The 56728-nt window shown below is 65.8% G+C and carries 56 protein-coding genes, 2 tRNA genes and 2 pseudogenes (1 of these 60 cut by a window edge); 32 read left to right on the top strand and 28 right to left on the bottom strand.

Going from position 1 to position 56728, the window contains the following annotated elements; translation table 11 throughout:
• The 3 genes in view from DSP71_RS06530 to pknB are tightly spaced (at most 44 nt apart) and all read left to right on the top strand, a layout consistent with a single transcriptional unit that may run on beyond the window.
• Positions 1-5, top strand: the end of a protein-coding gene (locus tag DSP71_RS06530; protein WP_046747990.1) for a penicillin-binding protein 2. The gene continues 1450 nt to the left of window position 1, outside the view; only the last 5 of its 1455 coding nucleotides appear in the window; its start codon lies off the left edge, out of view; it ends in the stop codon at positions 3-5.
• Positions 2-1741 carry a serine/threonine-protein kinase gene (locus DSP71_RS06525; protein ID WP_218867881.1) on the top strand — a complete coding sequence of 580 codons (1740 nt, stop codon included), beginning with the start codon at positions 2-4 and terminating at the stop codon, positions 1739-1741. The genes DSP71_RS06530 and DSP71_RS06525 overlap by 4 nt, the downstream gene beginning before the upstream one ends.
• Before the next feature lie 44 nt (positions 1742-1785).
• Positions 1786-3474, top strand: a complete 1689-nt coding sequence (gene pknB / locus DSP71_RS06520) for a Stk1 family PASTA domain-containing Ser/Thr kinase (RefSeq protein ID WP_058630932.1) — start codon at positions 1786-1788, stop codon at positions 3472-3474.
• A 31-nt stretch (positions 3475-3505) separates the two neighbouring features.
• Here the strand turns inward: pknB and DSP71_RS06515 are convergent, their stop codons facing one another.
• Genes DSP71_RS06515 through DSP71_RS06510 form a run of 3 tightly spaced genes read right to left on the bottom strand, consistent with a single transcriptional unit; the run spans position 3506 to position 5113 of the window.
• Positions 3506-4138, bottom strand: coding sequence for an aminodeoxychorismate/anthranilate synthase component II (locus DSP71_RS06515; protein WP_061016328.1), 633 nt, complete (start codon positions 4136-4138; stop codon positions 3506-3508).
• Positions 4135-4290, bottom strand: coding sequence for a membrane protein (locus DSP71_RS22015; protein ID WP_046747986.1), 156 nt, complete (start codon positions 4288-4290; stop codon positions 4135-4137). Before DSP71_RS22015 ends, DSP71_RS06515 begins: the two co-directional genes overlap by 4 nt.
• Positions 4291-4318: 28 nt before the next feature.
• Positions 4319-5113 carry a class E sortase gene (locus DSP71_RS06510; RefSeq protein ID WP_058630934.1) on the bottom strand — a complete coding sequence of 265 codons (795 nt, stop codon included), beginning with the start codon at positions 5111-5113 and terminating at the stop codon, positions 4319-4321.
• Positions 5114-5216: 103 nt separating this feature from the next.
• Here DSP71_RS06510 and DSP71_RS06505 point away from each other — a divergent pair, with 103 nt between their 5' ends.
• Positions 5217-5456, top strand: a complete 240-nt coding sequence (locus DSP71_RS06505) for a cell division protein CrgA (RefSeq protein WP_045263578.1) — start codon at positions 5217-5219, stop codon at positions 5454-5456.
• Between the two features lie 323 nt (positions 5457-5779).
• Here the strand turns inward: DSP71_RS06505 and DSP71_RS06500 are convergent, their stop codons facing one another.
• Together DSP71_RS06500 and DSP71_RS06495 are read right to left on the bottom strand one after the other, a co-directional pair.
• Positions 5780-6676 carry a rhomboid family intramembrane serine protease gene (locus DSP71_RS06500; protein WP_113680677.1) on the bottom strand — a complete coding sequence of 299 codons (897 nt, stop codon included), beginning with the start codon at positions 6674-6676 and terminating at the stop codon, positions 5780-5782.
• Between the two features lie 21 nt (positions 6677-6697).
• On the bottom strand, positions 6698-7255 hold the full coding sequence (locus DSP71_RS06495; protein ID WP_046747983.1) for a peptidylprolyl isomerase: 558 nt from the start codon (positions 7253-7255) through the stop codon (positions 6698-6700).
• A gap of 147 nt (positions 7256-7402) precedes the next feature.
• On the opposite strand from DSP71_RS06495, the gene DSP71_RS06490 reads away from it, so the two are divergent.
• Together DSP71_RS06490 and DSP71_RS06485 are read left to right on the top strand one after the other, a co-directional pair.
• Complete coding sequence (locus DSP71_RS06490) at positions 7403-7909, top strand: hypothetical protein (RefSeq protein WP_046747982.1); 507 nt, start codon at positions 7403-7405, stop codon at positions 7907-7909.
• Positions 7910-7965: 56 nt separating this feature from the next.
• Positions 7966-8421: an aminoacyl-tRNA deacylase gene (locus DSP71_RS06485; RefSeq protein WP_171011004.1), complete on the top strand. Its 456-nt coding sequence runs from the start codon at positions 7966-7968 to the stop codon at positions 8419-8421.
• Between the two features lie 22 nt (positions 8422-8443).
• On the opposite strand, the gene DSP71_RS06480 is transcribed toward DSP71_RS06485, so the two are convergent.
• A complete protein-coding gene (locus tag DSP71_RS06480) occupies positions 8444-8866 on the bottom strand; it encodes an NUDIX hydrolase (protein ID WP_113680676.1) in 423 nt (140 codons plus the stop codon).
• Between the two features lie 157 nt (positions 8867-9023).
• On the opposite strand from DSP71_RS06480, the gene DSP71_RS06475 reads away from it, so the two are divergent.
• The 9 genes from DSP71_RS06475 to DSP71_RS06440 all read left to right on the top strand — a co-directional run bounded on the left by DSP71_RS06475 (position 9024) and on the right by DSP71_RS06440 (position 15380).
• Positions 9024-9470: a DUF1801 domain-containing protein gene (locus DSP71_RS06475; RefSeq protein WP_113680675.1), complete on the top strand. Its 447-nt coding sequence runs from the start codon at positions 9024-9026 to the stop codon at positions 9468-9470.
• A gap of 45 nt (positions 9471-9515) precedes the next feature.
• Positions 9516-10640 carry a Xaa-Pro peptidase family protein gene (locus tag DSP71_RS06470; protein WP_113680674.1) on the top strand — a complete coding sequence of 375 codons (1125 nt, stop codon included), beginning with the start codon at positions 9516-9518 and terminating at the stop codon, positions 10638-10640.
• Positions 10641-10743: 103 nt separating this feature from the next.
• Positions 10744-11028 carry an HNH endonuclease gene (locus DSP71_RS06465; protein WP_307723489.1) on the top strand — a complete coding sequence of 95 codons (285 nt, stop codon included), beginning with the start codon at positions 10744-10746 and terminating at the stop codon, positions 11026-11028.
• A 31-nt stretch (positions 11029-11059) separates the two neighbouring features.
• On the top strand, positions 11060-11506 hold the full coding sequence (locus DSP71_RS06460) for a GNAT family N-acetyltransferase (protein ID WP_061016339.1): 447 nt from the start codon (positions 11060-11062) through the stop codon (positions 11504-11506).
• Between the two features lie 331 nt (positions 11507-11837).
• Positions 11838-12200, top strand: coding sequence for a hypothetical protein (locus DSP71_RS06455; protein ID WP_113680673.1), 363 nt, complete (start codon positions 11838-11840; stop codon positions 12198-12200).
• Between the two features lie 79 nt (positions 12201-12279).
• A complete protein-coding gene (locus DSP71_RS22010) occupies positions 12280-12570 on the top strand; it encodes a hypothetical protein (RefSeq protein ID WP_181800678.1) in 291 nt (96 codons plus the stop codon).
• Entirely contained in the window at positions 12567-12908 is a 342-nt protein-coding gene (locus DSP71_RS06450) for a hypothetical protein (RefSeq protein ID WP_113680672.1), read from the top strand. Before DSP71_RS22010 ends, DSP71_RS06450 begins: the two co-directional genes overlap by 4 nt.
• Positions 12909-13083: 175 nt before the next feature.
• The gene (locus tag DSP71_RS06445; protein ID WP_113680671.1) at positions 13084-14295 is read left to right on the top strand and encodes a UvrD-helicase domain-containing protein; all 1212 of its coding nucleotides are present in this window, start codon (positions 13084-13086) and stop codon (positions 14293-14295) included.
• Positions 14292-15380, top strand: a complete 1089-nt coding sequence (locus tag DSP71_RS06440; protein WP_147251221.1) for a replication initiator — start codon at positions 14292-14294, stop codon at positions 15378-15380. The genes DSP71_RS06445 and DSP71_RS06440 overlap by 4 nt, the downstream gene beginning before the upstream one ends.
• 464 nt (positions 15381-15844) lie before the next feature.
• On the opposite strand, the gene DSP71_RS06435 is transcribed toward DSP71_RS06440, so the two are convergent.
• The 6 genes from DSP71_RS06435 to DSP71_RS06410 form a co-directional block, all read right to left on the bottom strand.
• Positions 15845-16846 (bottom strand): site-specific integrase, encoded by a 1002-nt coding sequence (locus tag DSP71_RS06435; RefSeq protein ID WP_181800677.1) that lies wholly within the window; start codon positions 16844-16846, stop codon positions 15845-15847.
• A gap of 308 nt (positions 16847-17154) precedes the next feature.
• Positions 17155-17227 (bottom strand) — tRNA-Ala (locus DSP71_RS06430).
• A gap of 25 nt (positions 17228-17252) precedes the next feature.
• Positions 17253-17326: transfer RNA gene (locus DSP71_RS06425), tRNA-Ile, on the bottom strand.
• Between the two features lie 84 nt (positions 17327-17410).
• Positions 17411-18328: a hypothetical protein gene (locus tag DSP71_RS06420; RefSeq protein ID WP_113680668.1), complete on the bottom strand. Its 918-nt coding sequence runs from the start codon at positions 18326-18328 to the stop codon at positions 17411-17413.
• Positions 18325-19014: a response regulator transcription factor gene (locus DSP71_RS06415; RefSeq protein ID WP_058630950.1), complete on the bottom strand. Its 690-nt coding sequence runs from the start codon at positions 19012-19014 to the stop codon at positions 18325-18327. Before DSP71_RS06415 ends, DSP71_RS06420 begins: the two co-directional genes overlap by 4 nt.
• Positions 19002-20270 carry a histidine kinase gene (locus DSP71_RS06410; RefSeq protein ID WP_046747974.1) on the bottom strand — a complete coding sequence of 423 codons (1269 nt, stop codon included), beginning with the start codon at positions 20268-20270 and terminating at the stop codon, positions 19002-19004. Before DSP71_RS06410 ends, DSP71_RS06415 begins: the two co-directional genes overlap by 13 nt.
• A gap of 126 nt (positions 20271-20396) precedes the next feature.
• On the opposite strand from DSP71_RS06410, the gene DSP71_RS06405 reads away from it, so the two are divergent.
• Positions 20397-21107, top strand: a complete 711-nt coding sequence (locus DSP71_RS06405) for a VIT family protein (protein WP_113680667.1) — start codon at positions 20397-20399, stop codon at positions 21105-21107.
• A 70-nt stretch (positions 21108-21177) separates the two neighbouring features.
• Here DSP71_RS06405 and DSP71_RS06400 read toward each other — a convergent pair whose 3' ends face one another.
• The 7 genes from DSP71_RS06400 to dnaA form a co-directional block, all read right to left on the bottom strand.
• Complete coding sequence (locus DSP71_RS06400) at positions 21178-21582, bottom strand: DUF3566 domain-containing protein (RefSeq protein WP_017829919.1); 405 nt, start codon at positions 21580-21582, stop codon at positions 21178-21180.
• On the bottom strand, positions 21579-24134 hold the full coding sequence (gene gyrA, locus DSP71_RS06395) for a DNA gyrase subunit A (protein WP_046747972.1): 2556 nt from the start codon (positions 24132-24134) through the stop codon (positions 21579-21581). Before gyrA ends, DSP71_RS06400 begins: the two co-directional genes overlap by 4 nt.
• A gap of 43 nt (positions 24135-24177) precedes the next feature.
• On the bottom strand, positions 24178-26268 hold the full coding sequence (gene gyrB, locus DSP71_RS06390) for a DNA topoisomerase (ATP-hydrolyzing) subunit B (RefSeq protein WP_082108635.1): 2091 nt from the start codon (positions 26266-26268) through the stop codon (positions 24178-24180).
• 118 nt (positions 26269-26386) lie between these two features.
• Positions 26387-26905: a DUF721 domain-containing protein gene (locus DSP71_RS06385; protein ID WP_113680666.1), complete on the bottom strand. Its 519-nt coding sequence runs from the start codon at positions 26903-26905 to the stop codon at positions 26387-26389.
• The gene (recF, locus tag DSP71_RS06380) at positions 26898-28088 is read right to left on the bottom strand and encodes a DNA replication/repair protein RecF (RefSeq protein WP_113680665.1); all 1191 of its coding nucleotides are present in this window, start codon (positions 28086-28088) and stop codon (positions 26898-26900) included. Before recF ends, DSP71_RS06385 begins: the two co-directional genes overlap by 8 nt.
• A 95-nt stretch (positions 28089-28183) precedes the next feature.
• Positions 28184-29326 carry a DNA polymerase III subunit beta gene (gene dnaN, locus DSP71_RS06375; protein WP_046747969.1) on the bottom strand — a complete coding sequence of 381 codons (1143 nt, stop codon included), beginning with the start codon at positions 29324-29326 and terminating at the stop codon, positions 28184-28186.
• A 494-nt stretch (positions 29327-29820) separates the two neighbouring features.
• On the bottom strand, positions 29821-31215 hold the full coding sequence (gene dnaA / locus DSP71_RS06370; protein WP_046747968.1) for a chromosomal replication initiator protein DnaA: 1395 nt from the start codon (positions 31213-31215) through the stop codon (positions 29821-29823).
• 316 nt (positions 31216-31531) lie between these two features.
• On the opposite strand from dnaA, the gene rpmH reads away from it, so the two are divergent.
• The 11 genes and pseudogenes from rpmH to DSP71_RS06315 all read left to right on the top strand — a co-directional run bounded on the left by rpmH (position 31532) and on the right by DSP71_RS06315 (position 40648).
• Positions 31532-31669, top strand: coding sequence for a 50S ribosomal protein L34 (rpmH, locus tag DSP71_RS06365; RefSeq protein ID WP_013584598.1), 138 nt, complete (start codon positions 31532-31534; stop codon positions 31667-31669).
• A 6-nt stretch (positions 31670-31675) separates the two neighbouring features.
• Positions 31676-32032 (top strand): ribonuclease P protein component, encoded by a 357-nt coding sequence (rnpA, locus tag DSP71_RS06360; RefSeq protein ID WP_113680664.1) that lies wholly within the window; start codon positions 31676-31678, stop codon positions 32030-32032.
• A complete protein-coding gene (gene yidD / locus DSP71_RS06355) occupies positions 32029-32379 on the top strand; it encodes a membrane protein insertion efficiency factor YidD (protein WP_046747966.1) in 351 nt (116 codons plus the stop codon). The genes rnpA and yidD overlap by 4 nt, the downstream gene beginning before the upstream one ends.
• 3 nt (positions 32380-32382) lie before the next feature.
• Entirely contained in the window at positions 32383-33453 is a 1071-nt protein-coding gene (yidC, locus tag DSP71_RS06350; protein ID WP_058630955.1) for a membrane protein insertase YidC, read from the top strand.
• Complete coding sequence (locus DSP71_RS06345; protein ID WP_113680663.1) at positions 33450-33941, top strand: R3H domain-containing nucleic acid-binding protein; 492 nt, start codon at positions 33450-33452, stop codon at positions 33939-33941. The genes yidC and DSP71_RS06345 overlap by 4 nt, the downstream gene beginning before the upstream one ends.
• Positions 33907-34601, top strand: a pseudogene (gene rsmG, locus DSP71_RS06340) (16S rRNA (guanine(527)-N(7))-methyltransferase RsmG). The gene DSP71_RS06345 and the pseudogene rsmG overlap by 35 nt, the downstream one beginning before the upstream one ends.
• Before the next feature lie 1814 nt (positions 34602-36415).
• Complete coding sequence (locus tag DSP71_RS06335) at positions 36416-37291, top strand: ParA family protein (RefSeq protein ID WP_227751222.1); 876 nt, start codon at positions 36416-36418, stop codon at positions 37289-37291.
• Positions 37291-38262 (top strand): ParB/RepB/Spo0J family partition protein, encoded by a 972-nt coding sequence (locus DSP71_RS06330; protein WP_174799742.1) that lies wholly within the window; start codon positions 37291-37293, stop codon positions 38260-38262. The genes DSP71_RS06335 and DSP71_RS06330 overlap by 1 nt, the downstream gene beginning before the upstream one ends.
• A 60-nt stretch (positions 38263-38322) precedes the next feature.
• A complete protein-coding gene (locus DSP71_RS06325; protein WP_208644284.1) occupies positions 38323-39771 on the top strand; it encodes a sugar porter family MFS transporter in 1449 nt (482 codons plus the stop codon).
• Between the two features lie 9 nt (positions 39772-39780).
• Entirely contained in the window at positions 39781-40116 is a 336-nt protein-coding gene (locus DSP71_RS06320; protein ID WP_046747959.1) for a hypothetical protein, read from the top strand.
• Between the two features lies 1 nt (position 40117).
• The gene (locus DSP71_RS06315; RefSeq protein ID WP_179516369.1) at positions 40118-40648 is read left to right on the top strand and encodes a GrpB family protein; all 531 of its coding nucleotides are present in this window, start codon (positions 40118-40120) and stop codon (positions 40646-40648) included.
• A gap of 85 nt (positions 40649-40733) precedes the next feature.
• On the opposite strand, the gene trxA is transcribed toward DSP71_RS06315, so the two are convergent.
• The 4 genes from trxA to DSP71_RS06295 all read right to left on the bottom strand — a co-directional run bounded on the left by trxA (position 40734) and on the right by DSP71_RS06295 (position 46054).
• A complete protein-coding gene (gene trxA, locus DSP71_RS06310) occupies positions 40734-41057 on the bottom strand; it encodes a thioredoxin (RefSeq protein WP_021201395.1) in 324 nt (107 codons plus the stop codon).
• Positions 41058-41122: 65 nt separating this feature from the next.
• Positions 41123-42103, bottom strand: a complete 981-nt coding sequence (trxB, locus tag DSP71_RS06305; RefSeq protein WP_046747958.1) for a thioredoxin-disulfide reductase — start codon at positions 42101-42103, stop codon at positions 41123-41125.
• Positions 42104-42222: 119 nt separating this feature from the next.
• On the bottom strand, positions 42223-43839 hold the full coding sequence (murJ, locus tag DSP71_RS06300) for a murein biosynthesis integral membrane protein MurJ (protein ID WP_113680658.1): 1617 nt from the start codon (positions 43837-43839) through the stop codon (positions 42223-42225).
• Complete coding sequence (locus DSP71_RS06295) at positions 43832-46054, bottom strand: DUF6049 family protein (RefSeq protein WP_220151083.1); 2223 nt, start codon at positions 46052-46054, stop codon at positions 43832-43834. Before DSP71_RS06295 ends, murJ begins: the two co-directional genes overlap by 8 nt.
• Positions 46055-46151: 97 nt before the next feature.
• On the opposite strand from DSP71_RS06295, the gene DSP71_RS06290 reads away from it, so the two are divergent.
• The 5 genes from DSP71_RS06290 (at position 46152) to DSP71_RS06270 (ending at position 51964) form a co-directional block, all read left to right on the top strand.
• Positions 46152-47663 (top strand): methyltransferase, encoded by a 1512-nt coding sequence (locus tag DSP71_RS06290; protein ID WP_174799743.1) that lies wholly within the window; start codon positions 46152-46154, stop codon positions 47661-47663.
• 28 nt (positions 47664-47691) lie between these two features.
• Complete coding sequence (locus tag DSP71_RS06285) at positions 47692-48747, top strand: LLM class flavin-dependent oxidoreductase (RefSeq protein WP_046747955.1); 1056 nt, start codon at positions 47692-47694, stop codon at positions 48745-48747.
• A gap of 111 nt (positions 48748-48858) precedes the next feature.
• Positions 48859-49509 carry a dihydrofolate reductase family protein gene (locus DSP71_RS06280; RefSeq protein WP_113680657.1) on the top strand — a complete coding sequence of 217 codons (651 nt, stop codon included), beginning with the start codon at positions 48859-48861 and terminating at the stop codon, positions 49507-49509.
• Positions 49510-49544: 35 nt separating this feature from the next.
• The gene (locus DSP71_RS06275; RefSeq protein ID WP_061015202.1) at positions 49545-49967 is read left to right on the top strand and encodes a GNAT family acetyltransferase; all 423 of its coding nucleotides are present in this window, start codon (positions 49545-49547) and stop codon (positions 49965-49967) included.
• A 50-nt stretch (positions 49968-50017) separates the two neighbouring features.
• Positions 50018-51964 carry a collagen binding domain-containing protein gene (locus tag DSP71_RS06270; protein ID WP_113680679.1) on the top strand — a complete coding sequence of 649 codons (1947 nt, stop codon included), beginning with the start codon at positions 50018-50020 and terminating at the stop codon, positions 51962-51964.
• Between the two features lie 20 nt (positions 51965-51984).
• Here DSP71_RS06270 and DSP71_RS06265 read toward each other — a convergent pair whose 3' ends face one another.
• The 5 genes and pseudogenes from DSP71_RS06265 to DSP71_RS23225 all read right to left on the bottom strand — a co-directional run.
• Positions 51985-53751 carry an alkaline phosphatase family protein gene (locus tag DSP71_RS06265; RefSeq protein ID WP_113680656.1) on the bottom strand — a complete coding sequence of 589 codons (1767 nt, stop codon included), beginning with the start codon at positions 53749-53751 and terminating at the stop codon, positions 51985-51987.
• A gap of 41 nt (positions 53752-53792) precedes the next feature.
• On the bottom strand, positions 53793-54836 hold the full coding sequence (locus DSP71_RS06260; RefSeq protein ID WP_113680655.1) for an ABC transporter ATP-binding protein: 1044 nt from the start codon (positions 54834-54836) through the stop codon (positions 53793-53795).
• Positions 54836-55636, bottom strand: coding sequence for an ABC transporter permease (locus DSP71_RS06255; RefSeq protein WP_218867878.1), 801 nt, complete (start codon positions 55634-55636; stop codon positions 54836-54838). Before DSP71_RS06255 ends, DSP71_RS06260 begins: the two co-directional genes overlap by 1 nt.
• Positions 55637-55638: 2 nt before the next feature.
• Positions 55639-56466, bottom strand: a complete 828-nt coding sequence (locus tag DSP71_RS06250) for an ABC transporter permease (protein WP_046748493.1) — start codon at positions 56464-56466, stop codon at positions 55639-55641.
• Positions 56463-56728: pseudogene (locus DSP71_RS23225) on the bottom strand (ABC transporter substrate-binding protein); the annotation flags it as partial. The pseudogene DSP71_RS23225 and the gene DSP71_RS06250, both read right to left, overlap by 4 nt.

Raw genomic sequence — 56728 nt, 5'->3', positions numbered from 1 at the left:
GATGAGGCCGACGCAGGGTGTGTCGTTCGGTGGTCGTTACGAGCTGCAGTCGCGTATCGCGATCGGTGGCATGGGCGAGGTGTGGGAAGCGACGGATCACGTCATCGGACGTACCGTCGCGATCAAGATCCTCAAGGACGAGTACATGGGGGACCCCGGGTTCCTCGAGCGCTTCCGAGCCGAGGCTCGGCACGCCGCACTCGTCAACCATGAGGGCATCGCCAGTGTCTTCGACTATGGCGAGGAGAACGGCAGCGCCTACCTCGTCATGGAGCTGGTGCCCGGCGAGGCTCTCTCGACCGTGCTCGAGCGCGATGGAGCACTCAGCGCCGACAAGACCCTCGACATCGTCGCCCAGACCGCGTCCGCTCTGCAGGCCGCTCACGCGGCGGGTCTCGTGCACCGCGACATCAAGCCGGGAAACCTGCTGATCACGCCCGACGGCCGCGTCAAGATCACCGATTTCGGCATCGCCCGTATCGCCGACCAGGTACCGCTCACCGCGACCGGCCAGGTCATGGGCACGGTGCAGTACCTGTCGCCCGAGCAGGCGTCCGGTCACCCGGCCTCCCCCGCCACCGACACCTACTCGCTCGGCATCGTCGCCTACGAATGCCTGGCGGGCAAGCGTCCGTTCACGGGTGAGTCGCAGGTGGCCATCGCCATGGCGCAGATCAACGAGCAGCCCCCGCCGCTGCCCCCGACCGTGCCGATCCCCGTCCAGAACCTCGTCATGGCCATGATCGCCAAGAAGCCCAGCGATCGCCCCTCGTCTTCTGCGACGGTGGCGCGCGCGGCTCAGGCTCTTCGCCGAGGCGACCTCAACTCCGCGGCCATCGCCGTGCCCGCGATCGCGACCGGCGGCATCGCAGGCGGAGACGACGCGACACGGATCCTGACGGCATCGGGAGACGACGGCACCACGCGCATCCTTCCCACCACGGCTCAGCTTCCCACCGAGGCTGCAGCCGAGGAGGAGAAGGAGAAGAAGAAGCGCAGCCCCTGGACCTGGCCGCTGATCGCTCTGATCGCTCTGCTGGTGATCGTGCTCGGCGGCACGTTGTGGGCGATGCTGGCGAACCAGGGCGGCGATGCCGATCCCACGGGTTCGCCGAGCAACACGCCGCCCCAGACCCAGACGCAGACGACACCGCCGCCGACCACTCCGACGCCGGAAGTGACCCGTGTGGACGTGACAGCCCTGAACCTGAACGGCATGGACTGCGGCGCCGCCACCTCCACTCTCAAGGAGGCGGGCTTCAACAGCGAGATCACCTGCGTCGACGGCGATCCTGCGCCGACCGATGCGGACGTCGGCAAGGTCTACCGCGTCGCACCGACCGGCAACGTCGAGACGACGCAGGCCATGACTCTCACGGTCTACGCGGCTCGTGCGGGCATCCCGACGCCGACCGACGCGCCGACGATCACCGGAAACCCAGTCGCGGGTTCGACGGTGACCATCTCCTGGGGAACCGGATTCACGTGCCCGAGCGGAACGACGCTTTCCGGCTACGTCGTGTCGGTGCAGAACGGCAGCTTCGTCTCCGGTGGGCCGAACTTCCAGCCGACGCAGCGCAACACGCAGGTGAAGATCGCCGACGCCGAGGGGCAGCAGCTCATCGTCACATACCAGGGCATGTGCTCCGGTGGCGATCAGCGCACTTCCGCGGCATCGCCCCCGCTCTCGGTGACGATCACGGCGGCCCCCGGCGACGGGGACACCGACACCGACGGGTAACCTGTAGTTCAGTTCAGCAAGCGTAGTTTTCCAGGGGGTCATCCGTGTCCACAGAGCCACGAATCGTCGCGGGCCGGTACCGCGTCGACGAGCTCATCGGGCATGGCGGTATGGCGAAGGTCTACCGCGGGTACGATCTGACGCTCGGTCGAGACGTCGCGATCAAGATCCTCGACGCCGATCTGGCACGGGACACCACGTTCCGCAATCGATTCCGGCTCGAGGCCCAGGCCGCGTCACGGATGTCTCACCCTTCGATCGTCCGCGTGTTCGATGCCGGCGACCCCTCGACGAGCGACATCGGTTCCGACGAGCCGCCCTATATCGTGATGGAGCTCGTCAAGGGCACCCTCCTCAAGGACATCATCGCGGCGGGACCGGTGCCGGCGGCCGACGCCGTGCGCTATGTCGACGGCATCCTCGAGGCGCTCGACTACTCGCACCGCGCAGGCGTGGTGCACCGCGACATCAAGCCGGGCAACGTGATGGTGACCGACAAGGGTCAGGTCAAGGTGATGGACTTCGGCATCGCCCGTGCCGTCTCCGACTCGTCCTCCACGGTGGCCGAGACGACCCAGATCATCGGCACCGCCGCCTACTTCTCGCCGGAACAGGCCAAGGGCGAACCCGTCGATGCGCGAGCCGACCTCTACTCCACGGGTGTCGTCCTGTACGAGCTGCTCACCGGACGCCAGCCGTTCCGTGGCGAGTCGCCGGTGGCTGTCGCCTACCAGCATGTGAGTGAGACACCGGTCCCTCCGACAGAGGTCAACGAGGACGCTCCTCCAACGCTCGACCCGATCGTGCTGCGCGCACTCGCGAAGGATCCCTACCAGCGGTATCCGGACGCCGCTCACTTCCGCGCCGCCCTGGATTCCGCCATGACCGGCAATGCCCCGACGCGCAAGGAACTGGGAGCACTGACCAGCGAGCTGTACGGCGCGAGCCCGCGGCAGGCGCAGGAGACCGCGCGGTCGCTGCGGCAGTTGAGTGCGGACACCACCATGACCCGAACCCAGTCCGGACCACCGGTCGCCTGGATCTGGGCCGGAGTGGCACTGCTCGCGGTGCTGCTGGCATCGGTGCTGTTCTGGGTCGTCACGATCAGCATGCGCCCTCCCGAGGTGTCGAGCACGTCGCGAACGATCCCGAACCTCGTCAACGTGTCATCCGAGCGCGCACAGGACGACCTCGCGAACCTCGACCTCTCGTCGAAGATCGTGATCGAGACGAGCTCCGAGGTCTCCGAGGGAAACGTGATCCGCACCGACCCCGAGGCGGGGGTGTCGGTCGAGGAGGGCTCCACGGTCACGCTGTACGTCTCCAAGGGCGAGGAGACGGTCGTGATGCCCAAGATCGAGGGCATGGCACTCGACGACGCCACGAACGCGCTGAAGGCGGCCGGGCTCGAACTCGGAACGGTCATCCAACGCAACGACAAGGCGTTGGCCGCGAACACGGTCATCTCCGCCAGTGAGAAGGCCGACGCCGAGCTCGATCCGGGTACCGTCGTCAACCTGGTCGTGGCCAGCGGCACGGTGACGCTCACCGACCTCGCCGGCTGGACCGTCGACGCCGCCACGGCCAACCTCACCGATCTCGGCCTGGTGGCCGTGCCGACGGAGACGGCCGAGTGCCCGGCCACGGAGCCGCCGACCGTGCACTCCATGTCGGTCGCACCCGGTGACGTCCCGGTCGGCTCGTCCGTCCAGATCTTCTTCTGCACCGGTTGACGCGCAGGTCCCGGTGAGCCGGACCGTACCTTCAGCGTGACAGGGGGTGCAGCGTCTCGGCGCGCGCGACCGCTCCGTCGTCGCCGCACAGTTCCAGCCAGTTCGCCAGGAGTCGGTAGCCTCCCTCTGTGAGCACGCTCTCCGGGTGGAACTGCACGCCCCACACCGGCAGGTCGCGGTGGGCCAGCGCCATGACCGTCCCCTCCTCTGTCCAGGCCGTCACCATGACCTCGGGTGGCAGGTCGGAGGCCGCGAGCGCGAGCGAGTGATACCGCCCTGCATCGAACGGCGAGGGGATTCCTGCGAACAGGGGAGAAGCGTCGTGCGTGACCGACGAGACCATCCCGTGCATGAGTTCGGGCGCCGCGGTGACGGGAGTCCCGAAGGCCTCTCCGATCGCCTGGTGTCCGAGACACACACCGAGCGTCGGCACCCGCAGCCGCGTGGCGACGCGCACGGCATCGATCGACGCTCCAGCATCGGCAGGTGCACCTGGGCCCGGAGAGAGCATCACCGCGTCGTACGCCGGCACCAGCTTCTCGAGTCGGGCGGCATCCGTCGCATCCGCTTCGATCATGTCGGCGTCTGCGCCGAGCTCCTGCAGGTATCCGACCAGGGTGTGCACGAAGCTGTCGTGGTTGTCGACCACGAGCACTCGCGTCATTCGACGTCGACCTCGCCGGGGGCGATGATCGGGCTCACCCAGGGGAACACGTACCAGAACAGTCCGTAGAGCACGGCGGCGATGACGATCACGAGGATGAGGACCCGCAGCCACCACGGGCCGGGCAGCAGGCGCCAGAGGGCGGCGTACATCAGGCTTCTCCCTTTCGGATGTCCATGATCACACCGAGGGTGCGGCCGGCGGAGGCGGCGGATCGGTCAGAGCGGTCGGCGGACCCTCGGCGCGTGGCTGGAAGCTCTCGAACACCCCGTAGGCGACGATGCGCTCGGCCAAGGAGTACAGCGGAGAGCAGGCCGTGAGCGTGATGTACTGCTCCCCGGTCTGCTGCTCGGGCATCTGCGGCACGTCGGCGAGCACATCGGTCTGGCTGGGCTTCACGTACTCGAGCGTGCGGAACCGGTAGGTGTACCAGCCGTCAGGTGTCTCCACGACGATCGCGTCGTTCAACTGCAGCTTGTCGAGCTGGTTGAACGGCTTTCCCCACGTGGTCCGATGCCCGGCCAGCGAGAAGTTGCCGACCTCGCCCGGCATCTTCGAGTTGGTGTAGACCCCGATCCCCTGCTGGTCGAGCGTGCGGGCACGGCTCGTCCCGCCGAAGATCCCGAAGTTGTAGTCCGCGCCGAAACGCGGGATGTGCATCTGTCCGAACCACTGCGCATCGGCCGGGGCCGCGGGCACGGGGGGCACGTATGCCGTGGTTCCGTCGTCTTCCTCGACGACGGGCGGGAGCGCCGGGGGCTCGGCCTGTGCCAGCGCCTGAGACACGGCTGCACCCTCGTCGTTCTTCTGGGCGCTGATGATGATGTCGCCGATCCACATCTGCCACGCGACGAAGAGCAGGACGATCACGCCGGCGGTGAGGAGCAGCTCTCCGAGCACGCTCGCGAACGTCGCGCGCGAGCGCGGCCGCTGTCGCCGCGGACGCCGCCCCCCAGGCACGACGGATGCAGTCATGCGGTGATCATATCCGGGAACGCTGAGCGCGCGCCGTGGCCTCTCCGTCTGCGGCGGCATCCTGGCCTCGGCGGAGGACAGGTCTCATGGGTACAATGACGGAATGGCACGTGACCGCAAGACTGAAGAACCCGCCGTCGAGCGCGCCGAAGGCGACGCCGCTCCCAACGCCGTGTGGTTCAAGCCGGTGATGATCGGCTTCATGCTCCTGGGGCTCGTGTGGATCCTTGTCTTCTACATCTCCGGCATGCAGTACCCGATCCCGGGGCTGTCGAACTGGAACCTGGCGATCGGCCTCGGCATCGCGCTGATCGGCTTCCTGATGACCACTCGCTGGCGCTGACGCCTCCACTTCTTCCAGAAAGGCCCCCTCGCATCGCGAGGGGGCCTTTCTCATACCCATCCCGGATTCCACTCCGCTCCGGTGTACAGCGGCAACGCCACCGAAGGTCGTAGGCGGGTTCCCGGAGTGAGCATCGGGAGGGACCCGCGAAGCGGGAGGGAGCCCGTTCTGCGAACGAAGGGAATCCGCCTACGACCGTCCCCCGGAGATGCCCGCCCACAAGTCCACCCAGAGCGAAAGTTATCCACAGGTCCATCCACAGCCTGGGGAGAATTACACCGGTGTTATTCACAGGGGTTAACAACCCTGTTAACAACTCGGGATCAGGACAAAAGGATGAGCGGCGGCACGAAGGCGACGACGACGATCAACAGGACGACCAGCGCGGACAGCAGAACGATCTGCAGGGTTCGCTGGTCTCGGCGCTTCGTCTTGACATAGATGAAGGCCACCAGCGCGCCGATGACGACTCCGCCGAGGTGCGCCTGCCAGGAGATCCGTCCACCCCCGAAGACCAGCCCGTAGACGAAGTTGATGCCGAGGATGACGAGAAGCCCGGTGACATTGGCGCCGAGGTGCCGGCCGACGATGAGCAGAGCGGCCATCATGCCGAAGATCGCTCCCGAGGCCCCGACCGTGGAGGTCAGCGGGGCGAGCACCGCCACCATGACCGAGCCGCCAAGACCGCTGATGAGGTAGAGGGCGAGGAACCGGACGCGGCCGAGCATGGGCTCGAGGCTCTGTCCGAGCATCCACAACGCGAGCATGTTGAGGGCGAGGTGGATGAAGCTGCCGTGGGCGAAGACGGCGGTGAGCAGTCGCCAGGGCTCGAATGGCAGCGGCGAGAGGTTCGGGTACAGATACGGGGCCGCGAAGAGCATCTGCCCGGTGATCTGCTCGCCGATGCCGGGGATCAGCTGAACCAGTCCGATGAACGACGTGACGGCGAGGAGAGCGTAGGTGACGACCGGCTTGCCGCTGCGGGCCATCGCCATGGTCGCGCCGCTGCCGCCCCAGCGCCGAGCCGCCTTCTTCTGAGCGGGGGTGCGGTTCTTCTTGTCCGCGTTCATGCACTCGGGACAGATGACGCCGACAGCCGCCTGCGTCTGGCACTCGGGGCAGATGGTGCGCATGCACCGCTGGCAGAGCACGAAGCTCTGCCGATCCGGATGGCGGTAACAGAAGTTGTCGCGATTGCTCGTGAGCTCTGGCGTGGTCATCCGGATCGGCCGCAGCTGTCGTCAGGCCGCGACGATGTCGATCGACTGCAGCACGACAGGCTCGACCGGACGGTCGCCCGGGCCGGTCTGCACGGCGCCGATCGCGTCGACGACTGCGCGGGAAGCGTCATCGGCGACCTCGCCGAAGATCGTGTGCTTGCCCTGCAGCCACGGGGTGGGGTCCGTCGTGATGAAGAACTGCGAACCGTTGGTGCCCTCGGGCTTGCCGGTGATGGCGTTGCGACGCAGGCCGGCGTTGGCCATCGCGAGGATGTACGGCTTGTTGAAGTCGAGCTCCATGTTGATCTCATCGTCGAAGTTGTAGCCGGGGCCGCCGACGCCCTGTCCGAGCGGGTCGCCGCCCTGGATCATGAAGTTCGGGATGATGCGGTGGAAGATGACGTCCTTGTAGAGGGGTCCGTCGCCGGGCTTGCCGGTGGCGGGGTCGGTCCACTCCTGGGTGCCGTCGGCGAGGCCGACGAAGTTCTTGACCGTCTTCGGTGCGTGATCGCCGAAGAGGTTGATGACGATGTCACCGTGGTTGGTGTGCAGGGTTGCGACATGAGAAGCGTGAGCCATGCCTTCATTCTCGCAGAGCTTCCGGTGAGTTGGCCGAGGCCTGTACCCCTGATCAGGCGAAGAAGCAAGGGTCGGGCGATTCCCTCCCGGCTTCCAGCCTGTCGTGGCAAGATGGGGAACCCGTACTCCAATGGACAGGAGAGCATCGTGAGCCTCAGCCGCAAGCGGAAGAAGGAACTGCGTCGTCTTCAGAAGGAAGCGAACCAGCTCTGGGAGAACCAGCAGGTGCTCGTCGGTCACGCCGCCGATGTCGCCCGGGAGGCCGGACGTCAGCTCGGCAGCCTCAATCGTGAGCAGGTCGTCCCGGTCATCCAGGACACGTACAACCGTCGCGTCGCCCCGGTCGTCGACCGTGGCGTCAAGATCGGCAAGCACGTCGTCGACGACAAGGTCGTCCCGATCGTGGGCGGAGTCGTCGGTTCCGCCCTCACCGCGTGGGATGTCGCCAACGCGAAGCGTCACGGTGTGGCCGTCCCGGCACCCCGCGGTGCTTTCGGGAAGAAGCAGAAGTCGGGCCCGGGTCTCGGCTCCGTCATCGCTATCGTCCTCGGCGCGGCCGCGGCCGTCGGCGTTCTCTACGCCGCTTGGCAGGCACTGCGCGCCGACGACGAGCTCTGGGTCGCGGACGACCCGCTCGCCGCACCCGACGCGTGACCCCGTCCGATATCGCCTCCGTCGCCCCGGGTGACGGAGGCGATCGGCATGCGCGGGTGCGTGAAGCGGCCGCAGCCCGCGGTCTCGAGATCGAGATCCGTGAGCGCCCGGCGGCAGGCAGCCTGTTCGAGGCAGCCGAGCTCCTCGGCATCCCGCCGTCGGGCATCGTCAAGACACTCGTCGTGAAGCGCTCCGACGACACGTTCCTGTTCGCGCTGATACCGGGCGGACGCTCGATCTCCTGGCCGAAGCTCCGCGCCCTGGTCGGAGTGAACAAGCTTCGGCTTCCGGAAGCGGAGTTGGCTCTCGCGGCGACAGGCTACGAGCGCGGCACCATCGTCCCGATCGGCAGCACCACCGACTGGCCGATCTACGCCGACGAGTCCATCGTCGGTCAGCGCATCGCCATGGGTGCGGGGGCCCACGGATACAGTCTGTTCGTCGACGCAGACGACCTGATCGCCGCCTACGGGGCGACCGTCGCAGACATCTCCGTTCCCGAAGAGCGTTGACCCCGGCCGGGACTCGGTCGGTTCAGAGGATCCCGGCCATCCGCATGGCGATGTCGACCAGCCGCACCCGCTGCAGCTCGGCCACCGCCTTCATCGGAAACCACTCGGCCATGTCGGTCGAACCGCCGGTCTCGAATCGCAGCTTGCCACCGGTGACCTCGGCTCGGTAGACGATGCGCAGCGTGTGCAGCGGTTCTGCTGCCTTCTGCACTCGACGACCCGCGGGAATCACACGGGAATGGATGCCGAGGAGCTCGCCGACCTTGACCGTGTAGCCGGTCTCCTCGCGGAGCTCTCGACGTACGGCGTCTTCCGGAGATTCACCCGGCTCGAGCCCACCCCCGGGCATCGTCCACGCGACGCGACGACCCTCCGTCCAGCGCGCCAACAGCAGCCGTCCGTCGTCATCGGTGACGACCGCGTACGCCGCGACACGCAGGTCCATGGACACACCCTATCCGTCAGCGAAGGGGGTCGATGACCGTGCGTCACGCTCCGGAAACCGACGGTCCGCTCCGATCGATCAGGAATCGAGAAGCGCTCTGTCCTCCGGCCTCCGTAATGTGATCTCCACAACGGACAGCACCAGGAGAGGACCGATCATGGCCGAGAAAGAGAAGAACTTCAGCGCCGAGGAACGCGAGGCCATGCAGGCTACCGCGAAGGAAGCGCGCACGCGCCGCTCCAGGGCGAAGAAGTCCCCGGAGGAGCTCCGCGCCGCGGGGGAGGCCGACATCAAGGAGGCGATCGAGAAGCTCACACCCGAAGACCAGGCCCTGGCGAAGAAGCTGCATGACCTGGTCTCCGAGGTCGCCCCCGACCTGGTCCCCCGCACCTACTACGGGATGCCGGCGTGGGGTCGCGACGGCAAGGTGCTCTGCTTCTTCCAGCCGGCCAGCAAGTTCAAGGTCCGCTACGGAACGTTCGGGTTCGAACCGATCTCGAACCTCGACGACGGAACCGTGTGGCCGACCGCCTATGCCGTGACCGACCTCACGAAGGCCGACCTCGAGTTCCTGGGCGAACGCATCCGACTGGCGATCAGCTGACGACACCCTGCTGCCCCGAGGCCGCTCGGGCAGTACCGTTGAGCCGTGAGCACTCTGCCCTTCCCCGCATCCGTGTACGCTGCCCGCCTCGCCGACGCCGCAACGCTCGCGGCTGAAGCGGGAATCGATGCCGTCATCGTGGGTCCCGGACCCGACCTGCAGTACCTGCTGGGCGTGGAGGGCGACACCATCGAGCGGCTCACCGCACTCGTTCTCGGTCCCGGAGTCACGCCCACGGTGGTGGTGCCGCGGATGGAACTCGCCAAGCTGCGAACCACGGCCGCCGGTGAGCTCGGCCTCCGCGTCGCGGACTGGGTGGACGGAGAGGATCCCTACGCGCTGGTCGGCGAGGCAGCGGGTGCGGTGGCACGCGTCGGTGTGTCCGACGCCCTCCCCGCCCTGCACGTCATCCCGATCGGTGAGCGCCTGGGTGTGCGCCTCGAGCTCGCCACACCGGTGCTGCGCGAGAGCCGCATGATCAAGGATGCCGAGGAGATCAGAGAGCTGCGCCGTGCCGGAGACGCCATCGACGCGGTGCACCGGCGCGTGCCTGAGTGGCTTCGTGCCGGACGCACCGAACGCGAGGTGGCTGCCGACATCGCCGAGGCGATCGTCGCCGAAGGGCACCGCACGGTGGAGTTCGTGATCGTCGGATCGGGCCCGAATGGTGCGGACCCTCACCACGAGGTCTCGGACCGCGTGATCGAAGAAGGCGACGTGGTCGTGGTCGACATCGGTGGGGCTGTCCCGAGCGGCTACAACTCCGATAGCACCAGGACATACGTGGTCGGAACCCCCGACCCCGCCGCAGCTGAGCGCATCGGAGTGCTGGTGCGCGCGCAGCAGGCTGCGGTCGATGCCGTGCGCCCCGGAGCCACCGCCTCCGAAGTGGATGCCGCAGCGCGAACCGTTCTCGACGAGGCGGGCCTCGGGGAGGCGTTCCTGCACCGCACCGGCCACGGAATCGGAGTCTCGGTGCACGAAGAGCCGTACATCGCCCCTGGCAACGGTCTGGTGCTCCGCGAGGGCATGGCCTTCAGCATCGAACCTGGTATCTACTTCGCCGGCGAATGGGGTGCCCGCATCGAGGACATCGTCGTCGTGACGGCCGAGGGTGGCCAGCGACTGAACGTCGCACCGCACGGACTGACTTCGGTCGGCTCCGACTGAGACGCACCCGGATATGCAGCGCCGTCGCAAGGTATCGTCCGCCAATGCGTCGCCGGCGACCCGCGCGCGCTACGCCCGACGTCGACAGAATCGCCTCGCGCGCGTGGACAACGACCTCACCGATGAGCAGTGGTACGCCCTGATGGACGCCTGGGGCGGGTGCGCGTACTGCGGGGGAGACGGCGCCGCTCTGCAGCGCGACTGCATCCAACCCGTGTCCCGCGGCGGCCGCTACACGCTCGAGAACGTGGTTCCGGCGTGCGCCTCCTGCAATGCGAGCAAGCACAATGACGAGGTCACGGGCTGGCTGCGCCGCAAGAAGCTCGACGAAAGGACATTCCTCGTGCGGCACGCCACGATCCTCCGGGGGCTTCGACCCGCCGAATGAAGCCGGTGTGCGCACTCGCTACTCTCGACTCATGACGACGATCGCTGCGATCACTGCCGAGGACCGCCCCGAATGGGAGGTGCTCTGGAAGGGGTACCTGTCCTTCTATGAGACCGACCTCGATGACGCGACCACGGCGGCGACCTTCAGGAGACTCGTCGACCGCGGATCGGGGATCCGTGGTGCGATCGCCCGCGATGACAACGGCGTCGCGGTCGGCATCGTCCACTGGCTGACGCACGCCGGCACCTGGACGATCACGGACTACTGCTATCTGGAAGATCTCTTCGTCGCGCCAGACGTGCGCGGCGGTGGTGTCGGCAGGGCGCTGATCACTCACGTGCGCGCATGGGCGGAGCAGCACGGGTCGTCCAAGCTCTACTGGCTCACGGCGGAGTCGAACACCACGGCGCGGGGCCTCTACGATCGTGTCGCGTCGCGGTCGGGCATGATCCACTACGAGATCGATCTCGACTGAAACGGTGACCGAAGGAAAGAAGCCCCCGGCAGGTGCCAGGGGCTTCTTCATCCTGTGGAGCCTAGGAGCATCGTATCCCTCGTCATTCTCCCGCGTAATCTCGCGGTTTGAGGGGTACAGGACCGTGAAAGTGTAACGAAAAGTGTAACGAGTTCGTCGGTTCACAGAGTCGCGATGTCGTCTGGAGCGATGTCGTCGTCATCGCCCCCCGCGTGCGTTCTATCGACAAAAATGGGTCGATCACCGGTTCGTGACAAAGTCGTTACATTCAATGTTGATATTCCCTGTGTTCCCGTAAATCGCGGGACGAAATACACAGGGAGTAGTCATCATGGCAACTTTTATCGTCAGTTCGGACTCATTCAGCGGTCACGTTTTCGCATCGCAGGTCGGCGTCAAGGCGGAGGATTTGCGCGCACGCACGGACGGTGACGGCGCAAACAAGTTGACGGACGGCAAGGCACAGTGGCGTACCGGTCTGTCGGGGTTGATTCTCGACGAGCAGGGCAACGTCATTCGTGAGGATCAGGGCATCACGGTCGCGATTCTCAGCAAGGTCGACATTCTCCGCAACGTCGATTACAAGCTCGTGGGCACTATTCGCGTCACTCCGTACGTGACGAACAACAACCGTCAGGGTCTTTCGATCATCGCGGATTCCGTCGTGCCGGTGAAGGGCAACGAACAGAAGTAATCGTCATGGGCGGGGGTGGTTGCGTTTCTCGAGGCGTAGTCATCCCCGTTCGCGGTTTCACGGACACAGGGAGCATGAAATGAGATTCATTGACGCAGTGGCGTTGGTATTCAGTCGATCACGTCGCATCGCACACGGTGCATGGGAGTCATGGGCGCGGGAGCAGGTGCAGCGTCACGGCGAAGCACAGCACGGCGATCAGCAGGACGCAGCGCACAAGGGTTTGGGGTTACAAGCAAGCGACGAAGTCGCAACGGCGCAGGGTCACGGCGAAGCACAGCAGGCGCGGACCAGCGCAGAAGCATCGCCATGGGATTTGAACGCGGACTGGCGGGCATTCAAGGACGCGGGGGGAGGTGAACGAGCATGAGACGTTGGTTCGGTTTGGGGTTCATCGCGGTCGCGGTGGCATTGGTCATCGGTGGCACAGTCGTCACGGACGAAGCGCAGGCATCGCCGCCAGCGGCAACGGATGCAATCGATGTCGTGTACCAGTACGCATGGTTGCCACGCGTTCCGGCATGGCAGGAAGCGAAGACCAACGCAGCGGCGTCACACGCGAAGATCGTGGGCGAGTGCAAGGCGTACGTTCCGTACAGTCATCGCAACGACCGTGACGGCTGGATGCGCTTCTGTGATTCATTGCCGGCTCCGGTCATCGGTGAATACGTCGTATTCGATCAAGCAACGGGCGAGGTCGTGCGATGAGAACGCGAGGCACACAGTACGTTCCGCAGGAGCGTGATTGGCCGGTCGTCGGATATTGCGGCGTATGTGGCGTAGCGATCAACGAAGCGTGTTTCCGCGGTGGCGAGCATGATGCACGCGGGATCGTCGCAGGCGATTGGTACAGGTGCGGCGTGTGTGGCGAGCGGTGGCAAGCATGAGAGTCACGGACGAACAGCAGGCAGTCATCGCAGCGAACGAGTCACGCATGTTGGTGAACGCGTACGCAGGCACGGGCAAGACGGAGACGACGGCGCACAGGGTTGCACGGTTACGCAAGGACGGTAAGCGGGTGTTGTTGCTGTGTTTCACACGTGCAGCGCAGCAGCAGTTGTCATCGCGATTGGAGGCGATGGGCGTCAGGGCGACGGTGAAGACGTTGCATTCCTTCGCACACGAGTTCGTTGCACGGTGGCACGAGAAGAACGGCGCAGTCATGCCGTCCTTGGCAACGGATTTCCTGGTGCGTCGGGTCATCATGCGTCACGGGTTCACGCCGACGAGCGCGAACGTCAACGCGATCAGACAGGCATCGACGTTCATCGCAAACGGCATGGGTGGTTTCCCGCAGAGCAGCGAGTTCGACGGCAAAGCAGCGCGAACGATGGTCGAGGCATACGCGGTCGAGAAAGAGCGCACGAACACGGTCGATTTCGATGACCTGATCTCGATGGCAACGGAGATCGTGAGGCCGTGGCAAGGCGAGATTGTGGTTGACGAGGCACAGGATCTCTCAAACCTGCAGTTGCGATTGCTGGACGCGTTGACGAGCGACGACACGAGCATGACATGGGTCGGTGATCGGTGGCAGTCGATCTACGGATTCACGGGTGTGGACGCGGATTTGTTCAGGAAGCGCAGCGAGTGGGCGCAGTACACGTTGAGCAGGTCGTTTCGTTCGACGGTGGACGTTCTGAGGATCGCGAATCAGTTGGTGCCGGATCGGATCGCATCGGATTTCGTCGGCGGTCGCGTAGACGTACGCACACGGGACGAGTTGGAGACGGTCGGGGATTTGCTGCTGTGGAGCCACGGAAACGATGCGATTCTGGCGCGCACGCACGCGGAGTTGGAGGGGATCGGTCGAGCGTTCACACGGGAGGGCAAGGCGTTCTCATGGACAGCATTTGACACGCACGGCGCGATGCCGACGCAGAAGGCACGGCCGACGGTGTTGAGCACGATTCACGCGGCGAAGGGATTGGAGTGGGAAGCGGTCGCGGTCATCGGTCTCAACGGACGTTCATTCGGCACGTTCGATCCATCGCCGGAGGAAGCACGGTTGTTCTACGTCGCGGCGACACGGGCAAAGCAGGAGTTGATGCTGTTCACGCAGGACGGTGATCTGCCGTTCGAGGTTGAATCATGAGCGTTGTCGATATTTCACGCAAGGGCGTTCACGGTGCTCTGGATGTTCGCTCCCTGGCATTCATCGAGAAACACTGTGAACGCCCCTATTTCGTGCGCAGGATCAATCGCTACGTTCGATGCGGGAGCGGCGATCCGTCGGTGTGTCGCAAGTGCGCGTCGATTCGTTCCCTCGACAAGAAACGCATCATCGGGTCAGGATGCAACGCGAGCGAGCTCGACGGGATCACATGGGAGACGTTGCAGGCGTATCGATTCTTCTTCGTGACGTTCACCGCGCCGTCGTTCGGCAGAATCAGGGACGGTGTGCCGGTCGATGCGAAACGGTACGAGTATCGGCAGCAGGTCGCATGGAATCAACGGAGCAGAGACCTGTTTCACGCGACAACGGATGCGCTGGCACGTCGTTTGCCGGATGCGGAGTGGGTGTTCGTACGGGAGTGGCAGAGACGGGGGGCGATTCACTTCCACGGGATCGTTCGTGTGCCGCAGTGGGTGAGTTCATCGGACGCGTGGGGCGAGTTGAAGGCGTTACGGGCGGTGCAGTCGCAGGGGATCGCATGGGGTCGGCAGATGAACATTCAGAGCGTCGGCGGGGATGATCGCGGGAGCGTCGTTCGGTACATGAGCAAGGTCGTCGCATACACAGCGAAGCATCAGAGCGGTGATCGCGGGGCATTGTCGGAGCAGGTCGCAGCGTTCTATGAACGGTTGGACAAACACGCGCAGAATCTCGTGTGCAATCGCAGAGGATGCGCGGGCAAGCGAGTGTGCGACGGACGGATGCACAGGACGCACGGTTACGCAGGGCAGATGCTGACGAAGAGCAAGGGATGGTCGTTCGCGGCGTTGACGTTCGGAGAGTTGCGGGCACAGCGGTCACGGTTCGCGGGCACGGGGTCGAGCACGGTGCAGCAGGCGGAGTTGGAGGAGGCGGCACGGTTGGCACGCATCGGATACGAAGCGGCGTTCGAGGGCATGGAGGCGTCGGCGGTGGTCGCGGGAGCAGATCGGTTGCGGCGAACGCTGAAACGCGCCAGACAGCGGCACGGAGCAGAACACGACGGACATACGTCGGACAGATGAAACGACGCCAGATCGCGAGCAGTGACGATCCACGGGGGTATGGACACGAAGGCGCACGGGCACGAAAGCAGGGCGGCGCGGCGGCGCGGTTTGTGTGACACGTCGCAAGGTTGTGCGTCACGTCGGTGCGCGGACGCGAGCACGTCACGGCAGCGCGGGAGCGTCAGCGGGAGCGCGTCGGGGCGGAGCACAGCGAGACGCGGGAGATGTGACGGCACATTCCGCAGCTATGTGTCAGCGCAATAACGCAAAGGCGCGGAGCGCGAGCGCAGCGAGCGGGTCGCGACTTCTTGACAATATATATGAAGATGGATTGGGAAAAGGGAAAGTCAGATCAGGCGGGGACGGAGAGGTGAAAGTCGGATCGGGCAAAAGGTGCGGTAGAAGCGCATGTTTTCGATCAGCAGAGCGTCAGGAGCGAAACGCGACTTTCGCGGAGACGAAACACGACTTTTTGACGACGATCATTCGCTGACGGGATTTGCCTCGTTGATCTTCGCGAGTCGTCCCCAATCGCCCTTTTCGAGCGCGTCGCCGTACGCGGTGATCGCATCCTTCTTCGCCTGTGCGGAGAAATGCGTGTAGTAGAGCGTCATCGTCGCATCGGAATGGCCGAGGAGTTCCTGCACGTATTGCAAGTTCTGGCCGGCACGGAACATCATCGACGCAGTCAAATGACGGTTGTAGTGCAGACGCCATTTTTCGGGTTTCGTCTCGCGGGCAGCGAAGTACGCATCGAGCACGTCGTCCCAGATTTTCTGCACGTCGGTGTAGTTGATGTGCATGCCATCGTCGCGGCGGAACACAAGGTCATCGCGCCAGTCCCCGATGTCGGGGTACGTGGTCATCTTGTGCCACGTCAAGTCGACCCACCATTCGTGTGGCATGTACACGATGCGGGACTTGTTGTTCTTCGTGCGGGGATCGATGAACCACCCCTGCCCCTTCGCACGCGACAACTGCTGACGCACATGAATACGCGCCCCCACGTCGGTGTCGTCATCATCGATGCAGTTCCACGTCAGGCCCAACAGTTCGGATCGACGCAGGCCGAGGAACATGAACAGGATCAACACGTAGTGCTTGTGCTGTTCGTCCTTCAGCCAACGGAGCAGATCGAGCGCGATGGTCGTTCGTTTGTCGATCAGCTGGATGTCGTCGTCATGCACGGCGGCCTTGTACGTGCGTTGCTTCACGCCGGTGATCGGATTGCGTGCGATGAGGTCGTTGTTCGTCGCCCACGTGAGCATCGTCTTCACGACCTTGTACGTGTTGCGCCACGCGCCGTCCGGCAGCGCAGCGATGTCATGCGACAGGAAGCGTTGCACACGTTCGCGGTCAAGGTCAGCGATCGGCACGTCAGCGAGGAACGGCAGGATGTGCAACTCCCCCTGACGGCGGTGTTTGCGTCGCACTTCGGTGGAAATGTCGTTCGGGCCGTACGAGTCGATCCAGCGGGTGAACACGTCACGCACGGTCAGCGCGGGAGCGGAGTCGCGCACGGGCGGGGAGGCGAGACGTTTGGCGATGTTCTGCTGGCGTCGTCGGATCGCATCACGTTCGGTCATGCCCACGCCACGGATGAATCGACGGCGGCCGTCATCGTCGGTGTACGACACTTGCGCGACGTATCGAGGTTCGCCGTTGTGGGTCGTGAACGAGACAGAGCCGCCGGTCAGATCACGCATGGCGGCAAGTGTAACGGGAAGTGTAACGAGATGTACCGCTCCAGCGAGGTCAGATCGTTGATTTCTCGCGGTTCTTGGTTACTTTGTGGAGCCTAGGAGATTCGAACTCCTGACATCCTGCTTGCAAAGCAGGCGCTCTACCAACTGAGCTAAGGCCCCGTGAGGGATTTCTTGAGTTAAGGAGTGGGGCTACCAGGACTTGAACCTGGGACCTCTTCATTATCAGTGAAGCGCTCTAACCGCCTGAGCTATAGCCCCGTCAACCTCCAAGACTTTACCGGAGAAAGACGGAAAATCCGAATCGAGGGGGAGCGCCCGGGAGTGTCTCCCCCTCGATCGTCTTCAGCGACCCGGTCGGATGGTCGCGGTGCCGGCCGAGAGGGAGACGTCGATCGTCCTCCGCGAGCTCGACGCCTCATCCACTTCGGCGTTCAGCGTGCCCGCGCTGATCTCCTGGGAGATCGCGTACTCGACGTCGGGAACGGTCAGATCGAGGGTGCCGGCACTGACGTCGATGGATGTCAGCGCGGGAGGCGTTCCCGTCAGCTCCACGGTGAGATCACCCGCGGAGACACCGAGGTCGGCCTGGGCGATGCCGTCGAGCAGGATGTCGGCACGACCGGCGCTCATCTGCACGTCGAGCTCTTTCGCGGCTCCTTGGATGTCGAGAGCACCCGCGTTCACACTGACATCGAGGATCCCGAAGTCTCCGGCCACATCGAGGCTGCCCGCATTGAGGTTCAGGTCGGCATCGAGTCCCGCGTCGCGAAGGCTCTCCGGGAGCGTGAGCACAGCGACCTCCTCCTCACCGAACCAGCCGCCGATCCACCATCCGAAGACCCCCTGCGGGCTCCGCACGACCAGCTCGTCGCCGTCACGTTCGAATCTCCACGGGGTACCGCGTCCGTTCGTGATGGCGAGTGTGGCCTCGTCGACGTCGCCGAACTCGACCCGCATGCTGCTGGCGTCGGCGGAGAGGTCGATGCTCTCCAGCCCGGCGACACCCACGCTCTGCACGGAGTCGGCACGGTTCGAAGTGGCGATGGTGCCGACGGCTGCCGCGGCTGCTGTTCCGCCGGCGCCGAGAAGTGCGAGCCCACCGACCACCGCCGTCACGACCATGACCGCGGTCGCACCTGACGAGCGGCCGGCGGGAGGAGGGGTCGGAGCCGCGTGCGGAGCGTCAGACTGCGGAACGGAGGCGGGTGGCGGGGTGAGCGGGGTGTGTCCGCCCTGGTCCCCGTTGTTGTCGGTGGTCATCGTGCCACTCCTGTCTGGCCGGTCGGCGGCGTCGTGCCACCGGTGTTCTCGATGTGGGCGAGGGCGGCGAGCACACGGCGGTTGCCCGACTCGTCCTGTTCGAAGCCCAGTTTCTGGAAGATGGAGGTGATGTGCTTCTCGACGCTGGCTTCGGAGAGGAACAGCAGTCCGGCGATCGCCTGATTCGACTTGCCCTCGGCGATCAGTGCGAGCACGGTGCGCTCGCGCTCGGTGAGCCGCAGCATCCGATCATCACGGTTACGCCGTGTCAGCAGCTGGGCGACGACCTCGGGGTCGAGCACGGTGGCTCCCTCGGATATCCGCTGCACGGAGGCGAGGAACTCCGAGACGTCGGCGACCCGATCCTTCAACAGGTAGCCGAGAGGGCCACCCTGCGCCGCGATCAGGTCGGAGGCGTAACGCTCCTCGACGTACTGGGAGAGCACGAGGATCGCGAGCGACGGGTGGGTCGACCGCAGACCGAGAGCGGCCCGGATCCCCTCGTCTGTGAAGGTCGGAGGGAGACGCACATCCAGGATGCACAGATCGGGTGCCTCCGTGACGACGGCCTGGTCGAGACCCTCGATGTCGGGAAGAGCGGCGACCACCTGGTGACCGGCGTCTTCGAGCAGACGGACCAGGCCCTCGCGCAGCAGGACCGAGTCCTCGCAGATCAGGATGCGCACGGGACGCTCACCTCCAGGCTGGTCGGGCCGCCCTGCGGACTGTCGAGGCGGAAGGTTCCGCCGGCGGCGAGGATGCGGTTCGCGATGCCGTCGAGGCCGCCGCCCGGCTGCACCTGCGCTCCTCCGATGCCGTTGTCCTCGACCCGCGCCCACAGCGTGTTGCCGTCACGCAGCCGCACGACCACACGGGCCTCGCTGGCTCGGGAGTGCTTCGCCGCGTTGGTCAGGGACTCGGCGATCGAGAAGTACACGGCGGCCTCGGCCTCGCGACTGCACCGACCGTCCATCCGCACGTCGAGGTGCACGGGGATGTGGGAGCGTCCCGCGAGTGCCGACAGTGCGGCGTCGAGCCCCCGGTCGTCCAGCACGGAGGCATGTATGCCGCGTGCGAGCTGACGCAGCTCGGTGATGGCCGCCTTCGTCGAGGTGTGAGCCTCGTTGATGAGTTCCTTCGCCGCACCGGGATCGCTGTCGATCTTCTGCTGAGCGAGCCCGAGCGTCATCCCCACGGAGACGAGACGGGGCTGGACTCCGTCGTGCAGATCGCGCTCGATGCGGGTGCGCTCGACATCGGCGGCGCGCACGGCCCCCTCGCGCTGGGCCGTCGAGGTGCGGACACGCTCGGTGAGCTCCGTCTCCCTGCTGCGGATGACGATCGCGAGCGACAGGGTGCGATGCAGCAGTGCGAGGCCGATGATCCCGACGACGCAGGCTGCGATGCCCAGGATCCCGATGAGCGGGGCCCACTCGGCAGGAATGCCCCCGCCGCCGAACGGTCCCATCACGGAGTCGACTCCGGTGAGCGGTGCGAACGAGACGACGATCGACCAGATCAGGCCCCAGAACAGCCGAAGCACGACCCACCCGAGCACGGCGGAGATGGCGAAGTTGGCGACAGCGCGCCACATGCGTCCATCGATCGCCTGCCGGCCCAATGCGCGCAGCCATCCGACGAAGCCGGGGCGGTCGCGTGGCTGCAGCCGCAGGGGGCCGACCGGAGTCCGGTACAGCGACCCGACCCGAGCGATCTCGAACCAGCCGAGACCGTAGAGGGCATAGACCAAGCCGACGAGCAGGACCAGACCGATACCGGCGACGAAGAGGAGTCCGAGTCCGGTACCGAGGAGGCCTCCGAGCGTGCCGAAGATGGCGCCGCCCAGGACGCCGACGCCTGCCAGATGCAGGATCGTGAGGAAGATGCGCAACGGCGGCTTCACCGCTGTTGCGGAAGCCGGGGTCGCAGTCTGAGTGGTCATGGTTCCAAGGTACGGCGGTGGGGGAGGCCACGACAGCGAGCCAACCGGACACTCCGATTCGGGTTTTCCGTAAGAGTTCCCGTGATCGTCGCGGTTCGACCACGACGGTTCTGCTTCACTGGGGGCATGAGTACGCATGAGAGGGAACCGCACGGCACCGGTCTCGGTCAGCGGCTGAACTGGCTGCGCGCAGGAGTGCTCGGCGCGAACGACGGCATCGTCTCGGTCGCCTCACTCGTCGTCGGGGTGGCCGGCGCCACGACCGACAACGCCGCACTTCTCACAGCGGGAATCGCCGGCCTCGTCGGAGGCGCGATCTCGATGGCCCTCGGCGAGTACGTGTCGGTGAGCAGTCAGCGTGACAGTGAGAGGGCACTGATCGCGAAGGAGCGCGAGGAGCTCCGTACGATGCCGGCCGTGGAGCTCGACGAACTCACCCAGCTCTATCGCGACCGCGGGCTCTCGCCGGAGACAGCGCGCCAGGTGGCCGAGGAGCTCACCGCGCACGACGCCCTCTCCGCCCATCTGGAAGTGGAACTGGGCATCGATCAGGATGACCTCGTGAACCCGTGGCACGCGGCGCTCTCCTCCGCGGTGGCGTTCACTCTCGGAGCACTGCTGCCGTTGCTGGCCATCCTCCTTCCCCCTCCGGAATGGCGCGTGCCCGTGACGTTCGTCGCAGTGCTTCTCGCGCTCGCGGTGACGGGAACCCTGTCGGCGAAGATCGGCGGCTCCGCTCCGATGCGCGCATCCATACGGCTGGTCGTCGGCGGCGGACTCGCACTGGCGGCGACCTGGCTCATCGGCACCCTCCTCGGTACGACCGGCGTGGTCTAGCGATCCCGCGCCGAGCAACGACGAAGGGCGGGTGCCGCAGCACCCGCCCTTCGTGGATCCGTACCGAGGATCAGTTCGACATGAAGCCGACCAGCAGTCCGCCGGTCACCTTCACCGCGAGGTTGTAGATTCCGGCGACCACGGCGCCGAGCACCGTGAAGACGATCAGGTTCAGGATCGCCACCACGGCGGCGAAGGCCATCACCTGCGGCAGTCCCACGACCTCGGACAGCACGAACGTGTTGTCGGTGATGCCGAGCAGGAAGCTCTCCGCCGTCGTCATGATCCCCGTCGCCTGGAACACGAGGAAGATGAGGAAGAACGAGACCATCGTGACGACCGCGAGGGCCACGGCTCCGAGGAACGAGAGCTTCACGGCCGACCAGAAGTCCACGTAGACCAGTCGGAGGCGTACCTGCTTTCCGCTGGTCTTGCGGGTCGACTTCTTCGCCAGCTTGTCGGCCACTGTGCTCATGCGTCTGTATCCTCAGGGGTCTGGGTCGTCTCGGGGGCCTGGGTCTCTGCGTCCTCCGCATCGGCCTCTTCTTCGGCGAGGCCGCGCTCACCGTTACGGGCGATGGCGAGGATGCGGTCGGCCTCCGTCGTACGGGCGAACACCACTCCCATGGTGTCTCGACCCTTGGCGGGGACCTCGGCCACGGCAGAGCGTACCACCTTGCCGCTGGACAGAACCACCAAGACCTCGTCGTCCTCGGAGACGATCAGACCACCCGCGAGAGTGCCCCGATCATCGTTGAGTTTGGCGACCTTGATGCCCGTTCCGCCGCGACCCTGAACCCGGTACTCCTCCACCGCGGTGCGCTTCGCATAGCCGCCGTCGGTGACCACGAAGACGAACTTCCCCGGCGCGGCGACGGATGCCGAGAGCAGGCAGTCCTCATCGATCTTGAACTTCATTCCGCGGACACCGGCCGTCGCCCGGCCCATCGGGCGCAGGGCTTCATCTGTCGCCTCGAAGCGCACCGACATGCCTCGACGGCTGATGAGGAGGATGTCGTCCTCGGCGTTCACGAGCAGCGCGCTGACGAGCTCGTCCTCCTCGTTCAGACGGATCGCGATGACACCGCCCTGACGGTTGGTGTCGTAGTTGTCGAGACGGGTCTTCTTGACCAGTCCGTCACGCGTCGCGAGCACCAGATAGTCCGCCACCTGGTAGTCGCGAATGTCGAGCACCTGGGCGATGTTCTCGTCGGGCTGCAGGGCGAGCAGGTTCGCCACGTGCATGCCCTTGGCGTCGCGACCGGCCTCCGGCACCTCGTACGTCTTCGCGCGATAGACGCGACCCTTGTCGGTGAAGAACAGCAGCCAGTGGTGCGTGGTCGTCACGAAGAAGTGCTCGACGATGTCGTTCGCCCGCAGCTGGGCACCCTTGACGCCCTTGCCGCCGCGGTGCTGCGAACGGTAGTTGTCGCTGCGCGTGCGCTTGATGTAGCCCTCGCGCGTGACGGTGACCACCATCTCCTCTTCGGCGATGAGGTCCTCCATCGAGACGTCGCCGTCGAAGCCGTGCAGGATGTGGGTGCGGCGCTCGTCGCCGAAACGCTCGACGATGCCGGTCAGCTCTTCCCGGATGATGGTCCGCTGACGGCCCTCGTCGGCCAGGATCGCCTTGTAGTCGGTGATCTGCGCCTCGAGCTCGTTCGCCTGATCGATGATCTTCTGACGCTCGAGGGCTGCGAGCCGGCGCAGCTGCATCTGCAGGATCGCATCGGCCTGGATCTCGTCGATGTCGAGAAGCTTCTGCAGGCCCTCGTTGGCGTCGGCTGTTGTCTGCGAACGACGGATCAGCGCGATGACCTCGTCGAGCGCATCGAGCGCCTTCAGGTACCCGCGCAGGATGTGCATGCGCTTCTCGGCCTCGCGAAGGCGGAACTCGGTCCGTCGCACGATCACGTCGATCTGGTGGGAGATCCAGTTCGAGATGAACCCGTCGATCGCGAGCGTCCGGGGGACGCCGTCGACGATCGCGAGCATGTTCGCGCCGAAGTTCTCCTGCAGCTGCGTGTGCTTGTACAGGTTGTTCAGCACGACCTTGGCGACCGCGTCGCGCTTGAGCACCACGACCAGGCGCTGACCCGTGCGGTCCGACGACTCGTCACGGATGTCGGCGATGCCGGTGATCTTGCCGTCACGGGCGAGGTCGCCGATCTTCACCGCCACGTTGTCCGGGTTGACCTGGTACGGCAGCTCGGTGATGACGAGGCAGGTACGACCCTGGATCTCCTCCACATTGACGACCGCGCGCATGGTGATCGAGCCGCGGCCGGTGCGGTAAGCCTCGTGGATGCCCTTGGTGCCGAGGATCTGCGCGCCAGTCGGGAAGTCCGGGCCCGGGATGCGTTGGATCAGGCCTTCGAGCAGTTCCTCGCGGGAGATGCCGGGGTTGTCGAGTGCCCAGAGCGCCGCGTCGGACACCTCGCGCAGGTTGTGCGGCGGGATGTTGGTGGCCATTCCGACCGCGATGCCGACCGAGCCGTTGACGAGCAGGTTCGGGAAACGGGCGGGCAGGACCGTCGGCTCCTGCGTCTGGCCGTCGTAGTTGTCGGTGAAGTCGACGGTGTCTTCTTCGATGTCGCGCACCATCTCGAGCGCGAGCGGAGCCATCTTGGTCTCGGTGTATCGCGGAGCCGCGGCACCCATGTTGCCGGGGGAGCCGAAGTTGCCCTGCCCGAGGGCCAGCGGATACCGCAGCGACCACGGCTGCACCAGTCGCACGAGGGCGTCGTAGATCGCCGAGTCACCGTGCGGGTGGTACTGACCCATGACTTCGCCGACCACACGGGCGCACTTCGAGAACGACTTGTCAGGACGGAATCCGCCGTCGTACATGCCGTAGATGACACGCCGGTGCACCGGCTTGAGGCCGTCGCGCACATCGGGGAGCGCACGCCCCACGATGACGGCCATGGCGTAGTCGAGGTAGCTGCGCTGCATCTCCGACTGCAGGTCTACCTGATCGATCTTGCCGTGGTCGTGTTCCGGCTCGGTGCGTTCTTCGTCAGTCATCAATCAATCTCTCTGTCACACATCTGGTCTGAGCCCGCGGGCATCAGATGTCGAGGAAGCGGACGTCCTTGGCGTTGCGCTGGATGAAGCTGCGTCGGGACTCGACGTCTTCGCCCATCAGCACACTGAAGATCTCGTCGGCCGCGGCCGCGTCTTCGATGGTGATCTGCTGCAGGGTGCGAGTGGTGTGATCCATCGTCGTCTCCCACAGCTCCTTCGGGTTCATCTCACCGAGACCCTTGTAGCGCTGGATGCCGGCATCCTTCGGGATGCGCTTGCCGTTCTCGATGCCGTGCTTCAGCAGGGCGTCGCGCTCGGCGTCGCTGAACACGTACTCGTGAGCCGAGTTCGACCACTTGAGCCGGTAGAGCGGCGGCATGGCGAGGTACACGAAACCGGCCTCGATGAGCCCGCGCATGTAGCGGAAGAGGAGCGTCAGCAGCAGGGTGGTGATGTGCTGACCGTCCACGTCGGCATCCGCCATCAGCACGATCTTGTGATAGCGCGCCTTCTCGATGTCGAACTCTTCGCCGATGCCGGTGCCGAAGGCCTGGATCATCGCCTGGACTTCCTTGTTGCCGAGCGCCTTGTCGAGACGCGCGCGCTCCACGTTGAGGATCTTTCCTCGGAGGGCCAGGATCGCCTGGGTGTGAGGGTCTCGACCCTGCACGGCGGAACCACCGGCCGAGTCACCCTCCACGAGGAAGATCTCGCTGATCGACGGATCCTTGCTCGTGCAGTCCTTGAGCTTGTCCGGCATGGCCGCCGACTCGAAGACGCTCTTGCGACGCGCCGTCTCACGGGCCTTCCGCGCGGCGAGACGAGCCGTGGCCGCATCGATCGCCTTGCGGATGATGTTCTTCGCCTGGTTCGGATTGCGCTCCAACCAGTCGCCGAGCTGATCGCCGACCACTTTCTGCACGAACGCCTTCGCCTCGGTGTTGCCGAGCTTCGTCTTGGTCTGCCCCTCGAACTGGGGCTCGCCGAGCTTGATCGAGATGACTGCGGTCAGTCCCTCGCGCACGTCGTCGCCGGAGAGGTTGTCGTCCTTCTCCTTGAGGAGGTTGTTCGCTCGCGCGTATTTGTTGACCAGGGTCGTCAGTGCCGCACGGAAGCCTTCCTCGTGCGTTCCACCCTCGTGGGTGTTGATGGTGTTGGCATAGGTGAACACGTTCTCGGTGTACGAGGTCGTCCACTGCATCGCGACCTCGAGCGAGATCTTGCGCTCGGTGTCCTCCGACTCGAAGGCGATGATCTCGTCGTTGACCACTTCGGCGTGGCGCACCTTGTTGAGGTACTCGACGTAGTCCACCAGACCGCGCTCGTAGAAGAACACATCGCCGGGCTGCTTGGTGACGGTCGCGCCGTCCTCCTCGACCTCGTAGGCCGACGACTCGCGCTCGTCGCGCAGCTCGATGCGCAGCCCCTTGTTGAGGAACGCCATCTGCTGGAACCGCGTGCGGAGGGTGTCGTAGTCGAACTCGGTCGTCTCCTGGAAGATCTCCGCGTCTGGCCAGAACGTGATGCTCGTCCCGGTCTCGTCGGTCGCCTCGCCCTTCTCGAGCTTCTGCTGGGGGACACCGCCGTCGGCGAAGCTGTGCCGCCAGACGAAGCCCTTCTGCTTGACCTCCACGTCGAACCGCGTCGAAAGGGCGTTCACGACGGAGGAGCCGACGCCGTGCAGTCCACCGGAGACGGCGTACGCGCCGCCGCCGAACTTTCCGCCGGCGTGCAGGATCGTGAGGACGACCTCGACCGTCGACTTGTTCGGGTCCGACGAGTGCGGGTCGACCGGGATTCCTCGGCCGTTGTCGACGACGCGCACGCCGCCGTCAGCGAGCATCGTCACCAGGATCGTGTCGGCGTAGCCGGCCAGCGCCTCATCGACCGAGTTGTCGACGATCTCGTAGACCAGGTGGTGCAGGCCTCGGGGACCGGTCGACCCGATGTACATGCCGGGGCGCTTGCGCACAGCCTCGAGGCCCTCGAGGATCTGGATCGAATCCGCGCCGTACTCTCCGGGCTGCTTCGCCTTGGGTGCGGGCTGTGGAGTCTGGGTCCCTGAGCCAGTCGAAGGGGCGGGGGTTCCCCCGGTGTTCGATTCCGTCTCGTCAGCAGGGGATTCAGGCGTCATCAGAGGGCATTCTCCACATCGATATCACGAACTCCCATTCTAGCGGAGTTTCGTCGAGAAATGCCGCTCAACGGCCGTGTGTGGGCCTCTGAGCGTTTCGACCCCCTCGGATGGTGCCCTACCCGTAGGTATCGCGTGGGCCCCGTCCTGGAACGGCTCTGGGACCCCATTTCCACGAGGGGACGTCCGGTCCGATGAACCGAAGGTTCTCCACGCCCGCATCCGGATACCGTCGACCGATCTCCGTGAGGATCGTCGCCCGCATGAACTGCAGGTTCTTCGCCCACGCCGTCGAATCGCACTTGACGGTGAGCAGACCGCGCTCCAGAGACACCGGCTCCGAGTGCTTCGCGGTGTCGGCCCCAGCGAGGTCGGCCCACTGCCGAACGAGGTCTTCCCGGGCGAGGGTGATCTGCCATCCCGAGTCCCGACTCAGCTTGTCGAGCACGGCGCCGAGCGGGCCGGGATCACGCCCCGGCGTGAACGGAGCGTTGTCGTCGTCCGTGGTGATGCGCCGTTTGCGCTTCCAGCTCTTCGAGCTCGGCTGCAGGCCGCGCAGTCGCAGGTACGTGCCGATCGTCTCCGGGACGTCAGCCGGCGGAGTGGAGACCGGGGGAGTCGATGCCGCGTCAGTCATCCTTCCCCCTCTCGTCGCTGATCGTTCCAGCGCTGATCCGCACCACGTGCGCGTGCAGCACCTCGGGGATATCCTCCTCCACCGCTGCCGTCACCACCACCTGTTCGTATCCTGCCGTCAGGGCGGCGAGGCGCTGTCGACGATCGGCATCGAGTTCCGCGAAGACGTCGTCGAGGATGAGGACGGGATCTCCGGCCGGGGACTCGCTGCGCAAAAGCTCGGCCGAGGCCAGCCTCAGCGCGAGGGCCACAGACCACGACTCGCCATGCGATGCATAGCCCTTCACAGGGAGGTCGCGAACACGCAGCACGAGGTCATCGCGATGCGGACCGGTGAGGGTGAGTCCGCGGTCGAGTTCGTTCGACCGCTTCGCCGCGAGCGAGGCGCGGAACAACTCGGCGATGTGCCCGGGATCTCCGAGCCGGTCGACCGATGATCCGGCGTTTCCTCCGTCCGCGGCATCTTCGCCCTCTTCGGGATCTCCTCCGCCGACCGAGAGGGCCCATTCCAGCTGCGGGCGGTGGTCGGCCCCGGCGATCGCCTCGTACGCATCGGCGACCGGCTGCTGCAGATCCACGGCCAGCCGCTGTCGAGCGGTGATGATCTCCGAACCGAGGGAGACGAGCTTGTCGTCCCACACATCGAGAGTGCTCAGCGCCTCGCCGCGGATTCCCCTGGCCCTGGCCGACTTCAGGAGCGCGTTCCGTTGCTTGAGCACACGGTCGTAGTCGGCGAGGACGGCGGCGAGTCTCGGAGTGCGCTGGATGAGGAGCTGATCGGTGAACCGACGACGAGCCGAGGGATCGCCTCTCACGATCTGCAGGTCCTCCGGAGCGAACAGCACGACGTGTGCATACCGGGGGAGCTCGTTCGGCTTCGACGGCGACCCGTTGATGCGCGCCTTGTTCGATCCCTGCCGGTTGACCTGCACCTCGGCGAGGACACGGCGCTCCCCGTGAGAGAGGCGAGCCCTGATGACGGCGAACTCCTGTCCGTCGCGGACCATCGGTGCGTCCGAGGAGACACGATGGGACCCCAGAGTCGCCAGGAACACGACCGCTTCGGCGAGGTTCGTCTTGCCCTGGCCGTTCCTGCCCACGAGGACGTTCGGACCGCGGTGGAGAGCGAGTTCGGCGGTCGCGTAATTGCGGAAATCGACCAGACTCAGGTGCTCCACAATCACGGAGTCAGCCTACCTTCGGTGTCCGACACCTGATTCAGTGTCGGTGAATCTCGGGGATGGGGAGGCGTTAAGCTCCCTGCTCTCGCCGAGCGGGGTCAGCGCAGGAGGAGGTTGGGCTGCAGCAGGTACTTGAACGAGTCGAGGCCGGCCTGATCGACCGAGGTCTGACTCGTGATGAGGACCGGGCTGAGCTTGTTGGCGTTGTCGCTCGATGTGAAGGTGACGCGCACGAACTCGCTCTTCACGGCGCCGAGAGCCTCGATCAGGTACTGCGGATTCAGTCCGAGCGTGACCTCGTCACCGCCGGAGAGGATCGCGTCGACCGACTCGGAAGCGCGCGCATGGTCTCCGCCGGAGGCGTCCATGGTGACGCTGTCGTTCGAGAACGTGAAACGCAGCGGAGCGGCGCGATCGAGGACGAGCGATACGCGGCGGACCGCTTCGACCAGGTCGGCGGTGTTCACGACCGCGTAGTGGTCCGTCTGCTCGGGGAACAGACGACGCACCGGCGGGAAGTTGCCCTTGATCAGGAGCGAGGTGACGGTCTTGTTTCCTGCGGTGAACGCGATGATCTCGCGGTCGCCGGCTCCGGAGAACGCGACCTGGATCGTTCCGGCGTGTCCGAAGGTCTTCCCGACCTCCAGCAGCGTGCGCGCGGGAACCAGCGCGGTGGCCTCGACCGCTTCACCGTCCCACGGCACGTCTCGGAGCGAGACGCGGTAGCGGTCGGTGGCGACAAGACTCAGGGTCTGGCCGGAGACCTCGAGCTGCACACCCGTGAGCACCGGCGTGACGTCATCGCGTGAAGCCGCGAATCCGACCTGCGCGATGGCGGTGCCGAAGTCGTCGGCGGGAACGACTCCCGACGAGCCGGTGACCTCGGGGATGGACGGGTATTCCTCAACCGGCATGGCGGCGAGGGTGAACCGCGCGGAGCCACAGGTCACCGCGATGCCGCCGTCTTCCTCGACCGCGATCTCGATCGGAGCGTTCGGGAGGCGGCTGGCGATGTCCGAGAGAAGTCGACCGTGGACCAGGATCGTGCCCGGGGTCTCCACCGTGGCCTCGATGGTGGTTCGAGCGGAGGCCTCGTAGTCGAATGCCGAGAGCGTGAGGCCGGAACCGTCCGCCTCGATCAGCACTCCCGCGAGGATCGGCTGTGGGTTGCGCTGCGGCAGGAGCTTGACGACGAACGAGACAGCCTCGCTGAAGACATCGCGGTTGACCTGAAACCTCACGGGTGCTCCCTTGTCGTCGAACTGTGACGCGTTGTCGTCGGCCCTGCCGGTGCAGGGCTTCCCATGCTAGCCCCACAGTCCGGCGTATCCCTACGCCGAGGTTCCTGTCATTCGACGGTCGGCTCTCCACACCGTCTGGTGATCGGATCGCGCCCTGAATGACTTAACTCCTTAACGGTGTTAACAGCTGTGGATACTGTGGATAAGTCGGTGGATAGCAAGAGCGAGTAGGGAACTACACAGTTGTCAGTTGTGGAAACCCTGAGGAATCCGCGGGTTGGCGGGGGTGAGGTGCTCGAAGCCCCTCCCGGAGTTATCCACAGGTTTGGGTGATCGACCCACATTCGTCCCGATCGAATCCACGGTCATCCACAAGTTATCCACATGTGCATAGAGGTATCAATCGAGAGATCAGAACCCCAGTCCGGGTGACAAAAAGGGGAGGTCCGCACCCGATCAGGTGCGGACCTCCCCTTTTTCCGAGACGCGGCGTGTCAGCGCCGTCCCAGCTGGGTCGTGATCTCGGTGACCTGGTTGTAGATGGAGCGACGCTCCTTCATGAGCTCGCTGATCTTCTTGTACGCGTACATGACGGTCGTATGGTCGCGGTTGCCGAACAGCTGCCCGATCTTGGGGAGGGAGAGGTTCGTTCGTTCCCGGCACAGGTACATGGCGATCTGTCGAGCGGTGGCGATCTGCTGCGAGCGGCTGGACCCGTACAGGTCGTCGACGGTGAGCTTGAAGTACTGCGCGGTCGCCGTGATGATGTCGGTCGGCGAGATGATGTTGTCCTCCGCCGTGTCGATGATGTCGCGCAGCACGGTCTGGGCGAGCGCGATGTCGAGAGGCGATCGATTGAGGCTCGCGAACGCGGAGACGCGGATCAGTGCCCCCTCCAGCTCGCGGATGTTGGATGACACCACCGTGGCGATGTACTCGAGCACCTCGTCGGGGATGTGCAGAGACTCGCTCTGGGCCTTCTTGCGGAGAATGGCGATGCGGGTCTCCAGGTCGGGCGCCTGGACGTCGGTGATGAGACCCCACTCGAAGCGGCTGCGCATCCTGTCCTCGAAGCCGGTGAGGAGCTTGGGAGCCACGTCACTGGTGATGACCACCTGCTTGTTGTGGTCGTGCAGGGTGTTGAACGTGTGGAAGAAGGCTTCCTGGGTCTCGGCCCGCCCCTGCAGGAACTGGATGTCGTCGATGAGGAGGATGTCGACTTCCCGGTATCGCGCCTGGAAGGCAGCACCCCGGTTGTTGGCGATGGAGTTGATGAAGTCGTTCGTGAACTCCTCGCTGGAGACGTATCTGACCTTCACCCCCGCGTAGAGGGACTGCGCGTAATCGCCGATGGCGTGGAGGAGGTGGGTCTTGCCCAGTCCGGAGTCGCCGTAGATGAAGAGGGGGTTGTACGCCTTGGCCGGTGCTTCGGCGACCGCGACGGCGGCTGCGTGGGCGAAGCGGTTGGATTGTCCGATCACGAAGTTGTCGAAGGTGTACTTCGGGTTGAGGCGCGACTCATGGCGCATCGGGGTGGGCGCAGGCTCCATGGGGGATTCGCTGCGCGTCTGCTCCTGACGACCGAAGTCGCCGACGGCGATCGGCGCGGTCTGCTGCTCGGCGAGCTCGTGGTTGACCACGACGCGGTAGGAGGTGACCTCCTCGCCGATGTGCGAGAGGGCCTCCATGATCGGGAGACGCAGACGCTTGTTGATCTGCGCGGCCGTGAGATCGTTCGGAACCTCGAGATAGAGCGTGGCCGACATCACTCCGGCCGGAACGGCCAGGCTGAGGAAGCCCTGCAGTTGGGGTGTCACCCGGTCGTCGTCGACCAGAAGCTCCTGCACCGTGGTCCAGATGGGGACATCGGGCTGGGCAGGTGAGGACATGACGCTCCGGACGGGTGATCGAGGCGGGGTCTACGTGCCGTGTCCCCTGTGGATAACTTAGGATGCCACGGTAGTCATCCCGGCTGTGAACGGCAACCTGCCCTTGGAATCACGCGGGCGTGTTGCGTCGACGCGAGGTCCGGAGGTTGTGGATAATGGCTGTGCACCCGGTACCGCGCGACGGCTCTGTGAGAGCCCAGATTTGCTCTGTGCGCCGGTAAGACGTACCCTTACTTGGTTGACTTATGCCATTTTTGGCAGTACCCCATGTCTCCGGTCGAAGTGAACCCGGTGGCAGCATTCCCGGAGTGATTCCATGAGCAAGCGCACCTTCCAGCCCAACAACCGTCGTCGCGCCAAGAAGCACGGCTTCCGCGCCCGCATGCGTACGCGTGCCGGCCGTGGCATCCTCGCCGCCCGCCGCGCGAAGGGCCGCACCGAGCTCTCTGCGTAGTCCGCTGTGCTCGCCCGCCCGTATCGGCTGACTCGCGGGAGCGACTATCGTCTGGTCGTTCGTCGCGGATCCCGTTGTGGCGGGGCGCGTGTCATCACCTCGGTGTTGACCACGGGCGAGAACAGAGCCGCGAGGTTCGGATTCATCATCAGCAAGCAGGTGGGCACCGCAGTGGTGCGCAACTCCGTGCGTCGTCGGCTCAAGGCCGTGTGCGCGGAGGCGCTTCCACGGGTTCCTGAGGGCACGGATGTCGTCATCCGTGCCCTTCCTGCGTCTGCGACCGCCTCTTACGCGGAGCTCCGAGCCGATGTCGATCGGTGCCTCCTCCGCCTGGATCCGGCGGCTTCCGCGGTGTCGGCATGACCGCCCTTCCGGCGTCGTCCGTCGGGACCGCACATCTGCATGCGCAGGACCTGGTGCGGAGCATTCCGGTGATCCCGCGGAATCTCGTGCTGGGGTTCCTCACCGCCTACCGCAAGGTCATCTCGCCGATGTATGGAGATGTCTGTGCGTACTACCCCAGCTGTTCCGCCTACGCTGTAGGTGCGGTGCAGCAGCACGGCGCAGTGAAGGGGGCGGCGCTCTCCGCATGGCGCATCCTCCGCTGCAACCCCTGGACCACCGGCGGCGTCGATGACGTCCGTCCGCACGAACACTTCCGTTACGACCTGACCGCACACGGTTTCGTCGTCCCTTCCCGAAAGGACTGATCGGTGGGTCTTGACCTTCTGCTCGCCAGCGCGACTCCCAGCCCTCAACCGGCGGGGGGTGGCTTCGATCTGATCGGCACCATCCTGTGGCCGCTCAAGTGGGTGGTCGAGCTGATCCTCGTTGCCTGGCACTGGCTGCTGACGGCTGTCGGTCTGCCCGCGGCCTCCGGCATCACCTGGGTGCTGTCGATCGTCGGGCTCGTGATCGTCGTCCGTGCTGCTCTCATTCCGCTGTTCGTCAAGCAGATCAAGAGCCAGCGCAAGATGATGGAAATCGCTCCTGAACTGCGAAAAGTTCAGGAGAAGTACCGCGGCAAGAAGGATCAACTCTCTCGTGAGGCCATGAGCCGCGAGACCATGGCGCTGTACAAGAAGCACGGTACGACACCGATGTCGAGCTGTCTGCCGCTTCTGGTGCAGATGCCGATCTTCTTCTCGCTCTACAGCGTGCTGAGCGATGTCAGCAAGCACGCTCGAGACAACATCGGTGGTGTCGGTCTCCTCAGCCCGGAGCTGACGAAGGAGTTCTACGACGCGAAGCTGTTCGGTGTGGCGTCGCTGCACGAGACGCTGGGTAACGCGATCGATGCGCAGAACACGACGGCCATCATCATCCTGGTCACGCTCGTGGTGCTCATGATCGGGTCGCAGTTCTTCACGCAGCTGCAGATCATCTCCAAGAACCTGTCGCCCGAGGCCAAGACCGGCCAGGCGTACCAGATGCAGAAGATCATGCTGTACGTGTTGCCGCTGGGCTTCATCTTCTCGGGTGTCTTCTTCCCGCTCGGCGTCGTCGTGTACTGGTTCATCTCGAACCTCTGGACCATGGGTCAGCAGTTCCTCGTCATCCGCGAGATGCCCACTCCCGGTTCCGAAGCTGCCAAGGCACGCGAGGAGCGTCTTGCACGCAAGGGCAAGGCGATCGATTCCTCCGGCAAGGTCGTTCCGATGGCTGCCTACGAGGCTGAGCAGCAGCGTCTGCTCGAAGAGGCCGAGAAGGCGAAGGCAGAAGCACCGAAGCGTCAGCAGCCGGTCGGAAAGAAGCGTGCGAAGAAGAAGGGGAGCGGTTCATGAGCGAGACCATGACCGACAACACCGAGCCGACTGTGGCCCAGCTCGAGAACGAGGGAGACGTCGCGGCGGACTACCTCGAGGAGCTTCTCGACATCGCGGACATCGATGGTGATCTGAACCTGGATGTGCGGCAGGGTCGGGCATACGTCTCCGTCGAGGCTGAGGGCGATGCGCTGGCGTTGCTCTCCGCTCCGGACACCGTACAGGCTCTGCAGGAGCTGACTCGTCTCGCGGTGCAGAGCAAGACCGGTTCCTTCTCAAGACTGATCCTCGACATCGCAGGCTCGCGCGACACGCGTCGTCGCCAGCTGGAGACCCTGGTCGACGCCGCGGCTGCCAAACTCGACGAGGGTTCCTCCCAGGCATCTCTGCCCTCGATGTCGAGCTATGAGCGCAAGCTCGTCCATGACATCGCCGCCGAGCGGGGCCTGGTCTCCGAGTCCTACGGCGAGGGTGCTGACCGTCACACGGTCCTGCGCCGACGCTGACGTTTCACGTGAAACATCGGTCGAACGGGGACGCTCATGAGTGATCTCGAGCAGGAGCCCTCCTCCGCTGCCAGCCTCTTCGGGGATCGTATCGACGTGGCGCGTGCCTTCACGGCTGCTCTTTCCCGCGAGGGGGAGGAGCGCGGCCTCATCGGTCCCCTCGAGCTCCCGCGCCTGTGGACGAGACACATCCTCAACAGTGCGATCGCCGCTCCGCTGTTCCACGGTTCGGTGGCGGATATCGGTTCGGGGGCGGGCCTACCGGGGCTCGTGCTCGCGATCGCGCGTCCTGATGTGCAGTGGACGCTGATCGAGCCGATGGAACGACGGGTCATCTGGCTCAACGAGCAGGTGGAGGCGCTGGATCTGTCCAACGTCGTGGTGCTGCGAGCTCGCGCGGAGGACGTACGTCCTCCGGAGGGCTTCGATGTGGTCACTGCTCGTGCGGTGAGTGCGCTCCGTACCTTGATTCCGCTGACCGCACCGCTGGTTCGTGACGGTGGCGAGCTCACTCTGCTCAAAGGCATGAATGCAGCGAACGAGATCGATGCCGCACAGAAGCAGATCAAGAAGTTCCGCCTCTCGGACGTTCGCGTCGAGGTGCTGGGTGAGGGAGTCATCCCCGAGACGACTCGGGTGATTCGCGCGCGCGTCCGCTAGTCACGTCTTCATCGAAGGCGGATGTTTCACGTGAAACATCCGCCTTCGTGTTCATCGGCAGGGTCTCATCGCTCGGGCATCCACCGTCTCCGTGCGTTGGCGCCCGTAATGCCTCGCTCCGCGCGCGACCAACCAGGGCTATCACGATCTCGACGAGACCTACTGCCCATCTGAAAGCGGAGTCGCGCGCCGCACGCAGCGCGATGTTCGCCGGGAGGGGAGGCCCTATCGCCGCAGCTCCCCAGTTAGGACACATCGCCATCGCCATCGCCATCGCCATCGCCATCGGCATCATGTCGCTCGAATGGTTGCGCACTACGTCTCGTGAGCACCACTAGCCAGGCATGCTCGTGCGCTGCGTCGTGATGGCTCTGGTGCCGTCCGCGTACGCGGTGTTTCACGTGAAACGGGTACGCCAAAGAGGGGGAGTTCCGGGCGCGCGGCGTCCTGGGAGGAGAGTTGTCGACTCGGACATTTGGCGTGTAGCCCCGTGACATCCGTGGCGCGACATTCGAGGCACAACACCCCTGACGTGAAGCCCTGGCATAGACCCGGGGCGTTCGGGTTGCGCTAACCCCGCATGATGGGGCGGTCCACGTGAGAGCTCGGTGGCCGGGAATCGTCCGGACTAGGTTCAAGTGAATCCCGACATCGAAGGGTGGCGGCTTCATAATGTTGCTCTTCTACCGTGTTTCACGTGAAACATGCAGATCGGACCGCTGATGAAGCCCTCTCCGTCGAAGAGGGGGCTTGCTCTGCGCGGTAGAGAACAGATCTGTCGCGCGCCCAAGTCCCTGAGACTAGACGGAGTGTCGCAGGCAGCCGGCGGTGAGAAGCTCCTGGTGGCTGCTCGGTGGATGGCCTACGACGGCTTCATGGTCTTGCCTCTCGACGGTGTTTCACGTGAAACATGCAGACCGGACCACCTATGCCGGCCCTCTGGTCGAGGAGAGTGGGCTGAGTCATCCTCTGTCGCGCGTCCGGTCCCTGACAACAGACGGAGTGTCGCAGGCAGCCGGCGGTGAGAAGCTCCTGGTTGCTGCCCGGCGGATGGCATACGACGGCTTCGTGGTTTCGCCGGTCGACGGTGTTTCACGTGAAACATCCAGACCAGACCGCGTGTGACGGCCCTTTGGTCGAAGAGAGTGGGCTGAGTCATCCTCTGTGCAGTAGAGAACAGATCTCGACGTGCGCCGGAAGCGCCTGAGGATAGACGGAGTGTCACAGGCACCCGGGGGATAGAAGTTGTTGGTGCTGCGAGTCGGACGGCGCCCGCCGGCTCTGCCGACACAGGGACGTCTGAAACCACATGCGTGGCGCAGCGCAGGGGGGAGTTCCTCGCCGTGGCCGGCCAGAGGCGTGAGGACCACCCCCGTCTGGGTCAGTGGGTGGTGACACCGAAACATGACCGGCGTGGCGGTGCCGAGCGCAGCGAAGCTCGTCACTCTGTCGGCGATTCCATCTGACGGCCCCGGCACACTCCGTCTACTGTGGAGACTCCTGCAAGTGGGGTGCGCTGTACCCGCCAGCACCGGGAGAGGGCAGCCCGGCAGGCTAGCTGTCGTCATCATCGCCACAGTGCGCACTGTTTCACGTGAAACATCCGCCAAGCGATGCGGGGAGCGGAGCGCGAGAAGCCGGTCTGGCGGAGACTGGCCGCGGGAACGAGGACCCCGACGTGCTTCGCTCGAGCTGCGACAGTGCTCTCGTCATCGAACGTCTCTGCTTGCGATTAGAGTGGAACGCGGCCCCGAAAGGAGTGGATGTTTCACGTGAAACCATCCGAGAAGACATCCTCGAGCGAATCGTTCGGGATGGACACGCCGCTTGCGCGGGAACTCGCTGACCTCTCCGCCCGCAGGCGCGCACTCGAAGGGGTTGCCGTGGAGTTCACCGGCGAAACCCGCGTTCTCACGGTGTCGAACCAGAAGGGTGGCGTGGGAAAGACCACCACCGCCGTGAACATCGCTTCCGCACTGGCGGGGATGGGCGGGAAGGTGCTGGTCATCGACCTCGACCCGCAGGGAAACGCATCCACAGCCCTGGGAGTACCCCACAGTGCTGAGGTCTCCAGTGTCTACGACGTGCTGATCGACGAGCTTCCGCTGGCAGACATCGTGCAGCAGAGCCCGGAGGATCCCAACCTCTTCTGCGCACCGAGCACGATCCACCTCGCGGGGGCGGAGATCGAGCTGGTCGCGCAGGTCGCTCGAGAGCATCGTCTTCGTCGCGCGCTCGACGTGTACCTCGCAGAGCACCCGATGGACTTCGTCATCATCGACTGCCCACCCTCCCTGGGCCTGCTCACGATCAACGCCTTCACCGCCGCGACAGAGGTTTTCATCCCCATCCAGTGCGAGTACTACGCACTGGAAGGATTGAGCCAACTGCTCGGCAGCATTCAGATGATCCAGAAGCACCTGAACCCGGTGCTCCACCTCTCGACGATCCTGCTGACGATGTTTGATGGGCGTACCCGTCTGGCACAACAGGTCGCGGAGGAAGTGCGGACGCATTTCCCCGAGCAGGTGCTGGAGACCGTGATCCCTCGATCCGTACGGGTATCCGAGGCCCCGAGTTTCGGCCAGACCGTGATCGCCTACGACGCCCAATCCGCCGGCGCGATCGCATACCGTGAGGCCGCTGTTGAGATCGCGTCGCGCAGAGCGACGCAGAGCAAGGAGAAATGATGGCGAAGCGCACTGGACTGGGCCGGGGCATCGGTGCCCTCATCCCCACGGCGGATCAGTCGGAACGTCCCGTCGATGTCTTCTTCCCGGGCGCGAGCCTGCGACAGACGAGCACCGAGGCGGCTCCCGTGGCCGATGCCGAGGCGCCGGAGCTCGAGAATGTCCCCGGCATTCATCTGGTCCAGGTCGACCCGAACAGCATCGTCGCGAATCCGCGTCAGCCTCGGACGCACTTCGACCCCGAGGATCTCGCAGAGCTGGTGCACAGCGTCCGCGAGTTCGGGGTGCTGCAGCCCGTCGTGGTTCGAAAGAACGCCGATGGCGAGTACGAGCTCATCATGGGGGAGCGCCGCACGCGCGCCGCGCGCGAGGCCGGCCTCGACGTCATCCCCGCGATCGTCCGTGACACCGCAGACGAGGATCTGCTGCGCGACGCCCTGCTGGAGAACCTCCACCGTTCAGAGCTGAACCCGCTCGAAGAGGCCTCTGCATACCAGCAGCTGCTCGACGACTTCGGAATCACCCAGGAGGAACTGGCCACGCGCATCGGCCGTTCCCGCCCGCAGATCAGCAACACGATTCGACTGCTGAAGCTCCCCGTCCCGGTGCAGCAGCGGGTGGCTGCCGGAGTGCTCACTGCCGGGCACGCGCGAGCGATCCTGAGTCTCGAGACACCGGAGTCGATGCAGCGCCTTGCGGACAAGGTCGTGAATGAAGACCTCTCGGTGCGCGCGACGGAGGAAGCGGCGAAGGCACAGCCCCGTGCCGGGTCGTCCGCGAAGCCGACCCCGGGTGCGCGACGCGCGTATCTGGATGAGGTGGCCGGCAAGCTCGGCGACCGTCTCAACACGCGTGTGAAGATCGCACTGGGAGCGCGAAAAGGGCAGGTCACTATCGATTTCGCTTCCATCCAGGATCTCAATCGGATTCTCGAGGAGCTCGGAGAAGGCGGTTACGGCTCGTCGAAGTGAGGTCCCGCCAGCGGCAGCGCTAGCCTAGACTCGCGTCATCGTGACGACGAGGGGGATGTCATGTCAAGAACAGCCGGTCCAGCAGCCATCAAACGCCGTGTGATCGCGGTCAGCATCGCCGCCGCGTTAGGTGGATTCCTCTTCGGATTCGACACGGCTGTGATCAACGGCGCGGTCGACGCGCTCGCGGGCGATGTGTCCGGATTCGACCTCGGTACTGCGCTCAAGGGCTTCGCCGTGTCGTCAGCCCTCATCGGATGTGCCGTGGGCGCCTGGTTCGCCGGCCCCGTCTCCAACAAGTACGGACGCATCCCCGTGATGGTGGTCGCAGCCACCATGTTCTTCATCTCGGCGATCGGATCCGGTCTCGCCTTCAGCGTCGTCGACCTCATCATCTGGCGGGTGATCGGGGGACTGGGTGTCGGAGCCGCCTCCGTGATCGCGCCGGCGTACATCGCCGAGGTGTCACCCGCAGCGATCAGAGGTCGCCTGGGCTCGCTGCAGCAGCTGGCGATCGTCACCGGTATCTTCGCCGCGCTGCTCTCCGATGCGCTGCTCGCAGGCATCGCCGGCGCGGCGGACCAGCCGCTGTGGGGACTCACCGCCTGGCGCTGGATGTTCATGGTCGCCGCGATCCCTGCGCTGGTCTACGGACTGGTCTCGCTGCGACTCCCGGAATCTCCGCGCTATCTGGTGCGCAAGGGCGAGCTGAAACGGGCGGCAGACGTGCTGGAGACCGTCACCGGCACGGTCGATGTCCAGGGCAAGATCGAGGAGATCACCGGCACGATCAACACGGAGCGCTCGGAATCGTTGCGTGATCTGCGTGGTAATCGCCTGGGGCTGAAGCCCATCGTCTGGATCGGCATCCTGCTGTCCGTTTTCCAGCAGTTCGTCGGTATCAACGTCATCTTCTACTACTCGACGACGCTCTGGCAGTCGGTGGGCTTCGATGAGTCCAGTGCTCTCCTGACCTCCGTCATCACCTCGGTCACGAACATCGTGGTCACGATCGTGGCGATCCTGCTCGTCGACAAGGTCGGTCGCCGGATCATGCTGCTGGTGGGCTCGGTCGGCATGACCGTGACGCTCGGCCTCATGGCAGTGGCCTTCTCGTTCGGCACACTGGATGCGCAGGGGACGGCGACGCTCCCCGACCCGTGGGCCACGATCGCCCTGGTCTGTGCGAACGGATTCGTGGTGTTCTTCGGTGCGAGCTGGGGGCCGCTGGTCTGGGTTCTGCTCGGCGAGATCTTCCCGAACTCCATCAGAGCCGGAGCCCTCGCGGTGGCCGCAGCGGCACAGTGGGTCGCCAACTTCTTCATCTCCACCACCTTCCCGGCCTTCGCCGAGATCGGCCTCACGTTCGCCTACGGGTTCTACGCGTTCTTCGCGCTCCTGTCGTTCTTCTTCGTGTTCTTCAAGGTGCCGGAGACCAAGGGCAAGGAGCTCGAGGACATGACGGAGAACATGAAGGTGGAGCGCCGGCGGGGTCCGCAGCCGACGTAGGCTGGGAGTATGACCGAGTCCGTACAGCGCCGCGCCAGCCTGGAGGTGTTGCGCGCCGAAGCGTCGGACGAACTCGCGGTCCTCATCCAGGAGCGGCTTCTCGGCGGAGAGGATCCGTGGGAGTTCATGGAGGAGCTCCCGAGCGTCGACGAACTCGTCGTCTACCTGCTGCGCGCCGACAACATCAATGCGAACGACGGTGTGCGCCCCAATGCGGCCAGGCACTACCGGGTGCTGCGGCAGATCGCCCTGGAGTACCCGGAGCTCACATCGGCCGTCTGGGGCCTCCTCGACGAGAAGCAGCGCCATCGCCGCTGGGACCCGACCGTCGCCGACGCCTCCTGACGTGGAGGTCGTGCTCGTTCCGCACGACCCGACGTGGTCGGAGACCTTCGTACATGTCGCGGCGGAACTGCGCAGGCATGGGAATCCGGACTGGCTCGTCGAACACGTCGGATCCACGGCGATCCCCGGGATGAGCGCGAAGCCGATCATCGACGTCGCGGTGCGCATCGCCGATGACGAAGACCTCGAGCTGCATCGACCTGGGCTCGAGGCCGCAGGATGGGCGGTCGGGAGCAGTGTGCGAAGCCATCGGGTGATGATCATCGAAGAGAACGGTGTACGCACGCGAATCGCCCACTTCTTCGAAGCCGCCGATTGGGATCAGGTGAACCAGCGCATCCTTCGCGACTGGCTGTTGCAGAATCCGGAGGATGCCCGGCTCTACGAGCGGGCGAAGCACGCTGCGGTTGACGCCTCGCGCAGGGGAGACGAGTCGTACAACGCGGGGAAGACCGCGGTGGTTCAGCTCCTCGTCGACCGTGCACGTGCTGCTCGCGGGCTGCCGTCGGTCTCCGTGTACGACAAAGACTGACCAGAGCGGTCCGCGGGACGACTCGGGGCGGACACGAGAAAGGGCCGTACCTCCCCGGGAGGTGCGGCCCTTCGTCTCGGGGGACTCAGCCGATGAACGCGGCCAGGTCCTTCTCCAGCGCGAACTTGGGCTTCGCGCCGATGATGGTCGTCTTGACCTCACCGCCGTGGAAGACCTTCATCGCCGGGATCGACGTGATCTGGTACTTCATCGCCAGCTCAGGGTTCTCGTCGACGTTGAGCTTGAGGATGGTGATCTTGTCGGGGTTGTCCGCCTGGATCTCGTCCAGGACCGGTGCGACCATACGACACGGACCACACCACTCGGCCCAGAAGTCCACCAGCACGGGACCGTCGGCCTGCAGAACGTCCTGCTCCCAGGTCGCCTGGCTCGTAGCCTTTGCACTCATCAGAGTTCTCCTTGATTCGAGGTTCGCCTGCTACAACAGCGGGCGAGGGAAAAGTGTTCCCGCCCCTACGCGGTGGCGGTGAGGATCTCCGCGGCCTCGGCGGCCGGAACCTCCACGGAAGGGTCTTCGAGGTCGGCCAGGAAGTGCTCCGCGTCGAGAGCAGCGACCGTGCCGGAGCCGGCCGCCGTGATGGCCTGACGGTAGGTGGGGTCGATCACGTCACCGGCAGCGAAGACTCCCGGAACCGACGTCTTCGACGAGCGGCCGTCGACCCAGATGGTGCCTTCCGGCGTGAGCTCGAGCTTGTCGTGCACGAGGTGCGTGCGCGGGTCGTTGCCGATCGCGATGAAGAGCCCGTCGAGCGGGAGGTCGCTGAGCGTGCCGTCGACCGTGGAACGCAGCTGCACACCGGTCACGGAGTCGCCTCCGAGGACCTCGGCGACCTCGCTGTTCCACACGAACTCGATCTTCTCGTTCGCGAAGGCGCGCTCCTGCATGATCTTCGAGGCCCGCAGGGTGTCCTTGCGGTGGATCACGTAGACCTTGTCTGCGAAGCGGGTGAGGAACGTGGCCTCTTCCATGGCGGAGTCGCCACCGCCGACGACGGCGATCGTCTTCTCGCGGAAGAAGAATCCGTCGCACGTGGCGCACCAGGAGACGCCGTAGCCGGAGAGGCGCTCTTCGCCGGCGATGTCGAGCTTGCGGTACGCCGAGCCGGTCGCGTAGATGAGGGACTGCGTCTCGTGCTCCGCACCGCTGCCGAGGATGACCTTCTTGACGGGCCCCTCGAGCTGGAGTTCGGTGACATCGTCGTAGACGACCTCGGTGCCGAACTTCTCCGCCTGCTCCTGGAACTTGGCCATGAGCTCAGGTCCCTGGATCCCTTCGGGGAAGCCGGGGTAGTTCTCGACCTCGGTGGTGTTCATCAGCTCTCCGCCGACCTCGACGGAGCTCGCGATGAGCAGCGGCTTGAGGTTCGCCCTGGCCGCGTAGATGGCAGCCGTGAATCCGGCGGGGCCGGAGCCGATGATGATGACCTGACGCATGTGATCTCCGTCTTAGAAACTGCAGTCGAATGACCTTCGAATGCTTCAACCCATGGTAACTGCGAGGCATTCCCTGCGCAGGGTGGGGCGCAGGCCGCGGAGCGGTCTGGGTGGGTGGATCAGCGCCCGGGGAGGAACCGGCGGACGAGAGCAGTGCCGGCCTTGAGCTCGGGGGCGCGCATCACGGCGAGGATCGCGACGTAGACGACCACCACGACGAGGCCGATGATCGCGGTTGCGAGAGTTCCTGAGATGACGCTCGACGTGGCCCAGCCCGTCGTTCCTCCGAGGAGCAGGAAGGTGCCCCATCCCGCGAGGCCTGCGGGGACGCCGGCGACCGAGAACCGCAGGATGGAGAGCACCCACGATCCGACGTGGAGTCCGCCGATCTTCTTGTGAAGCAACCACGTGGCGACGATCGTCTGCAGAGTGCTGGCGATCGATTGCCCGAGCGCCACAGCCGCGGCGAGCTCGGTGAGCTGCAGGGCGCCCGCCTGCAGGAAGGCCCATGCGGCGAGGGCGGTCCCGACGATGAGGGCGCACTGGAAGATGGTGAACCAGAACGGCGTACGTGTGTCGTCGTACGCGTAGAACGTCCGCTGGACGATGAAGAGGATCGTGAGCGGGATGAGCCCGATCAGATAGCACAACAGCACGAGGGCAGCAGCCTGTGCATCGCCGGCGGTCTTCGTGAACACGCGGGACGCGGGGATCGCTGCGGCAGCCACCGCCGCGACCGCAGCGACGATGAAGAAGAGCAGCGTGCGGATGCTGCGGGAGATGTCAGCGCGCACCTCGTCATGGCGCGCTGCGGCTGCGTGCTCGCTGATCTGCGTGAAGTACGGCGTACCGATGGACAGGACGATGATGGAGTACGGGAGCATGAAGATCAGCCACGCGTTCCCCGTCACGGCCGCGGAAGAGCCTACGCCAGATGCCGCGGCCACGATCCGCCCTTGCACGATCCCCGCTGCGAGGCTCGCGAAGGCCATGAGGAACGTCCATCCAGCCAGACGCCCGACGTTGCCGAGGCCGACACCGCGCCACTGGAAATCCGGCTTGAGTGAGAGGCCCGTTCGTCGCCAGAACAGCAGCAGCACAACGGCCTGGAGCACGATTCCACCGGTGGCGATTCCACCGAGCGCGTTGATCATCTCGGGCGTCCAGTCCGCCGCCCTGGTCGGAACGGGCGCGAAGAGAGCGCCGATGAGAACGAACCCGATGATCGAGACGATGTTGTTGATGACGGGGGCCCACGTGAACGGACCGAAGATGCGACGGGCATTGAGTGCCTCGCCGAGAAGTGCGTACAGGCCGTAGAAGAGGATCTGCGGGAGACACCAGTACGCGAGCGCTGTCGCCATCGCCTGGACGGAAGGGGGCGCCGTGCCGGCCACGATCGCCACCAGCCACGGTGCCGCGGCCGTCGCGATGGCTGTCACCGCGACGAGGACGACCGTGCCCAGGGTGAAGAGCTTCGAGATGAAGGCGTTCCCGCCATCCGCATCCGCCGTGGCTTTGACGATCTGCGGGACGATGACCGCCGTGAGGATCCCGACGGAGATGAGGGAGAACACGCTGTTCGGAAGTGTGTTCGCGAAAGCGAAGGCGTCGGCCGGACCCGAGCCGACAGCGCCAATGACCGCGACGAGGACGATGCTGCGCAGGAGCCCGGTGACGCGTGAGACGAGGGTGCCGGCGCCGATGATGGCGCTCGCCCGGCCGAGGCTACTCATTCGTATCCGGGGTCGAGGACGTGTCGTGGGCCGATGACGTGCCGTTGCTCGGTGTCCCATCCGGTCGGGCGTTCACGGCGTCCTCTTCCAATGACTCGATCTCTGCTTCCACAGCCGCCTCCTCGGCGGCCTCGCGGCGCTTGCGGCGGACGGTGCGGATCACGCCGAGCACGATGAGGAGTGCGGCGAGGCCCCCGAAGACGATGAGGCCGATGGTCTCCCACTCCGCTCGTACAGCTACCCTGATCTTCTGCTGATCCTGGATCTGCACGCCGGTGGGGCTGTAGAGGCTGAGGCGCAGGTCGACCTCGCCGCTGCCGACCCGTGCGGACACCGGGACCTTGACGCGCTTGGTGGAGTTCGCCTCGACGACCGTCTCCGTCACCGGCTTCACCTCGAGTCGAGGGTCGGTGGGGGAGACGAACAACTGCACCGTCACCGGCCACGGCAGGTCGTTGCGCACGGCGATCGGCAGATCAGCGTTTGCGGTGAGCAGTTGGATCGTGCTCGACGGGGGGATGCTCACGGCGGCGAGCGTCTCCGAGGTGCGCTTCTGGTGCTCTTCGACCTTCTTCGCGAAAGCCTTCGCCGACGATCCGACGGACAGCGTCCGGAGGATCCTGATGCGTTCAGGGCTCAGCAGTACCTGCGGGTCAGCGAGGATCGACGAGAAGGCGGTGAGCGTTCCCTCGTCGGCCAAGAGGGTCGTCACCGCTGCCGCACGCGCGGGATCGGCTTCCGATGTGAGCGCGGCCGATGCGGGCGGGGTGGCGCGCAGTGCCGAGAGTTCGAATCCGATCGAATCGGCCGTGGAGATCGCGTCGCGCAGCGCGTCCGCATTGCGGTTCTCGTCGCGGTCGAGCCCGATCAGCAACGGGGCACCCGCGACGCGGCTCTCAGCCAGTGTCAGGAGCGCGGCGGCTTCGGCCAGGAGCCGTTGACGATCGACGGAGTCGGCCTCCGCGGCGACCTGGGAAAGAGTCTGCGACAGGCCGCTGTCGGTGACCAGGAGGTCGTGCCCGCCGACGGTGGCGTGCGCGGCGCTCTGTCCGCCCAGCGCTGCGGAGGAGACGATCGTGCTCGTCCCCTCACCCAGGTAGCTCGCGAAGGTGTCGAGATCCTCTTCTCGCAGCTCGTCGTCCGGCCACAGGATCTGAGGGAGCGCGCCATCGATCGCCGTGAGCTCCGCGTCGTCGGGCAGCTGAGGAGTGCCGGTCGGGCTGGGTGTCGGGCCCGGTGTCGCGGTCGAGTCCGCCGTCGGCGACGACGTGGCAGGCGTCTGCGGAAAGTCGGCGGGGTTCAGGAACGTCGCCAACGTCGTCGGCTGCAGCAATGCGGGTAGACCCGCCTGCGCTTGCGCCGTCGCATCCGCATCACCGAACTGCAGTGCGAACCGCGTGTTCGGCAGAGCTTCCAGTCGGTCGAGCCAGTCCCGCGCGGTCTCCGGAGCCGCGGAACCCAGAGCGCGGATTGCGGCGAGAATAGCGGGATCGATGGCGAGCACCGCAGTGGTGCCGGCCACACCGTCGAGCTGAGCGGTCAGGGCACCCTCGGGTCCGGTGAGAGTACTGAGTTCCTCCGCGCTCAACAGCACGCCGTTGTCGGGGGTCGCCGTGAGCGGGACCATCACGCCGACCTGAGCGGTCTGGGAATCGGCGACGACGAGCACGCTGGTCGCCGTGGCCTCGACCGTCGCCGAACGATCCTCAGGCGTGTTCTCCGTCTTGGCACCCGTGAGCTCCGCCCGCAGCGGGTAGACACCGGGGGCGAGGGCGCCGAGGGTCTCGGCAGGGACGAAGACCGTGGTCATGCCGGAGGCACCGGCATCGAGCGCGGCCGTCGTGTCGGAGCCGATCGTGTCGAAATCGCCCGGTGCCTCGCCCTCATCGAGCCAGTTCGTGACCGAGGCTTCGTCCGTCAGGGGAGTTCTGCTGAGCTCCACCTGCACCTGACCACTCGACAGCTTCGATTCCGTCTCGTTCTGCACCGTGAGCATCGCCGTGGTGGAGGAGCCGGGGGCGACGAGGCCGCGCAGACCTGCGGAGACATGGAAGGCGACGCTCGCTTCCTCGTCGGAAGCGGACCCGCCGGCGGCGACGGCCGTGCTCGGTGCGACGGCCGCGCAGGCGCCCAGCACGATAGCGAGGACGGCGGTCCCGCCTGCGAGCCTTCGCAGGCGCGCACGGAGGCCGTGCTCGGGGGTGATGGCGGTCATGAGGGTCTTCCTCGAACGCCCGGAACGGGGCTGCTCGTGAGTACTGACCTCCTGATTCTAGGAGGCACAGGGAAGGAGAACCCTGAAGACGCGTAGAGTGACGGCCGTGTCCGACACCCCCACACCTCACCCAGACCCTCTTCGCACCTCCGCGCTGGCCGCTGATCTCGATGCCGCCGACTTCCGGTCCGCACCTCTCCGTCGCCTGTGGGGCGAGGAGGCGGACGACGCCCTCGCCAGGGGGATGCGCGAGCCGATCCTGCGGGCCATCGCCGAGGACTCCGGAGTCCTGGCCACCCTCGGCCGTCTGCTGGTACTCGGCATGAGTCAGCCGCGTGCGGCGGTCGCCGCCGCGCTGCCGAACCTCGGAGTGGACGGACTCCAAGCGCTCGGACTCGCCACCGCGGATGCCGAGGTGGTGACCCCGACGGCCCTGTTGCGTCCGCAGTCCTTCGTGGATGCCGAGGGTGTCGGCGAGTGGTGGATCGCCAGCGACCTCGACGAGGTCGCCCTCGACGGCCCTCTCCCCGCCGATCATGTGCTCGGCGTCGGTGGAGCCTCGCGCACCCTCGCCGAGACGATCGTGCCCATCCAGGTCGATCGCGCTCTCGACCTCGGCACCGGGTGCGGGATCCAGGCGCTCCTCGTCGCCCGTCGTGCCGGCACGGTGGTCGCGACCGACATCTCGGTCAGGGCACTGGCGTTCGCCGAGCTCAACGCGCGGGTCAACGGGGTGACCAACATCGAGTTCCGTCACGGCAGCATGTTCGACCCCGTCGCGGGCGAAGCGTTCGATCTGATCGTCTCCAATCCGCCGTTCGTCATCACACCGCGGGTGGAGGGCGTCCCCGCGTATGAGTACCGCGACGGCGGACTGGTGGGCGATGCCCTCGTCGAGCAGTTCGTGCGGAGCGCTCCGGCGCATCTGACGCGGAACGGAATCGCGCAGCTGCTCGGCAACTGGGAGTCGCGGGCAGGGGTCACCGGTCTCGCCCGTCTGGAGGCCTGGGTGCCGAGCGAGCTCGACCTCTGGGTCGTCGAACGGGAGGAGCTGTCGCCGTTGGGGTATGCCGAGCTGTGGATCCGCGACGGGGGCACCACCCCGCGTGACCCGGCATTCACTCCGTTGCTGACCGCCTGGCTCGATGATTTCGCCGCCCGCGGCGTGACCTCGATCGGCTTCGGTTACGTGCTGATGCGTCGAGGTCTGTCGTCCCCTCCACTCCGGCGCACGGAGCGGATCTCCCAGCAGGTGTCGAACGTCGGTGCCGCGCTCGGAACCGGGCTTGTCGCGCATGACGCGCTCGCCGAGGGGATCCCCTCGACACTGCTGACGGCGCCCGATGTCACCGAGGCCCGCCACCTGCTGCCGGGCAACGACGACCCCAGCGTCATCGAACTGCGACAGGGTGGCGGTTTCGCGCGCACCGTGAACGTGGACCCTGCGCTCGCCGGGTTCGTCGGGGCCTGCGACGGCGACCTCACCGTGGTGCAGATCGTCTCGGCCCTGGCCGACCTCTTCGAGGTTCCCCTCGCAGACCTGTGGGCCGAACTCGAGCCCCGCATCAGATCGCTCGTGCTGGACGGCATCCTCGTACCGGGGGAATAGCTGAGGGATACATGCGTTGGAATAGATCATGAAGGCTTTCGGATTCCTCTCCTTCGGGCACTATGCAGACGTGCCCGGCTCAGCCACCCGCACCGCGGGCGACATGCTGAAGCAGACCATCGAGATCGCCGAGGGCGCAGACGAGATCGGTGTGAACGGCGCCTACGTGCGCGTGCACCACTGGGCGCGTCAGGCCGCCTCGCCGATGCCCCTGCTGAGCGCCATGGCCGCGCGCACGAAGCGCATCGAGGTCGGGACGGGCGTGATCGACATGCGCTACGAGAACCCGTTCCAGTTCGCCGAGGAGGCCGCCGCTCTCGACCTGATCTCCGACGGCCGCATCGCCCTGGGCGTGAGCCGCGGTTCACCCGAGACGGCTCTGCGCGGCTATGAGACCTTCGGATACGTCGACGAGGAGGACACCGAGCGGGGCAGCGTGATCGCTCGGGAGAAGTTCGACCTGTTCCTCCGTGCGATCGACGGCGAAGGTATCGCCCCCGGAGATCCCCGCATGGTGGGTGCCGGCCGCTACCTCGCGATCGAGCCGCAATCCCCGACCCTGCGCGACCACATCTGGTGGGGATCAGGTTCACGCCCGACGGCGATCGAGACCGGCCGCAAGGGACTCAACATGATGAGTTCGACCCTGGTGACCGAGGCCACAGGGCAGCCTTTCCACGAGTTGCAGCGCGAGCAGATCGACCTCTTCCGCTCGGCCTACAAGGAAGCAGGGCACACGGGCACGCCGCGCGTCTCCGTCAGCCGCAGCGTGTTCCCCCTGGTGTCCGACATGGACCGCGCCTACTTCGGACTTCGCAGCGAGGAGAACGCCGATCAGATCGGCATCATCGACGGATTCCGTTCCACGTTCGGCAAGACCTACGCGGCAGAACCCGACGTGCTGATCGAGCAGCTCCGACAGGACGAGGCGGTGATGGCGGCCGACACGCTGATGCTGACCATCCCGAACCAGCTCGGACCCGAGTACAACCTGCACGTGCTGGAGTCGTTCGCGAAGCATGTGGCTCCGGCGCTCGGGTGGAAGCCGAACACGGAGGGTCCCGTCCAGGGCGATCCGGTCTGAGCGGGATCGCCGACCTTGACACGAGTCGCTTGACACGGAGCGTTGGAGCACTGACGCTGGGGAGGCTGCGCCGATCGACGCAGCCTCCCTTCATGCCTTCGGAGGCAAACCATGACCCGTGTTCGCGTCGATCTCAACATCTCGCTCGACGGCTTCGCCACGACGACGGACCAGACCCCCGAGAACCCCTTCGGTGAGGACTGGGGCCGGCTGACGGCGGCGTACACGGCCACGCGCACGTTCCACGAGCGTGTCTTCCTCGACACCAGCGGGACGGGAACGACAGGCGTCGACGAGAAGTACGCCGCGCACTACTTCGAGAACATCGGCGCCGAGATCATGGGCGCCGGGATGTTCGGGCTCCACGCCAACCCGGACGACCCGGACTGGCGCGGCTGGTGGGGCGAGGAGCCGCCGTTCCGCGCCCCGGTGTTCGTGCTGACCCACACCCCGCGGCCTTCGATCGAGTTCGCCAACGGCACGAGCTTCCACTTCCTCTCTGCTTCTCCCGAGGAGGCGCTGCAGAAAGCGGTCGAGGCGGCCGCCGGAGCGGACGTGCGGATCGGTGGAGGACCCACGACCGTGCGCGAGTATCTGCGCGCGGGGCTGGTCGACGACCTGCACGTCGGCATCACCCCGATCCTCATCGGCGACGGGCTCCGACTCTGGGACGACCTGCGCGGACTCGAGTCCGGTTACCGCGTCACCTCGGAGGTCGCGGAGTCGGGCGTCACGCACATCACCTTCTCCCGAGAGGATTGACGCGCGCGGCAGGGCGGATCTGGGAGGCTGGACCGGTGCGCATCCGACCCTTCCACCCTGAAGACACCGATGCCGTCGTCGCCCTGTGGGAGGCGGCGGGGCTCACGCGGCCGTGGAACGATCCTCGGAAGGACATCGCCCGGAAGCTGACGGTGCAGCCCGAGCTGTTCGTCGTGGCGGAGGACGAGACGGGGCGCATCCTCGGCTCGGTCATGGCGGGCTACGACGGGCATCGCGGGTGGATGAACTACCTCGCCACGCAGCTCGACGCGCGAGGACTCGGAGTGGGCAGGGAGCTCGTGGCCCACGTTGAGGCCCGTCTGCGCGACCTGGGATGCCCGAAGGTGAACCTGCAGGTGCGTTCCGGCAACGCGCAGGTGGTCGACTTCTACCGCAGGCTCGGCTACGAGATCGATGACACGGTCGACCTGGGCAAGAGGCTCATCCCCGACGTGTGATCGCGGAGAATTCCCTTCTCGACGATCCGGTATACCAGTACTCTGACCGCATGCGTCTGCGTCGTAGGGGGATCATCGCCGGAGTCATCGGGCTCGTCGCCGTGCTCGTCGGCGCCATCCCCGCTGTTGCCGCCACCACGTCATGGGCCACTTGGCAACCGCTCGCGGGCACTGGAGGTGCCTTCACGACAACAGTCCAGGTGGCACCCCACCCTGCACTCACCGCCACCATGACCAGCGATTCGCGCGCAGGCCAGGTCGGCGTGATCACCGGTGCATCCACGTGGCTGGCCGAAGGGACCCCCTTCGGAGCCGAGTACGGATCCAGCAGGGATCAGCCGTACCTGAACTTGCGGCCCAGGGCCGACAACGCCACGAGCCCGTCGACGACGACCTATTCGTTCGCCGCGCCGACCCCGACGTCGGGCTGGGCCTTCGCGTTGGGTGACATCGACTCCGACAGCGTGCGGATCCATGCCGTCGCTCCTGACGGGCACGTGCTCACAGCGGCGGAGATCGGCCTCAGGGACCTCTTCAACTACTGCGCTCCCGGGGTCGTGGGAAAGCCCGCGTGCACCGGCGCGGTCGGCGACGTGCCGACATGGGATGCCGCGACCCTCACCCTCACCGGGAACGCGGCAGCTGCCGACACCAACGGATCCGCGGCGTGGTTCGAGCCGTCGACTCCGATCCGCTCCCTCAGCTTCATCTTCACCCGGCGATCCGGTCTTCCCGTCTACCAGACGTGGTTCGTCTCGGCTGCGAATGACATCCGAGGATCGGTCGTCGACGTGGACACCGGGGCGCTGGGCGGTGTCGCCCTCGCACTCACCGACGGCAACGGCACGATTGTGGGCAGGACGACCACCGCGCCGGACGGCACCTACTCGTTCCCCGGGTTCATCGCCACGGACGGCTACCGGGTGAGTGTGACGGCACCGCAGGGCAAGATCGCGGTCGGTGAGACGACGACGTCGGTGAACCTCAGCAGCGGCAATGCGGAAGATGTCGACTTCACGGTGCGCGACATCGTGCCGTCCCCCGTCACCGGGCGCGTGGTGGACACGGAGGGAAACCCCATCGCCGGCGTCGTCGTGACGATCGACGCACAGACCAGGACCACCGACGCCGACGGCAGATATTTGTTCGACATGGTCCTCGATGGGCTGCAGGAGGTGACCATCACCGTTCCAGCCGGGTACGCCGTCGACACGGCGCCGCCGGGCTTCGTGGTCCCGGCGGACAACGAGGATCTGATCACACTCACCGACTTCGTCATCGAGGCGAACCCGAGCCTGAGCGGGGTCGTCCGATGGAACGGCGGCGGTGTGCCAGGCGTCACAGTCACGGCCGTGCAGCAAGGGGGCGGCACCCTCACCACGGTGACAGGCGCGGATGGAGGCTACACGTTCCCCCGCCTTCCGGCCGGCAACTACACGGTCACGATGACGACGCCCGATGGCTACGCCGCGACATCTCCGCTCAGCCGCACAGCACCGGTCGCGGAGATGGACGTCACAGGCGTGGACTTCGACCTCGCCCGGCTGGGGGCGCTCGACGGCACGGTGCGCACCGACGGCGGTGAACCCGTCGGAGGTGTGGTGATCGATGTCTCCGGTCCCGTCCCGGCACAGCTCACGACGGGTGCCGACGGCACCTACAGTCTCGGCAGCCTCCCTCCGGGCAACTATGAGCTGATCGTGCGCGCGCCCGAGGGCACCACGATCGTCGGGGCGGGAACCCGCAGCGTCATGATCTCCGATGTCGGCGAGTCCGTCGAAGGACAGGACTTCACCCTCGCCGCGGCCGTCGTCCCACCGTCACCGTCGCCGTCACCCGAGCCGTCGACCGGGAGCTCGAACAGCAACGGCAGTGGTCGCATTCCGGCGACCGGCCTCGGTGCCGAAACGTTCGCCTGGGCGGCAGGTGGTGCCGCGGTGATCCTGCTCGGGGCGACTCTTCTGGTCGTCGCCCGCCGTCGCGCCGGCCGGAAGTAACGCGGCGCCCGCTTTCGTGGTCAGCTGCCCTCGGGCGGTCCGAACAGCTCTTCGCCGTGCTCGTGGAGGAGCTTGTAGGCGTCGGCGAAGGTCTCCGGTTCCGGCTCCCCAGGTTTCCCGTAGCGCGCGAGGAGCAGGCCGAGCAGTCCGCGTGCGGGCGGAGTGAGCGGCTTCAGCTGATCCTTCTCACCGGGCTGGGGTGCCGTGTCCTCCGGATTCGGAGGCGTGTACGCGGGCGTGGTCACCGGCCAGTCGGACGGGTGCCGGGGTTTGTCGAGATTCACCACGTTCAGGAGAGTGTTCGCCGACGCGTCCCGGTCGTTGAGCGGCTTGAGTCCGTGCAGGCGCGAGAGGGTGGCGGTCACCGAGCCGTGATGCATCTCGTCGTGGATGATGCTGCCCCGCTTCGTGTAGGCCGACACCGCGATGGCCGGGACACGGCAGCCCAGTCGATCGAACGTGAAGCCCATCTCGCCCGGCCCGGTATCGGGGGTGGGCTTCGTCACGGCGGGCGGCGGCACGTGGTCGTAGCAGCCGCCGTGCTCGTCGAACGTGATGAGCAGCAGAGTGTTGACGGCGTTCGACCCCTTCGGGGAGGCACTCGTGCGCACCGCCTCGTAGATGTCGTGGATGAGCCTGTCGCCCGCCCGCACATCCGAGATCGCGCTGTCGAACACGGGCTCGCCGTCGACCTCGCTCTCACGCGGCGACCCGAAGGGCGGATGGAAGTCGTTGTGGTCGTAGACCATCCGCGGCTCGATGAAGGCGTAGGCGGGGAGGGTGCCGGCCTTCGCCTCGGCGTAGAAGTCCTCCATCGTGCCGAAATGGTCGGTACGCCAGTACTTCTCCAGCACCGCGGCATGCAGCATCCCCGTGAACGAGACGAGCTGGAGCTTGTCGATGTAGATCTTCCAGCTCACCTTCTCGTCCTCGAGCCGATTGAACACCGTCGGCGCGGCCGGCGCATCCAGCCATTTCCGGTAGCCGCCGCCGGCCTGATTGGTCACGAAGCCGTGAGACGTGGAGGCGTGGAAGAACGAGCGGTTGCAGAAGGTCTGGGAGGGAACGCCGGCATACCAATGGTCGAACACCGCGAACTCCGAGGCAAGCGTGGACAGGACGGGCAGCATCTCGGGCGAGAACGAGCCCATGATGTGCGCCGCCTCTTCGGGCTTCGGGTCGACGCCCTTGCGTAGTCGCCGGAAGTTGATGATGTAGTCCTCGAGAAACCCCGACATCGTCGCCTTCTCGCCGTGGGTTGGGGCGTTGAAGGGGGCGGTCATCTCGTCGACGAAGAGGTCGGCGTTGGTCTTCGGGTCGACCGTGCCGAAGATCTGCGTGTTGACGTGCGGATACTCCTCGCCCGGATCCGGGTCGGGGAGGCTCATGATCCGGTCGGTGTCACCGGTGTACACGTGTGCATCGACGACCGTGCCATGGGACGAGGTGTTGCTGTACGAGCCGAAGTCGAGCCCCTCGAACGTCTCACCCTGCGGCAGGGTCTGCTTCGAGTAGAGGTAGCCGAGCAGGTTGTCGAACGAGCGGTTCTCGCCCATCACGACCACGAGATGGTCGAACCCCGGCTCGCTGCGCGGAGTGAGGGCGGCGAAGGGGTCGGCGTCGGCCACGAAGCCGTCACGTGCATTGCCGGCGATCGACGCGCCGATCGCTGCCCCACCCGCGCCGCCGACGACCGCGCCCGCGAGAGCTGCTCCGCCGACCTTGAAGAATCCCCGGCGGGAAGCATCGCGGGGAGCATCGGGGGAGGGGGACTCTTCTTCGGCCATGTCGCGATCCTACGACCGCGGGACGGTTGCCGTAGGGAGGACTAGGCGGCGGCGATCCAGAGCACGGCGCCGTCGCGCCAGCCCAGACCGGCCCTACCCTCAGGGATCGGCTCCTCGTGCCGCGGGCGGACGACGCGCATCCGCTTACCCGCAAGCTCCACGATGTAGACGATGTCGGCGCCGCGGTAGACGTGCGCGACGACCTCGACGCTCACCGGGGCATCCGCACCCACGACGGGGGAGAGGCGCAGGTCCTCCTGGCGGAGCACCACTTCTCCCGCTCCATCGGGACCGGCGCCGGTCATCGGCACCTGGATCGTGGTGCCGTCGAGGGTGGCCACCGCTCCGGAACGGGTCGCCGGAAGCAGGTTCGCCGCGCCGATGAAGTCCGCGGCGAAGGGGGTGCGGGGAGCACCGTAGAGCTCGGCGGGTGCGCCCTCCTGCTCGATCACGCCCGCGTTCATGAGCACGATGCGGTCGGAGAGGCTCATCGCCTCCTCCTGGTCGTGCGTGACGAACACGGTCGTGAGCCCGAGCGTGCGGTGCAGTTCCTTCAGCTCGACCTGCATGTCCTCACGCAGACGGGCGTCGAGGTTCGACAGCGGCTCGTCGAGCAGCAGTACGCGGGGCTCGAACGCGATGGCACGGGCCAGAGCCACGCGCTGCTGCTGTCCGCCCGAGAGCTGCGCAGGCATCCGATCGGCGAGGTGGCCCATCTGCACGCGCTCCAGCGCCCGCACGGCGAGCTCCTTCTGCTCGGCCTTCGACTTCTCGCCGGACATCCGCAGGCCGAAGCGCACGTTCTCGGCGACGCTCATGTGCGGGAAGAGCGCATAGCTCTGGAACATCATGCCGAGGTGCCGCTTCTCGGGCGGGAGCTTGTTCACATCCTGCCCCGCGATCTCGATCGTTCCGCTCGTCGGCGACTCGAGGCCCGCGATGCAACGCAGCAGCGTCGTCTTCCCGCACCCCGAGGGGCCGAGCAGGGAAACGAACTCTCCGGACTGCATGGAGAGATCGATGCCCTTGAGCACCGAGGTCCCCTTGAAGTCCTTGGTGAGTGAGGTGATGGTGAGTGTTGTCATCAGACGAACAACCTTCCCAGGCCGATGATGCGTTCGAGCACGATCATGAGGACGACGGTGAGCAGGACCATCAGGGTCGAGACGGCCGCCACGGTGGGCGACGTGCTGAACTCCAGCTGGCCGTAGATGGCGATGGGCAGCGTCTCCAGCTGCGGGGTGCGCAGGAAGAGGGCGATGACCGCATCGTCGAACGAGATGTTGAAGGCGAAGAAGGCGCCGGCCGCGATACCGGGACGGGCGATGGGGAGCACGACCAGGCGATAGCGATTCCAGGTGCTGGCGCCGAGGGTGCGCGCCGCCTCTTCCGTGAAGTGGTCGGCGCGGGTCATCACCCCGGTCACGGTGCGCATGACGTAGGGGATGGCGATCACCACATGGATCGCGATCAGCACACCCACGTTCGGCGCCCCGATCGTGAGGGACGAGATGGACAGCGCCCCGATCGCGAGGATGATCGTGGGGATCGTCAGCGGCGACATCAGCAGACCCTGGATGGCGGCACCGCCGGGAACCTTGAAGCGCGTGAGCGCGAGCGCCGCCGCGGTGCCGATGGAGGCGGCGACGATCGCGACCGTGACGCCGACCAGCAGGCTCAACCGGAACGGCTCGAGGTAGGTGTCGGAGGTGAGCGCCTCGACGTACCAGTCGAGGGTGAAGCCCTGACCGGGGAATGTCAGGAAGCGGTTCTCTCCGATGGAGGCACCGGCGACCACCATGAGCGGCACGAGCATGTAGAGCGTCACGACGACGCCGAGGATGATGGCGAGGACCCTGCCGAGGATAGGAACGGAACGGACCATGGTCACACCTTCTGCTTCCCGAGTCGGGACGTGGCCGCGAGCACGAGCATGACCCCGGCGAACAGCAGCACGGCCTGCGCGGCCGCGAACGACCAGTCGAGGTTGGTGGTCGCATCGATGTAGATCGTCTGGGCGAACACCGGGATCTGCGCTCCGCCGATGAAGCGCGGGGTGATGAACGAGCTCACCGAGAGGACGAACACGAGTGAGGCGCCGGCCACGATGCCGGGGATCGCGAGGGGGAGGACGACGTGCCACAGCGTGCGCCAGAACCCGGCGCCGAGGGTGCGTGCGGCTTCTTCGAGCTGCGGGCGGATACCCGAGATCACGCCAAGGATGCTGAGCACCGCGAACGGCAGGAGCACCTGGACCATCGCGATCACGACGCCGGTCTCGGTGCCGAGGAAGCCCTGTGTGCCCCCCACGAGGAACTCGGCCCCGGGGATCTTCATCAGCAGCCCTGACGGGCCCATCAGGACCACCCAGCCGAACGTGCGGACCACGACGCTGGTCATGAGGGGCAGGATGACGACGATCAGCAGGAAGGAGCGCACCTTCGAGCCGGCGCGTGCCATGACGTAGGAGAGCGGGATGGCGATGATCAGCGTGATCACCGTCTGGATCACCCCCAGGCGGAGCGAACGGAGCGCCGCCTGGAGGTGATATTCACTCGTGAACAACCGGGTGAAGTTGTCGAGGGTGAACCCGCCTGCCGACGACTGCACGCTCATGAGGAGCATGCCGGCCACCGGGGTGACGAAGGCGAGCGCGAGCAGCACGATCGCCGGCAGGAGCAGGAGCCAGGGCTCCCTACGGGTTCGCACACTCATTTGGTGATCAGCGCATTCCACTCATCGGTCCAGGCCGGTCGCGAAGCCGCGACGTCGCCGGGAGCGTAGACGACGACCGTCTCGAGCTCGTCGCCCGTCAGCACGTTGTCAGCGGCTTCGTCGGAGAGCTCGGTCTTGGTGTTGACCGGCGAGTACCGCATGTTCTCCGCGAAGACGGCCTGCGCTTCGGGGCGCAGTTCGAAATCGATGAAGAGCTTCGCGAGGTCGGGGTTGTCCCGGCCTTCGACCACGTTCGCCGTGA

This window comes from Microbacterium sp. H6 (assembly GCF_003314775.1).
In the GTDB taxonomy this organism is placed as follows: Bacteria; Actinomycetota; Actinomycetes; order Actinomycetales; family Microbacteriaceae; genus Microbacterium; species Microbacterium oxydans.
The sequence above is the reverse complement of the archived record's forward strand: the minus strand, read 5'-3'. Positions and strand labels throughout refer to the sequence as shown.

Coding starts and splice junctions, on each gene's coding strand:
- DSP71_RS06515 (WP_061016328.1), bottom strand. CDS start 4,138: ATGACGCGAGTGCTCGTGGTCGACAACCACGACAGCTTCGTGCACACC.
- gyrB (WP_082108635.1), bottom strand. CDS start 26,268: ATGACGCCTGAATCCCCTGCTGACGAGACGGAATCGAACACCGGGGGA.
- trxB (WP_046747958.1), bottom strand. CDS start 42,103: ATGCGTCAGGTCATCATCATCGGCTCCGGCCCCGCCGGATTCACGGCT.
- DSP71_RS06325 (WP_208644284.1), top strand. CDS start 38,323: ATGTCAAGAACAGCCGGTCCAGCAGCCATCAAACGCCGTGTGATCGCG.
- DSP71_RS06450 (WP_113680672.1), top strand. CDS start 12,567: ATGAGACGTTGGTTCGGTTTGGGGTTCATCGCGGTCGCGGTGGCATTG.
- DSP71_RS06280 (WP_113680657.1), top strand. CDS start 48,859: ATGACCCGTGTTCGCGTCGATCTCAACATCTCGCTCGACGGCTTCGCC.
- DSP71_RS06330 (WP_174799742.1), top strand. CDS start 37,291: ATGGCGAAGCGCACTGGACTGGGCCGGGGCATCGGTGCCCTCATCCCC.
- murJ (WP_113680658.1), bottom strand. CDS start 43,839: ATGAGTAGCCTCGGCCGGGCGAGCGCCATCATCGGCGCCGGCACCCTC.
- DSP71_RS06345 (WP_113680663.1), top strand. CDS start 33,450: ATGAGCGAGACCATGACCGACAACACCGAGCCGACTGTGGCCCAGCTC.
- DSP71_RS06250 (WP_046748493.1), bottom strand. CDS start 56,466: ATGAGTGTGCGAACCCGTAGGGAGCCCTGGCTCCTGCTCCTGCCGGCG.
- DSP71_RS22010 (WP_181800678.1), top strand. CDS start 12,280: ATGAGATTCATTGACGCAGTGGCGTTGGTATTCAGTCGATCACGTCGC.
- DSP71_RS06440 (WP_147251221.1), top strand. CDS start 14,292: ATGAGCGTTGTCGATATTTCACGCAAGGGCGTTCACGGTGCTCTGGAT.
- rpmH (WP_013584598.1), top strand. CDS start 31,532: ATGAGCAAGCGCACCTTCCAGCCCAACAACCGTCGTCGCGCCAAGAAG.
- DSP71_RS06295 (WP_220151083.1), bottom strand. CDS start 46,054: ATGACCGCCATCACCCCCGAGCACGGCCTCCGTGCGCGCCTGCGAAGG.
- yidD (WP_046747966.1), top strand. CDS start 32,029: ATGACCGCCCTTCCGGCGTCGTCCGTCGGGACCGCACATCTGCATGCG.
- DSP71_RS06410 (WP_046747974.1), bottom strand. CDS start 20,270: ATGACCACTCAGACTGCGACCCCGGCTTCCGCAACAGCGGTGAAGCCG.
- DSP71_RS06270 (WP_113680679.1), top strand. CDS start 50,018: ATGCGTCTGCGTCGTAGGGGGATCATCGCCGGAGTCATCGGGCTCGTC.
- DSP71_RS06500 (WP_113680677.1), bottom strand. CDS start 6,676: ATGACCACGCCAGAGCTCACGAGCAATCGCGACAACTTCTGTTACCGC.
- DSP71_RS06285 (WP_046747955.1), top strand. CDS start 47,692: ATGAAGGCTTTCGGATTCCTCTCCTTCGGGCACTATGCAGACGTGCCC.
- DSP71_RS06400 (WP_017829919.1), bottom strand. CDS start 21,582: ATGAGCACAGTGGCCGACAAGCTGGCGAAGAAGTCGACCCGCAAGACC.
- DSP71_RS06320 (WP_046747959.1), top strand. CDS start 39,781: ATGACCGAGTCCGTACAGCGCCGCGCCAGCCTGGAGGTGTTGCGCGCC.
- trxA (WP_021201395.1), bottom strand. CDS start 41,057: ATGAGTGCAAAGGCTACGAGCCAGGCGACCTGGGAGCAGGACGTTCTG.
- DSP71_RS06420 (WP_113680668.1), bottom strand. CDS start 18,328: ATGACCACCGACAACAACGGGGACCAGGGCGGACACACCCCGCTCACC.
- DSP71_RS06405 (WP_113680667.1), top strand. CDS start 20,397: ATGAGTACGCATGAGAGGGAACCGCACGGCACCGGTCTCGGTCAGCGG.
- gyrA (WP_046747972.1), bottom strand. CDS start 24,134: ATGACTGACGAAGAACGCACCGAGCCGGAACACGACCACGGCAAGATC.
- DSP71_RS06265 (WP_113680656.1), bottom strand. CDS start 53,751: ATGGCCGAAGAAGAGTCCCCCTCCCCCGATGCTCCCCGCGATGCTTCC.
- DSP71_RS06260 (WP_113680655.1), bottom strand. CDS start 54,836: ATGACAACACTCACCATCACCTCACTCACCAAGGACTTCAAGGGGACC.
- DSP71_RS06525 (WP_218867881.1), top strand. CDS start 2: ATGAGGCCGACGCAGGGTGTGTCGTTCGGTGGTCGTTACGAGCTGCAG.
- DSP71_RS06495 (WP_046747983.1), bottom strand. CDS start 7,255: ATGGCTCACGCTTCTCATGTCGCAACCCTGCACACCAACCACGGTGAC.
- DSP71_RS06460 (WP_061016339.1), top strand. CDS start 11,060: ATGACGACGATCGCTGCGATCACTGCCGAGGACCGCCCCGAATGGGAG.
- dnaA (WP_046747968.1), bottom strand. CDS start 31,215: ATGTCCTCACCTGCCCAGCCCGATGTCCCCATCTGGACCACGGTGCAG.
- DSP71_RS06480 (WP_113680676.1), bottom strand. CDS start 8,866: ATGGACCTGCGTGTCGCGGCGTACGCGGTCGTCACCGATGACGACGGA.
- DSP71_RS06475 (WP_113680675.1), top strand. CDS start 9,024: ATGGCCGAGAAAGAGAAGAACTTCAGCGCCGAGGAACGCGAGGCCATG.
- DSP71_RS06505 (WP_045263578.1), top strand. CDS start 5,217: ATGGCACGTGACCGCAAGACTGAAGAACCCGCCGTCGAGCGCGCCGAA.
- DSP71_RS06335 (WP_227751222.1), top strand. CDS start 36,416: ATGGACACGCCGCTTGCGCGGGAACTCGCTGACCTCTCCGCCCGCAGG.
- DSP71_RS22015 (WP_046747986.1), bottom strand. CDS start 4,290: ATGTACGCCGCCCTCTGGCGCCTGCTGCCCGGCCCGTGGTGGCTGCGG.
- DSP71_RS06510 (WP_058630934.1), bottom strand. CDS start 5,113: ATGACTGCATCCGTCGTGCCTGGGGGGCGGCGTCCGCGGCGACAGCGG.
- DSP71_RS06255 (WP_218867878.1), bottom strand. CDS start 55,636: ATGGTCCGTTCCGTTCCTATCCTCGGCAGGGTCCTCGCCATCATCCTC.
- DSP71_RS06445 (WP_113680671.1), top strand. CDS start 13,084: ATGAGAGTCACGGACGAACAGCAGGCAGTCATCGCAGCGAACGAGTCA.
- DSP71_RS06385 (WP_113680666.1), bottom strand. CDS start 26,905: ATGACTGACGCGGCATCGACTCCCCCGGTCTCCACTCCGCCGGCTGAC.
- DSP71_RS06455 (WP_113680673.1), top strand. CDS start 11,838: ATGGCAACTTTTATCGTCAGTTCGGACTCATTCAGCGGTCACGTTTTC.